55 protein-coding genes and 1 tRNA gene (1 of these 56 running past the window's edge) are annotated in these 54,878 nt (G+C 65.6%); 26 read left to right on the top strand and 30 right to left on the bottom strand.

Annotation, left to right across the window (positions count from 1 at the left end):
- Together CLN94_RS00280 and CLN94_RS00275 are read right to left on the bottom strand one after the other, a co-directional pair.
- On the bottom strand, positions 1-946 hold the 5' portion of the coding sequence (locus tag CLN94_RS00280) for a YcjF family protein (protein ID WP_096429851.1). The gene continues 65 nt to the left of window position 1, outside the view; 946 of the gene's 1,011 nt are visible here — the first part of the coding sequence; its start codon is at positions 944-946; its stop codon lies off the left edge, out of view.
- Positions 943-2,346 (bottom strand): YcjX family GTP-binding protein, encoded by a 1,404-nt coding sequence (locus CLN94_RS00275; protein WP_096429849.1) that lies wholly within the window; start codon positions 2,344-2,346, stop codon positions 943-945. Before CLN94_RS00275 ends, CLN94_RS00280 begins: the two co-directional genes overlap by 4 nt.
- 143 nt (positions 2,347-2,489) lie before the next feature.
- On the opposite strand from CLN94_RS00275, the gene truA reads away from it, so the two are divergent.
- Positions 2,490-3,260 carry a tRNA pseudouridine(38-40) synthase TruA gene (gene truA / locus CLN94_RS00270; protein ID WP_096430666.1) on the top strand — a complete coding sequence of 257 codons (771 nt, stop codon included), beginning with the start codon at positions 2,490-2,492 and terminating at the stop codon, positions 3,258-3,260.
- 3 nt (positions 3,261-3,263) lie between these two features.
- Here the strand turns inward: truA and CLN94_RS00265 are convergent, their stop codons facing one another.
- The 3 genes from CLN94_RS00265 to CLN94_RS00255 all read right to left on the bottom strand — a co-directional run bounded on the left by CLN94_RS00265 (position 3,264) and on the right by CLN94_RS00255 (position 6,770).
- Positions 3,264-5,150 (bottom strand): polysaccharide biosynthesis protein, encoded by a 1,887-nt coding sequence (locus CLN94_RS00265; RefSeq protein WP_096429847.1) that lies wholly within the window; start codon positions 5,148-5,150, stop codon positions 3,264-3,266.
- Between the two features lie 118 nt (positions 5,151-5,268).
- Positions 5,269-5,904: a sugar transferase gene (locus CLN94_RS00260; RefSeq protein ID WP_096429845.1), complete on the bottom strand. Its 636-nt coding sequence runs from the start codon at positions 5,902-5,904 to the stop codon at positions 5,269-5,271.
- Positions 5,901-6,770, bottom strand: a complete 870-nt coding sequence (locus tag CLN94_RS00255; protein ID WP_096429843.1) for an NAD-dependent epimerase/dehydratase family protein — start codon at positions 6,768-6,770, stop codon at positions 5,901-5,903. Before CLN94_RS00255 ends, CLN94_RS00260 begins: the two co-directional genes overlap by 4 nt.
- Positions 6,771-6,853: 83 nt before the next feature.
- Between CLN94_RS00255 and CLN94_RS00250 the strand changes: the two genes are divergently transcribed.
- From CLN94_RS00250 to CLN94_RS00190, 13 genes are all read left to right on the top strand, one after another.
- Positions 6,854-7,957: a polysaccharide biosynthesis/export family protein gene (locus tag CLN94_RS00250; RefSeq protein ID WP_096429841.1), complete on the top strand. Its 1,104-nt coding sequence runs from the start codon at positions 6,854-6,856 to the stop codon at positions 7,955-7,957.
- Positions 7,958-8,048: 91 nt separating this feature from the next.
- Positions 8,049-8,915, top strand: a complete 867-nt coding sequence (locus CLN94_RS00245; protein ID WP_096429839.1) for a branched-chain amino acid aminotransferase — start codon at positions 8,049-8,051, stop codon at positions 8,913-8,915.
- A gap of 63 nt (positions 8,916-8,978) precedes the next feature.
- On the top strand, positions 8,979-9,434 hold the full coding sequence (locus tag CLN94_RS00240) for a universal stress protein (RefSeq protein WP_096429837.1): 456 nt from the start codon (positions 8,979-8,981) through the stop codon (positions 9,432-9,434).
- Between the two features lie 189 nt (positions 9,435-9,623).
- Positions 9,624-10,187 (top strand): NifU family protein, encoded by a 564-nt coding sequence (locus CLN94_RS00235; RefSeq protein ID WP_096429835.1) that lies wholly within the window; start codon positions 9,624-9,626, stop codon positions 10,185-10,187.
- Positions 10,177-10,785, top strand: a complete 609-nt coding sequence (gene tsaB, locus CLN94_RS00230; protein WP_096429833.1) for a tRNA (adenosine(37)-N6)-threonylcarbamoyltransferase complex dimerization subunit type 1 TsaB — start codon at positions 10,177-10,179, stop codon at positions 10,783-10,785. The genes CLN94_RS00235 and tsaB overlap by 11 nt, the downstream gene beginning before the upstream one ends.
- A 3-nt stretch (positions 10,786-10,788) precedes the next feature.
- A complete protein-coding gene (gene rimI, locus CLN94_RS00225; protein ID WP_096429831.1) occupies positions 10,789-11,214 on the top strand; it encodes a ribosomal protein S18-alanine N-acetyltransferase in 426 nt (141 codons plus the stop codon).
- A 147-nt stretch (positions 11,215-11,361) separates the two neighbouring features.
- Positions 11,362-12,351, top strand: a complete 990-nt coding sequence (locus CLN94_RS00220; protein WP_096429829.1) for a BMP family lipoprotein — start codon at positions 11,362-11,364, stop codon at positions 12,349-12,351.
- The gene (locus tag CLN94_RS00215) at positions 12,351-13,940 is read left to right on the top strand and encodes an ABC transporter ATP-binding protein (protein ID WP_096429827.1); all 1,590 of its coding nucleotides are present in this window, start codon (positions 12,351-12,353) and stop codon (positions 13,938-13,940) included. The genes CLN94_RS00220 and CLN94_RS00215 overlap by 1 nt, the downstream gene beginning before the upstream one ends.
- A complete protein-coding gene (locus CLN94_RS00210) occupies positions 13,940-15,025 on the top strand; it encodes an ABC transporter permease (RefSeq protein ID WP_096429825.1) in 1,086 nt (361 codons plus the stop codon). The genes CLN94_RS00215 and CLN94_RS00210 overlap by 1 nt, the downstream gene beginning before the upstream one ends.
- Positions 15,025-15,993 (top strand): ABC transporter permease, encoded by a 969-nt coding sequence (locus tag CLN94_RS00205; protein ID WP_096429823.1) that lies wholly within the window; start codon positions 15,025-15,027, stop codon positions 15,991-15,993. Before CLN94_RS00210 ends, CLN94_RS00205 begins: the two co-directional genes overlap by 1 nt.
- Positions 15,977-16,780, top strand: coding sequence for a purine-nucleoside phosphorylase (locus CLN94_RS00200; RefSeq protein WP_096429821.1), 804 nt, complete (start codon positions 15,977-15,979; stop codon positions 16,778-16,780). The genes CLN94_RS00205 and CLN94_RS00200 overlap by 17 nt, the downstream gene beginning before the upstream one ends.
- A 70-nt stretch (positions 16,781-16,850) precedes the next feature.
- Complete coding sequence (locus CLN94_RS00195; protein ID WP_096429819.1) at positions 16,851-17,768, top strand: sulfite exporter TauE/SafE family protein; 918 nt, start codon at positions 16,851-16,853, stop codon at positions 17,766-17,768.
- Positions 17,765-18,529: a TIGR02186 family protein gene (locus tag CLN94_RS00190; protein ID WP_096429817.1), complete on the top strand. Its 765-nt coding sequence runs from the start codon at positions 17,765-17,767 to the stop codon at positions 18,527-18,529. The genes CLN94_RS00195 and CLN94_RS00190 overlap by 4 nt, the downstream gene beginning before the upstream one ends.
- Here CLN94_RS00190 and CLN94_RS00185 read toward each other — a convergent pair whose 3' ends face one another.
- The 3 genes from CLN94_RS00185 to CLN94_RS00175 form a co-directional block, all read right to left on the bottom strand.
- A complete protein-coding gene (locus tag CLN94_RS00185) occupies positions 18,530-19,246 on the bottom strand; it encodes an SDR family oxidoreductase (protein WP_096429815.1) in 717 nt (238 codons plus the stop codon). It lies immediately after the preceding gene.
- On the bottom strand, positions 19,246-20,796 hold the full coding sequence (locus CLN94_RS00180) for an ATP-dependent DNA helicase (protein WP_096429813.1): 1,551 nt from the start codon (positions 20,794-20,796) through the stop codon (positions 19,246-19,248). The genes CLN94_RS00185 and CLN94_RS00180 overlap by 1 nt, the downstream gene beginning before the upstream one ends.
- A 129-nt stretch (positions 20,797-20,925) precedes the next feature.
- A complete protein-coding gene (locus CLN94_RS00175; RefSeq protein ID WP_096429811.1) occupies positions 20,926-22,899 on the bottom strand; it encodes a protein meaA in 1,974 nt (657 codons plus the stop codon).
- Between the two features lie 296 nt (positions 22,900-23,195).
- Here CLN94_RS00175 and ccrA point away from each other — a divergent pair, with 296 nt between their 5' ends.
- A complete protein-coding gene (gene ccrA / locus CLN94_RS00170) occupies positions 23,196-24,488 on the top strand; it encodes a crotonyl-CoA carboxylase/reductase (protein WP_096430664.1) in 1,293 nt (430 codons plus the stop codon).
- A gap of 108 nt (positions 24,489-24,596) precedes the next feature.
- On the opposite strand, the gene CLN94_RS00165 is transcribed toward ccrA, so the two are convergent.
- The 11 genes from CLN94_RS00165 to CLN94_RS00115 all read right to left on the bottom strand — a co-directional run bounded on the left by CLN94_RS00165 (position 24,597) and on the right by CLN94_RS00115 (position 34,983).
- Positions 24,597-25,139 (bottom strand): DUF2478 domain-containing protein, encoded by a 543-nt coding sequence (locus CLN94_RS00165; protein ID WP_096429809.1) that lies wholly within the window; start codon positions 25,137-25,139, stop codon positions 24,597-24,599.
- 12 nt (positions 25,140-25,151) lie between these two features.
- Entirely contained in the window at positions 25,152-25,814 is a 663-nt protein-coding gene (locus CLN94_RS00160; RefSeq protein WP_096429807.1) for a NapC/NirT family cytochrome c, read from the bottom strand.
- Positions 25,815-25,841: 27 nt separating this feature from the next.
- Entirely contained in the window at positions 25,842-26,276 is a 435-nt protein-coding gene (locus CLN94_RS00155) for a nitrate reductase cytochrome c-type subunit (RefSeq protein ID WP_096429805.1), read from the bottom strand.
- Between the two features lie 22 nt (positions 26,277-26,298).
- Positions 26,299-27,222: a quinol dehydrogenase ferredoxin subunit NapH gene (napH, locus tag CLN94_RS00150; protein WP_096429803.1), complete on the bottom strand. Its 924-nt coding sequence runs from the start codon at positions 27,220-27,222 to the stop codon at positions 26,299-26,301.
- Entirely contained in the window at positions 27,219-28,043 is an 825-nt protein-coding gene (gene napG, locus CLN94_RS00145; RefSeq protein ID WP_096429801.1) for a ferredoxin-type protein NapG, read from the bottom strand. Before napG ends, napH begins: the two co-directional genes overlap by 4 nt.
- Before the next feature lie 38 nt (positions 28,044-28,081).
- Positions 28,082-30,568, bottom strand: coding sequence for a nitrate reductase catalytic subunit NapA (napA, locus tag CLN94_RS00140; protein WP_096429799.1), 2,487 nt, complete (start codon positions 30,566-30,568; stop codon positions 28,082-28,084).
- A 16-nt stretch (positions 30,569-30,584) separates the two neighbouring features.
- Positions 30,585-30,845, bottom strand: coding sequence for a chaperone NapD (locus tag CLN94_RS00135; protein ID WP_096429797.1), 261 nt, complete (start codon positions 30,843-30,845; stop codon positions 30,585-30,587).
- Complete coding sequence (locus CLN94_RS00130) at positions 30,839-31,339, bottom strand: ferredoxin-type protein NapF (RefSeq protein WP_096429795.1); 501 nt, start codon at positions 31,337-31,339, stop codon at positions 30,839-30,841. The genes CLN94_RS00135 and CLN94_RS00130 overlap by 7 nt, the downstream gene beginning before the upstream one ends.
- A 184-nt stretch (positions 31,340-31,523) precedes the next feature.
- A complete protein-coding gene (locus tag CLN94_RS00125) occupies positions 31,524-32,729 on the bottom strand; it encodes a dihydrolipoamide acetyltransferase family protein (RefSeq protein WP_096429793.1) in 1,206 nt (401 codons plus the stop codon).
- A gap of 3 nt (positions 32,730-32,732) precedes the next feature.
- The gene (locus tag CLN94_RS00120; RefSeq protein WP_096429791.1) at positions 32,733-33,746 is read right to left on the bottom strand and encodes an alpha-ketoacid dehydrogenase subunit beta; all 1,014 of its coding nucleotides are present in this window, start codon (positions 33,744-33,746) and stop codon (positions 32,733-32,735) included.
- A gap of 1 nt (position 33,747) precedes the next feature.
- The gene (locus CLN94_RS00115; protein WP_096430662.1) at positions 33,748-34,983 is read right to left on the bottom strand and encodes a thiamine pyrophosphate-dependent dehydrogenase E1 component subunit alpha; all 1,236 of its coding nucleotides are present in this window, start codon (positions 34,981-34,983) and stop codon (positions 33,748-33,750) included.
- 146 nt (positions 34,984-35,129) lie between these two features.
- Between CLN94_RS00115 and CLN94_RS00110 the strand changes: the two genes are divergently transcribed.
- The 8 genes from CLN94_RS00110 (at position 35,130) to CLN94_RS00075 (ending at position 40,646) form a co-directional block, all read left to right on the top strand.
- Positions 35,130-35,591, top strand: a complete 462-nt coding sequence (locus tag CLN94_RS00110; protein ID WP_096429789.1) for an Lrp/AsnC family transcriptional regulator — start codon at positions 35,130-35,132, stop codon at positions 35,589-35,591.
- A 179-nt stretch (positions 35,592-35,770) separates the two neighbouring features.
- A complete protein-coding gene (locus CLN94_RS00105) occupies positions 35,771-36,151 on the top strand; it encodes a DUF2946 family protein (RefSeq protein ID WP_096429787.1) in 381 nt (126 codons plus the stop codon).
- Positions 36,152-36,271: 120 nt separating this feature from the next.
- A complete protein-coding gene (locus CLN94_RS00100) occupies positions 36,272-36,874 on the top strand; it encodes a nitrous oxide reductase accessory protein NosL (protein WP_096429785.1) in 603 nt (200 codons plus the stop codon).
- A gap of 72 nt (positions 36,875-36,946) precedes the next feature.
- Positions 36,947-37,483, top strand: coding sequence for a nitrous oxide reductase accessory protein NosL (locus CLN94_RS00095; protein ID WP_096429783.1), 537 nt, complete (start codon positions 36,947-36,949; stop codon positions 37,481-37,483).
- A complete protein-coding gene (locus tag CLN94_RS00090; protein ID WP_096429781.1) occupies positions 37,480-37,821 on the top strand; it encodes a hypothetical protein in 342 nt (113 codons plus the stop codon). The genes CLN94_RS00095 and CLN94_RS00090 overlap by 4 nt, the downstream gene beginning before the upstream one ends.
- The gene (locus tag CLN94_RS00085; protein ID WP_096429779.1) at positions 37,818-38,960 is read left to right on the top strand and encodes an ABC transporter permease; all 1,143 of its coding nucleotides are present in this window, start codon (positions 37,818-37,820) and stop codon (positions 38,958-38,960) included. The genes CLN94_RS00090 and CLN94_RS00085 overlap by 4 nt, the downstream gene beginning before the upstream one ends.
- Before the next feature lie 10 nt (positions 38,961-38,970).
- Positions 38,971-39,651 carry an ABC transporter ATP-binding protein gene (locus CLN94_RS00080; RefSeq protein WP_096429777.1) on the top strand — a complete coding sequence of 227 codons (681 nt, stop codon included), beginning with the start codon at positions 38,971-38,973 and terminating at the stop codon, positions 39,649-39,651.
- Positions 39,648-40,646, top strand: coding sequence for a hypothetical protein (locus CLN94_RS00075; protein ID WP_096429775.1), 999 nt, complete (start codon positions 39,648-39,650; stop codon positions 40,644-40,646). Before CLN94_RS00080 ends, CLN94_RS00075 begins: the two co-directional genes overlap by 4 nt.
- 4 nt (positions 40,647-40,650) lie before the next feature.
- Here CLN94_RS00075 and CLN94_RS00070 read toward each other — a convergent pair whose 3' ends face one another.
- From CLN94_RS00070 to CLN94_RS00050, 5 genes are all read right to left on the bottom strand, one after another.
- The gene (locus CLN94_RS00070) at positions 40,651-41,415 is read right to left on the bottom strand and encodes a beta-keto acid cleavage family enzyme (protein WP_096429773.1); all 765 of its coding nucleotides are present in this window, start codon (positions 41,413-41,415) and stop codon (positions 40,651-40,653) included.
- Positions 41,412-42,740 carry an aspartate aminotransferase family protein gene (locus CLN94_RS00065; RefSeq protein WP_096429771.1) on the bottom strand — a complete coding sequence of 443 codons (1,329 nt, stop codon included), beginning with the start codon at positions 42,738-42,740 and terminating at the stop codon, positions 41,412-41,414. The genes CLN94_RS00070 and CLN94_RS00065 overlap by 4 nt, the downstream gene beginning before the upstream one ends.
- Before the next feature lie 2 nt (positions 42,741-42,742).
- Positions 42,743-43,168: a universal stress protein gene (locus tag CLN94_RS00060; protein WP_096429769.1), complete on the bottom strand. Its 426-nt coding sequence runs from the start codon at positions 43,166-43,168 to the stop codon at positions 42,743-42,745.
- An 11-nt stretch (positions 43,169-43,179) separates the two neighbouring features.
- Positions 43,180-45,807, bottom strand: a complete 2,628-nt coding sequence (locus CLN94_RS00055) for a TRAP transporter permease (protein ID WP_096429767.1) — start codon at positions 45,805-45,807, stop codon at positions 43,180-43,182.
- A gap of 96 nt (positions 45,808-45,903) precedes the next feature.
- Positions 45,904-46,866, bottom strand: a complete 963-nt coding sequence (locus tag CLN94_RS00050; protein ID WP_096429765.1) for a TAXI family TRAP transporter solute-binding subunit — start codon at positions 46,864-46,866, stop codon at positions 45,904-45,906.
- A 163-nt stretch (positions 46,867-47,029) separates the two neighbouring features.
- On the opposite strand from CLN94_RS00050, the gene CLN94_RS00045 reads away from it, so the two are divergent.
- Positions 47,030-47,869, top strand: coding sequence for a MurR/RpiR family transcriptional regulator (locus CLN94_RS00045; RefSeq protein ID WP_245845004.1), 840 nt, complete (start codon positions 47,030-47,032; stop codon positions 47,867-47,869).
- A 29-nt stretch (positions 47,870-47,898) separates the two neighbouring features.
- On the opposite strand, the gene CLN94_RS00040 is transcribed toward CLN94_RS00045, so the two are convergent.
- From CLN94_RS00040 to cysK, 4 genes are all read right to left on the bottom strand, one after another.
- Entirely contained in the window at positions 47,899-49,257 is a 1,359-nt protein-coding gene (locus CLN94_RS00040) for a pilus assembly protein TadG-related protein (RefSeq protein ID WP_096429761.1), read from the bottom strand.
- 1 nt (position 49,258) lies between these two features.
- Entirely contained in the window at positions 49,259-49,690 is a 432-nt protein-coding gene (locus tag CLN94_RS00035) for a TadE/TadG family type IV pilus assembly protein (RefSeq protein WP_096429759.1), read from the bottom strand.
- A complete protein-coding gene (locus CLN94_RS00030) occupies positions 49,687-50,139 on the bottom strand; it encodes a TadE/TadG family type IV pilus assembly protein (RefSeq protein ID WP_179300189.1) in 453 nt (150 codons plus the stop codon). Before CLN94_RS00030 ends, CLN94_RS00035 begins: the two co-directional genes overlap by 4 nt.
- Positions 50,140-50,309: 170 nt before the next feature.
- Positions 50,310-51,284: a cysteine synthase A gene (gene cysK / locus CLN94_RS00025; protein ID WP_096429757.1), complete on the bottom strand. Its 975-nt coding sequence runs from the start codon at positions 51,282-51,284 to the stop codon at positions 50,310-50,312.
- 182 nt (positions 51,285-51,466) lie between these two features.
- Here cysK and CLN94_RS00020 point away from each other — a divergent pair, with 182 nt between their 5' ends.
- A complete protein-coding gene (locus tag CLN94_RS00020; RefSeq protein WP_096429756.1) occupies positions 51,467-53,380 on the top strand; it encodes an elongation factor G in 1,914 nt (637 codons plus the stop codon).
- 114 nt (positions 53,381-53,494) lie between these two features.
- On the top strand, positions 53,495-54,265 hold the full coding sequence (locus CLN94_RS00015; RefSeq protein WP_096429755.1) for a pyrroline-5-carboxylate reductase family protein: 771 nt from the start codon (positions 53,495-53,497) through the stop codon (positions 54,263-54,265).
- 8 nt (positions 54,266-54,273) lie between these two features.
- Here CLN94_RS00015 and CLN94_RS00010 read toward each other — a convergent pair whose 3' ends face one another.
- Together CLN94_RS00010 and CLN94_RS00005 are read right to left on the bottom strand one after the other, a co-directional pair.
- The gene (locus CLN94_RS00010; RefSeq protein WP_096429753.1) at positions 54,274-54,615 is read right to left on the bottom strand and encodes a zinc ribbon domain-containing protein YjdM; all 342 of its coding nucleotides are present in this window, start codon (positions 54,613-54,615) and stop codon (positions 54,274-54,276) included.
- A gap of 139 nt (positions 54,616-54,754) precedes the next feature.
- Positions 54,755-54,831: transfer RNA gene (locus CLN94_RS00005), tRNA-Met, on the bottom strand.
- Between the last annotated feature and the right edge of the window lie 47 nt (positions 54,832-54,878).

Below are 54,878 nucleotides of genomic sequence, written 5' to 3'. Positions count from 1 at the left end.
CGCGCGGCTTTTCCAGTACGTGGAAGGGCATCGGGCGGCACAGCTCGATCGCGGCGACGCCCACGCGGGCGGTCAGCGCGCCATTGACCACGCCCTCGCCGAAACGGCGCGAGATTTTCGAAAACAGATGCCCGCCGGTCAGTGTCTCGATCAGGTCATCGCCCGCCGCCACCGCGCCGGTCGCCACCAGATGCGTCATCACAGAGCGCGCAAGGCGTAGACTGCCAAGGCTGCCCGCGCGCCCGCCGTAGATCTCGGCAATGCGGCGTATCATCCGCAGGTTCGCCATCAGCGCCGTCGCAACATCGGCCAGCGCCAGCGGCACCAGCGCCGTTACCGTCGCGACCGTGCGCGCGGCGGCCTCGACCTCGAGCCGCGCGGCCTGATCGAGGGGTGTCATCAGCTCGTGCTCGGCCAGATCCAGAAGGGTGCGCGCATCGAGCAGCTCGCCACCTTGTTCGGCCAGATTACGGCGCGGCCAGTCCATCTCGGGGCGCGCGGCATAAAGCGTGCCAAGATGCGCGACCGCCTTGCGCGCCCGACCAAGGTCGTCGGTGGACGCGATATCGACGATCTCGCGATGCACCCGATCGAGCCGCTTGAGCCGCGCAAAGGCGGAAAATTCGCGCAGCGCAACCAGCAGCGAAGCCAGCAGAAACAGGCCCAGAAGCCCCGCCCCGAGCCATCCCAGAAGCGGGCTGGAGGCAAACAGGTTCTCGATGAAACGCCAAGCCGCGATGCTGGCCAGAAAGCCCAGAAGCGCCGCCGTCGCCTGCCAGAAGAACCGCGCGAGCCGCGAGCTGGGGCGCGCGGCAAGCCGCGTGGCGATCGCCATCGCGCGGCCCTGGGGTTGGTCGGCCAGCGCCTCGGGCGGGTCTTCGACCGGGGCGACCTCGGCGGGCGAGGCGCCTTCGGCCTCAAGCTCGATCAGAAGCGGTTCTTTCATAGCGCGTCTCCGATCAGGAAATCTGCGGCGCGATCCAGCCGGATATGCGGCGGGCCATCGCCGGGGCGCAGGGCCACCGGCGCGGGCGCAAAGGACATGATTGCGTAATCACCGTCGAGCCACTCGGCCGCCCCTTGGCGCGCGGGCGCCAGAAGTTGCGCGGGGTCTGCGGGCAGCTCGCCCGGATAAAGCGCCACGTTACGGCCATCAAGCAACCGCCCGCGCACCGCCGGAAGCGCTTGGCCATCGCGGAGGACGTCTTCTTCCGTGGTGGTGCGCAGCGCGGCAATCGCCAACGCCTGCGTATCGGCCCCCGCGAAATCGGCGCGGTCCTTCGCCTCGCGCAGAAGCGCGGTGGTGATCGCGGTCAGGCGGGCATGTTGGGAGTGGTGCAGATGGTCGGCCTTGGTCGCGGCAAACAGGATCTTTTCGATGCGATGCCCGCCCAGCAGCGAGGCCAGCCAGCCTGCGCGCCCCGGACGAAACGCCTTGAGGATCCCGGCCATGGCGCGGCGCAGATCCTCGAGTGCAGCGGGGCCGGAATGGATCGCGCCCAGCACATCGACCAAAACGACCTGCCGGTCGATCCGGGCAAAGTGCTCGCGGAAAAACGGTTTCACGACCTTGGATTTATAGGCCTCGAAGCGGCGCTCCATCTCGCGCGCAAGCGAGCCGCGCGGCGCCTCGCCAGGCGGCAAGGGTGCGAAAGTCAGGACGGGCGAGCCCTCCATCTCGCCGGGCAAAAGGAACCGGCCCGGCGCGCAATCGGAATAGCCAGCGGCGCGCGCGGCCTGCAGATGGGCGGTGAAGCCGGCGGCAAGCGCCTTGGCGGCGGGCTCGTCCATCGGCGCGCTCGGGTCAATCGCGGCCAGTTGCGCGAGGTATTCGGGCCCGCCGGGGCGATCCGCGATCCGGGCCAGAACCTCTTGAGACCAGGCGCCGAAGCCCTGATCCATCAGCCCCAGATCCAGCAGCCATTCGCCCGGGTAATCGACGATATCGAGATGCACCGTGCGCGGGCCGCGTAGGGCGCCGAGAAAGCCGCTCGGCTGCACGCGGAACGACAGGCGCAGTTCGGAGATCGCCCGCGTGCCCTCGGGCCAATGCGGGGTCGGGCCGGTCAGCGCCGACAGATGCGCCTCATAATCAAAACGCGGCACGGTATCGTCGGGCTGCGGGCGCAGGAAGGCGGCGGTGATCTCGGAGCCGTGGCGCAATGCGGGCATACGGCCGCGGTCGAGCAGGTTCGCGACCAGCGAGGTGATGAACACCGTCTTGCCCGCGCGCGACAGGCCCGTCACGCCCAGCCGGATCACCGGCTCGAACAGCGCCTCTGAAACCGAGGCCCCGGCCGCTTCGACTCGGCGCGCGACGCCATCGGCAATATCCGTCAGTCCCACGCAAACCCCCGGCGCAGTTTCCTTTCCCAGAAGATAGGCGCTTGGCGGGCGCGATATAAGAGGGAAGCGGCGCGCGGATTTCCCGACCCGCGCGATGCGTGGCGGGGATTGCGGCGGGCGGCGGCTTCGGGCTATGGCGGGGCATGCCCAGATATGCCCTCAAAGTCGAATACCACGGAGCGCCCTTCGCCGGCTGGCAACGCCAGAGCGGCCAGCCTTCGGTGCAGGGCGCGATCGAGGCGGCCTTGGCGCGGCTCGAGCCCGGCGCGCATACGATCGCGGCGGCGGGGCGGACGGACGCGGGCGTGCATGCGACGGGGCAAGTGGCCCATGCCGATCTGGCGAAAGACTGGGACCCGTTCCGGCTGTCGGAGGCGCTGAACTTCCATCTCAAACCCGCGCCCGTCGCGATCCTCGCCTGCGCGCAGGTCGCGGACGACTGGCACGCGCGGTTTTCGGCGGTCGAGCGGCGCTACCTGTTCCGGCTGGTGCAGCGCCGCGCGCCGATGACGCATGAAAAGGGGCTGGTCTGGCGCGTGCAGAACCCGCTGGACCTCGAGGCGATGCGGGCGGGGGCGCAGCACCTGATCGGGCATCACGACTTCACCACCTTCCGCTCGTCGATCTGTCAGGCGGCCTCGCCGGTGAAGACGCTCGACGAAATCACAATCACCGAAGTCGAGCGCGCGGATGGGCGCGAGTTTCACTTCCGGCTGCGGGCGCGGTCCTTCCTGCATAATCAGGTGCGCTCGATCGTGGGCACGCTGGAGCGCGTCGGCGCGGGCTCATGGGAGCCTGACCAAGTGCGCACGGCTCTTGAGGCGCGCGACCGCGCGGCCTGCGGCCCGGTCTGCCCGCCGCAGGGGCTCTATCTGACCGGTGTGGGCTACCCGCAAGACCCGTTTTCGGGCTAGGGCCTACTCGGCCGGCATGCGTTCGGGCGTCCACGCTTCGCGCGTATCGACGGCCCGGACCTGCGGCGCATTGGCTGGCAGGTTCTGCGGCAGGTAATCGTGCACCGCGCGTGCCACGACTGTCATCACCTCTTCATCGCTGCCGCTTTCGATCGCCTTGCGCAGATCGCGCAGGGCCGCCGCCATCTCAAGCTGCGAAAGCCCTTCGGGCTGCGCGAGCAGGATGCGCGGATGCGCGGTGGCCCGGACGGCATCGTCATGGAACAGCTCTTCGTGAAGCTTTTCGCCAGGTCGCAGACCCGTGGTGACGATCTCGATGTCGCCATCGGGGTTGTCCCGATCGCGCAGCCGCAACCCAGCAGCCTCGATCATCCGCCGCGCAAGGTCGTGAATTCGGATCGGCTCGCCCATGTCGAGCACGAACACCTCGCCGCCGGTTGCATGCGCGCCCGCGATCAGGACCAGCAGGGACGCCTCAGCGATGCTCATGAAATAGCGGGTGACGCCTTCGTCGGTCAGGGTCAGCGGCCCGCCACGCGCGATCTGTTCTTCGAAACGCGGAATGACGGAACCCGAGGAACCCAGCACATTCCCGAAGCGAACGATCGAGTAGTTCGTGTGCTGCGATCGCGCGGCCAGATCCTGCACGACAAGCTCCGCGATCCGCTTCGACGCGCCCATCAGGCTGGAGGGGCGCACGGCCTTGTCGGTCGAAACCAGAACGAAGCGATGCACCCGCGCGGCCTCGGCCTCCCGCGCAAGAACGGCGGTGCCCAGGCTGTTGTTCGCAAGGCCGACGCGCGCGTTTTCCTCGACGATCGGCACGTGCTTGTAGGCGGCGGCGTGGAAAACCACGTCCACCGCATAGCGCGCCAGCACCCCGCGGACCAGAAGCGGATCGCAGACCGAGCCGAGCACGGACACCAACTCCACCTGCGCGGCCTCGGCCAACACGCGCAGCTCCGCCTCGGCGGAATAAAGCGCCAGTTCGGACAGATCGAGAATTACCAGCCGCGACGGGCGACAGCGCAGAACCTGCCGGCACAGCTCGCGCCCGATCGACCCGCCCGCCCCGGTAATCAGGATCGAGGCCCCGGCATAGGCGGTCTCGCAAATCTGCGGTGCCCCGGTCAGCGGCTTGCGCTCCAGCAATGCGGAAACCGTCGCCTGCGTCAGCTTTTCCGAGAGGCGGCCAGGGGCGGCATATTGCACGGTCTCGGGCAAGGTCTGCACGTCGATCTGGCGCTGGCTCAGCCGGGCAGCGATGAAGGTGCGTTTTTCCTCGCTCAGATGCGGGGCGGCAAGAATAACGCGGTTGATCTTGTACTGGTCCGACAGTTCGCCAAGCTGGGCCAAAGAGAACACCGGAAGCCCGTTCAGCACGATCCCCGCCATTGCGGGATTCTCGTCGATGAAGGCGCAGAGCATCGTCGTTTCGTCCTGCCGCAGCTCTCGCGCGATGGCCATGGCCATCGACCCGGTGCCATAGATCGCAACCCGGCTGGCAATGTTCGAGCGGCGGTAAAGTTCGGTCAGGACACGCAGCAGGAGGGCGCGCATCAGCGCATAGCCGAGGGCGTAGAACAGTCCGAAAAGCGCGTGCACCCCGGCCGGAAGGCCCGGCGCCCCCGCCTCCGACAACAGCGCCGAAGTCAGGCCCAGGGCGATCCCCAGCCAAAGCGTGCGCACCAGCGCGGCGCCGTCATATTCCTTGAGGCGCAGGTTGTTCAGCCGCAACTGATGCAGGCCGATCGCCGCCACCACGGCAAGGGCCGGCAGGTACACCCAGGTCAGCGGCAGCAGCTCGGTCGGCGCGACCGAAAACACCAGCATCAACGACAGGGAAAACGCCACCGGCACCAGCAGGCAGTCCAGGGCAAGCAGGATCATCCGCTTCTGGCTGCGCCTCAGGCTTACATATCGCCGAAACATATCCTCAACCGTTCTCAGTCGCCCGTTCCGCTGCTAAGGCCGTGCTGCACGAGATTACCGACCGGCAAAACAGAATTCAACTTTTAGTTGTGGCCGTTTTCTTCTTCCGCCCAAGCACACGCCAGATTGTTTTCCAAACGATTAAGAAATCATAACAGGGCGAAGATTTTCGCTGATACATCAGGTCGAGCCGGGCTTTTGCCGGGATACAGACCTCGCAATAGACGCGGTCGGTCTCTTCGGGGGTGTCGCAGCGCGCCAGCAGGCGTTCTTCGCGGTGGTGATAGTAAAGCGACGCCAGACCGGTCGCGCCGGGCCGCGATCGGAGCACCTGCGCGTAGATTTCGGGGAAGCGTTCGACATATTCGCGCAAGGGCGGACGGGGGCCGACAAAGCTCAGGTCGCCGCGAAAGATGTTCCACAGTTGCGGCAGTTCATCGCCACGGGTGCGGCGCAGGATGCGCCCGATCCGGGTGATCCGCGCCTCCTTGTCTCCGCCCGAAACACCACTGTCGTCCTGCGTCACAGTCATCGTGCGGAATTTCCAGAGCCGGAAGCTCTGCGTCGGCGTTTTCATCCGCTCTGCGCAATAGAAATACGGGCGTTCTTCGGTGAACATCAGCGTGACCAGAACTACGAGGATCAACGTGCCGAGAATCGGCAGCAGGATCAGCGCGAGCGTCAGATCGAAGAGCCGTTTCTGCCAGGTCATGCGCTGCCCCCCGCGACTTGGCGCCAGTCGGCAACGATGCGCTCCGCCCGCGCCCGGGCCTCGGGCACAAGGCCGAAACGGATCGCACGGCTCACATCAAGTTCAACATTTTCAATAGCTTCTGGCGGCGCCGGAACAAGGCTCCATGCAACGCCAGCGGCCCGCAGCAGGTCATCCATGCCCACAACGCCGGGCAAAGCAAGATTGAGCACCGGCGGCACGGGCTGCCCCGCCGCCATCAAACCCGCCAGCCGAGCGATCGCGCGGGCTAGGTCCGAAGGCCCGATATAGCTGCGGCGCGGGGCGCGGCCATCGGCAAAGACATGCAGCGACCGTCCGGCCTCCGACACGGGCTGCCCCAATAGCGCATCCGCGCCCGCCACATTGCCGATGCGGAGGCAACAGGCCGCGGGCTGGTCGCGCAACACCGCCTCCATCTCAAGCTTGGCGCGCCCGTAGGCGACAGGCGGATCGACCGGCCCCGCTTCAGACTGCGCCTCGCCCGACCGGTCGTAGACAGCCGCCGAAGATGCCGCGATCACCGGCTTGGCCCCGTTGCGCGCCGCCAGAATCGCCCGCGCAATCGCTGCATGAGCCGCGAGATCAGCGCCGGAGCCGCCCGCGCGCCCCGCAAGGTTCAGCACGACATCGGCCGCCTCGATCGCCTGCGCCAGTGCGCCCGGATCGGCCAGCGGATCAAAAATCAGATCCGCGCCAACACCCTCCCGGCGCGCCTGAAAAACCGGCACCATGCCAGAGGGCTCCGCGCTCCAGACCCGACGCAGCATGCCCGCCACGCGTCCCGACCCGCCAACAACCAAGAGGTGAGTCTCATGAAGGTTGAGATCGGGTTCCGTTTTCTTCATACCGTTCCGGATGCTTTCCAGGCGACTCGCGCTTAAGGCGATTCTATGCCTGCTCGCGGACCGGGTTGGAAGAGGGACAGACCATGAAACGACTTTCGATCGTGCTGCTGTGCGCAGCTCTCGCCGGATGCACCATGCCGCGCGGCGCGGCCCTGCAAAGCGAGATCATGTCTTCCTCCGGAACCGAAACCCGCGATTTCGCCCATTACCGCATCGACCGCGCGACGCTGAGCCGGCTGGCTGGCTGGCCCGAGGCGAAACATGCTCAGACGGAAAACCTCTGGCTGCAAGGCGGACGCGGCGGGGCGGGGCAGCTGCTGGCGGCTGGCGACAGCGTCTCGATCGCGGTCTGGGAGAATGGCGAGAACAAGCTCCTGACCACCGACGCCGCGCCGTCGGTCGAGCTGCACAAGACCCGAGTCGGGGCGAATGGCACGGTCTTCGTGCCCTATATCGGCGAGGTGCCGGTGGCGGGCCTGTCGCCACAACGCGCCCGCGCCCGCATCGAAGAGCGCCTGACGCCGCTGATCCCGGCGGCGCAGGTTCAGCTTGAGGCCGAGCCGGGCCGCGCCAATTCCGTCGACCTGATCGGCGGCGTCGCGCATCCGGGCAATTACCCGATGCAAGATCGTTCGCTGACGGCGCTGGGGCTGGTGTCTCTGGGCGGCGGGCCGCGCGCCGAGCTGCGCAACCCGCAGATCCGCCTGCTGCGCGGCAGCCAGGTCTTTGACACCTCGCTCGCGGCGCTGCTCGATGCGCCCCAGACCGATGTCGGACTGCGCGGCGGCGACAAGCTGATCGTGCGCGAAGACCCGCGCTATTTCCTCGCGCTCGGCGCCTCGGGCAAGGAAGAGCTGATCCCGTTCACCAAGGATCGCGTCACCGCGCTTGAGGCCGTGACCATGGCGGGGGGCATTTCGGACACGCGGGCCAACCCGCGCGGGCTACTGATCCTGCGCGAATACCCGGCCTCGGCGGTGCGTGCCGACGGGGCGGGAGGGCCGACGCATGAGCGGGTGATCTTTTCGATCGACCTGACCAGCTCGGACGGGCTGTTCTCGGCGCAGAATTTCGACATCGCACCACGGGACCTCGTGCTGGCGACCGAGAGCGGCGCGACCAGCCTGCGCACGATGCTGGGGCTGATCGGCGCCTCGGTGGGCGTGTCGAACGCGGTCAGCAACTAGCCGCCCACCGCATTGACACGGGCACAATCGCTCCGCTGGACGCGCCCGGCGACGGGTGATTAGATCGCGCCGACCAAAAGGAGTGCGGCCCATGGCGTTCGGCAAGAATATCCAAACCTATTTCGAAGGCAGCTGGCATCAGGGCGACATCCCCGTCATGCGCGCGGCCGATCACGGGATCTGGCAGGGCTCGTCGGTCTTCGACGGAGCGCGAATGTTCGACGGGCTCGTGCCCGACCTCGAAGCCCATTGCGCGCGTACCAACCGCTCGGCCAAGGCGCTGATGATCACCCCCACCGTCGAGGCGGGCGAAATGGTCGAGATCGCGCGCGAAGGGCTGAAGCGCTGCGGCAAGGACGCCGCCGTTTATATCCGGCCGATGTATTGGGCGATCCACGGCTCGGATCTGGGCGTCGCGCCGCTCGAAGGTGTCACCGGCTTTGCGCTCTGCCTCGAAGAGGTGCCAATGCCCGACGCCAGCGCCTCGACCACGCTGACCACCACGCAATTCCGCCGCCCGGTGCTGGCCGACAACGTCTGCAACGCCAAGGCAGGCTGCCTTTATCCGAACAACGCGCGGATGCTGGTCGAGGCCAAGTCCAAGGGCTTTGGCAACGCGCTGGTGCAGGACGCGATGGGCAATGTCGCCGAGGCAGCCACCGCCAACGTCTTCATGGTGCGCGACGGCGTCGTGTTCACGCCGATCGCCAACGGCACGTTCCTGTCGGGGATCACGCGCGCGCGCCACATCTCGAACCTGCGCGCCGCGGGCATGGAGGTCGTGGAAACCGTGCTGACGCTCGACGATTTCCGCGCCGCCGACGAGGTGTTCCTGTCGGGCAACTTCGCCAAGGTCACGCCCATCACCGCCTTCGACGAGCGCCGCTACGACCACGGCCCCGTCACCAAGCGCATCCGCGAGATGTATTGGGACTGGGCGGTTTCGTCGCCGCTCTGAGCAGAGTTGCCAAACGCATGACGCCGGGCGATGATTGCCCGGCTGGCTGCCTTCGGAGGAAAGATGCGCAAGTTTCTGGTCGTGCTCGATGACACGCGCGAATGCCTGAACGCGATGCGGTTCGCCGCAATGCGCGCGGCCCATACCGGCGGCGGCGTGACGATCCTCTGCGTGATCCCGCCCGAGGAATACCAGCACTGGATCGGCGTCGCCGACATCATGCGCGAAGAAGCCCGCGACCGGATCGAGGCCCATTTCGAGGTCTTCGCGAAATGGATGCGCGACAAGCAGCACGTCGACCCGGACCTCGTGATCCGCGAGGGCGAACCGGTCAAGGAGATCCTCGAGGTGATCCGCGACGACCCGGAAATCGGCGTGCTGGTGCTGGGCGCGGGCACCGACAAATCCGGCCCCGGCCCGCTGGTGACGCAGCTCAGCAAGAATTCCGGCTCGCTGCCCTGCCCGCTGACGATCGTGCCGGGCGACATGTCCAAGGAAAAGCTCGAACAGATCACCTGACGGGCCCGGCCAGAGCCCGCCCGCCGCTTCTTCTTGGCAAAAATACGCACCGGCGGCGCAGGTGGCCAAGGGCGTGACCTGCGTATTTGGACCAAGAAGAAATCAGGGGGCTGCGCGCAATCGCCGCGGCCGAAAACTTGACGAAAACGCTCGGCGGGCGCATATCTGCCGCAAGCCAAGGAGGCGCGCATGTTCATTCAGACCGAAACCACCCCCAACCCCGCCACGCTGAAATTCCTGCCGGGGCAGACCGTGCTCGAGGCGGGCACCGCCGATTTCCCCACGGCCGAGGCCGCGGCAAAGTCGCCGCTGGCCAAGCGCATCTTTGCGGTGCCGGGCGTCACGGGCGTGTTCTTCGGCTCGGATTTCGTCACCGTCACCAAGGGTGAAAGCACCGAATGGGATCACGCGAAACCGGCGATCCTCGGTGCGATCATGGAGCATTTCCAGTCCGGCGCGCCGGTGCTGGAGGGTGAGGCTCCCGCCGCGGGCGGGCATGCCAGCCATGACGGCCCCGATGCCGCGATCGTCTCGCAGATCAAGGAACTGCTCGACACCCGCGTGCGACCGGCCGTGGCGCAGGACGGCGGCGACATCACTTTCCACGGGTTCGAGCGCGGCGTCGTCTACCTGCACATGCAAGGCGCCTGCGCGGGCTGCCCCAGCTCGACGCTGACGCTGAAAATGGGCATCGAGAACCTGCTGCGCCATTACATCCCGGAAGTGACCGAGGTACGTGCCGTTGCCGGCTGAGCCGATCCTTCTGGCCTTTGACACATCGGCCGCGCATTGCGCGGCCGCTTTGCTGCGTGGCTCGGAATTATTGGCGTGCCGCGTCGAGGAGATGGGCAAGGGCCAGGCCGAGCGGCTGATGCCGATGCTCGAAGAGGGTCTGAGGGGCGTGGGCCTTGGCTGGCGCGACCTGAGCGGGATCGGCGTCGGCATCGGGCCGGGCAATTTCACCGGCATCCGGATTTCGGTGGCCGCCGCACGCGGGCTGGCGCTGTCGCTGGGCGTGCCGGCGGTGGGGGTGTCGAGCCTCGAGGCGCTGGCCTTTAACGTACCGCGCCCGGTGCAGGCGCGGATCGACGCGCGGCGCGGGCTGGCCTATGTGCAGGATTTCACAGCCGAGGGCGCCCAGCCGCCCGAACTGGTCGAATGGGCCGCGCTTGAGGGCCATGACGGGCCAGTCGCCGACACGATCTCGCCCGAGGTGCTGATCGAAGCGATCGCGCGGATCGCGGCTGAGCGCATTGCTTCGGGCGCCGATCTGCCGCGCCCGGCGCCGCTTTACCTGCGCGGTGCCGATGCCGCGCCGCCTTCGGACCCGCCGCCGGTCATCCTGGACTGAGCGATGTCGCCCGAAGAACTTGCCCTGATCCATGCCGCCTCCTTCACCACGCCGCGCCCGTGGTCGGCCCAGGAATTCGCCGATCTGCTCGACCAGCGTTTCAACTTCCTGCTCGACGAGCCGGGCGCGTTTCTGTTGGGGCGTGTGATTGCCGACGAAGCCGAGCTGCTGACCCTCGCCGTCGCCCCCGAAGCGCGGCGGCGCGGAGCAGGCGCGCGACTGGTGCGGACCTTCCTTGCGGCGGCACAAGATCGCGGCGCGGTCTCGGCCTTTCTGGAGGTCGCCGCCGACAACGAGGCCGCCCGCGCGCTGTATCGCCAGACCGGCTGGCGGGAATCGGGGCTGCGCAAGGGATACTATCAAAGCCCCGAAAACGCGCGGATTGACGCGGTTGTGATGAGCTATGCGCTCGATCCGGCGACCACCTGACCATTAGGTCAAAAAACTGCGCCGCTGGCGTGAAATCGCGCTTGACCACCCTAGGCTCCTCTGCCCAAATTCTCTCGGTCCGCGGGCCCCCTCGCCCGCCAACAAGGCGCCCGAACCGGAGCGCCATCCAATGACCGGGAGTGACCAATGACCCTTATGAAATCCTTCCTCGGTGCCGCGGCTTCGCTGGCCCTTTGCGCGGGTGCCGCGCTGGCGGAACCGGCGCTGATCTTCGATCTCGGCGGCAAATTCGACAAGAGCTTCAACGAAGCCGCCTATACCGGCGCGCAGCGTTGGGCCGACGAAACCGGCGGTTCCTACAAGGAACTGGAAATGCAATCCGAAGCCCAGCGTGAACAGGCGCTGCGCCGTCTGGCCCAGTCGGGCGCCAACCCGATCGTGATGACTGGCTTCGCCTTTGGCGACGTGCTCAACACCGTCGCGCCGGACTATCCCGAAACCAAATTCGCGATCATCGACATGGTCGTCGATCAGCCCAACGTGCGCTCGGTCGTGTTCACCGAGGAGCAGGGCTCCTACCTCGTCGGCATGATGGCGGCGCAGGCCTCGAAGACCGGCACCGTGGGCTTCATCGGCGGCATGGACATCCCGCTGATCCGCAAATTCGCCTGCGGCTATGTGCAGGGCGTCAAGGCCGTGAACCCCGATGCGAAGGTGATCCAGAACATGACCGGCACCACGCCGAGCGCCTGGAACGACCCGGTGAAGGGCTCGGAACTGACCAAGGCGCAGATCAGCCAGGGCGCCGACGTGATCTATGCCGCCGCGGGCGGCACCGGCATCGGCGTTCTGCAAACCGCCGCCGATGAGGGCATCCTGTCGATCGGCGTGGACAGCAACCAGAACCACCTGCATCCGGGCAAGGTGCTGACCTCGATGCTCAAGCGCGTGGACAACGCCGTCTATGACGCCTTCAAGGCGGGCGAGGCGATCGAGCCGGGCATCCATGTGATGGATCTCAAGGTCGATGGTGTGGGCTATGCGCTGGACGACAACAACGCAGCGCTTGTCTCGGATGAGATGAAGGCCGCCGTGGATGCCGCCGCGGAGAAGATCAAGGCGGGCGAGATCAGCGTCCACGACTACATGGCGGATAACACCTGCCCGGTCGAGTAATGCCGTCCGCAAATACACAGGGGGCGCAGCGGGATACCGCTGCGCCCTCCGCCCCGCCCCCGGCAATCGAATTGCGCGGGATTTCCAAGGCGTTCGGCCCGGTTCAGGCGAACAAGGATATCTCGATACGGGTGATGCCGGACACGATCCACGGCATCATCGGTGAAAACGGCGCGGGCAAATCGACACTGATGTCGATCCTTTACGGGTTCTACAAGGCCGACAAGGGCGAGATCCTGATCGACGGAACCCCCACCACCATCCCCGACAGCCAGGCCGCGATCCGCGCCGGCATCGGCATGGTGTTCCAGCATTTCAAGCTGGTGCAGAATTTCACGGTGCTAGAAAATATCATCCTCGGCGTCGAGGACGGCGCGCTCTTGCGCCCCTCGCTGTCGAAGGCGCGGCGCGAGCTGAAACGTCTGGCCGAGGAATACGGGCTCGAAGTCGACCCGGACGCGGTGATCGAAGAGCTCTCGGTCGGCCACCAGCAGCGTGTCGAGATCCTCAAGGCGCTCTATCGGCAGGCCAATATCCTCATTCTCGACGAGCCCACCGGCGTGCTGACCCCGGCCGAGGCCGACCACCTGTTTCGCATCCTCGACAACCTGCGCGCGCAGGGCAAAACCATCATCCTGATCACCCACAAGCTGCGCGAGATCATGGAAATCACCGATACGGTCAGCGTGATGCGCCGGGGCGAGATGACGGCCACGGTCAAGACCGCCGAGACCTCGCCCGAGGAACTGGCCGAGCTGATGGTCGGGCGCAAGGTGCTTCTGCATGTGCCCAAAGGCCCCGCCAACCCCGGCGAGACGGTGCTGGAAATCGAAGGGCTCCGCGTCACCGATGCCGATAAGGTCGAGCGGCTCAAGGGCATCAACCTCACGATCCGCGCGGGCGAAATTCTGGGCATCGCGGGGGTGGCGGGCAACGGCCAGTCCGAGCTGCTGGAGGTTCTGGGCGGCTATGCGCGCGCCACCGGCACGATCAAGGTCAACGGGCAGGAGATCGACCTGACCGGCAAGCATTCCGATGGCCAGTCGCGGCGCGCGCGCGGCATCGCCCATGTGCCCGAGGACCGGCATCACTACGGGCTGATCCTCGATTTCAGCGCGTGGGAGAACATGGTCTTCGGCTATCACAACGCGCCCGAATATCAGAAGAACGCCGCGATCATGGATAACGCGGGCATCATCGAAAAGACCGAAGCGGCGATGGAGCATTTCGACGTGCGCCCGCCGATTCCGTCCCTGCCAGCCAAGTCGTTTTCGGGCGGCAACCAGCAGAAAATCGTGCTGGCCCGCGAGATCGAGCGCAACCCTGACCTGCTCTTGGTCGGCCAGCCCACACGCGGCGTCGATATCGGCGCGATCGAGTTTATCCACCGTCGCATCGTCGAGCTGCGCGACGCGGGCAAGGCGGTGCTGCTGGTCTCGGTCGAGCTGGACGAGATCATGTCGCTCTCGGACCGTATCGCGGTGATGTTCGACGGCCAGATCATGGGCGAGCGTCTGCCCGCCGAGACCAACGAGCGCGAGCTGGGCCTGTTGATGGCGGGCGTGACCGAGACCGGAGGGGCGAGCTGATGGATAAACTTCCGGCTTGGGCCGACCTCGTTCTGGTTCCGCTGATCTCGCTTCTGCTGGCGGCGGTGATTTCGGTGCTGGTGATCCTCGCAATCGGGCAAGACCCGTGGGAGGCCGTGCGCGTGATGGTGCAAGGGGCGCTCGGCTCGCCCTATGGCTGGGGCTATACGCTCTACTACACCACCTCCTTCATCTTCACCGGGCTAGCGGTGACGGTTGCCTACCATGCCAGCCAGTTTAACATCGGCGGCGAAGGGCAGGCGCAGATCGGGGGCCTCGGCGTGGCGCTGGTCTGCCTCGCGCTGCCCTGGCCGCATTGGACGCTGGCGCTGCCCGCCGCGATGGTGGGGGCGGCGCTGTTCGGCGCGGCATGGGCTGCAATTCCGGCCTATCTGCAGGCGAAACGCGGCAGCCATATCGTGATTACCACGATCATGTTCAACTACATTGCCTCGGCGCTGATCGTATATCTACTGGTCGAGGTATTGCGCCCCGCCGGCCAGATGGACCCGGCCACGGCGCGGTTCCCGAAAGGCGCGGCGCTGCCGACCTTCCACGACATCCCCGGCCTGAACCTGATCTTTGACGCGCCCGTGCCCGCGAATGTCACCTTCCTGATTGCGGTTGCGGCCTGTTTCGCGGTCTGGGTGCTGTTGTGGCGCACGCGGCTTGGCTATGAGATCCGCGCCTTCGGCAAGTCCGAGCGCGCGGCGGTTTACGCGGGCATCTCGCCGGTCAAGGTGATCATGGTGGCGATGCTGATCTCGGGCGCGCTGGCCGGGCTGATGGCAATCAACAACGTTATGGGCGAGGCCGAGCGGCTTTTGCAGAACTCGGCCGAGGGGGCGGGCTTCATCGGGATCGCGGTGGCGCTGATGGGGCGCAACCACCCGCTGGGCGTGTTTCTCGCCGCGTTCCTCTTTGGCTTCCTCTATCAGGGCGGCGCCGAGATGGGGCTCTGGACCTCAATCCCGATCGAGTTGCGGCTGTTGTTGCAGGGCCTCGTGATCCTGTTCACCGGCGCGCTCGATAACATGGTGCGGATGATGCTGGTGCCCTTCTTCCGCAGCCGGAGGGCCGCCTGATGGATTACGCAACGCTTATTCAGGTTTCCGACTCGGCGCTGCGGCTGGCGACGCCCTTGCTGCTGGCCTGTCTCGCCGGACTGTTTTCCGAACGCTCGGGGATCTTCGACATCGGGCTTGAGGGCAAGATGCTGATGGCGGGCATGGCGTCGGGGGCTGCGGCCTATCTGACCGGCTCGGTCTGGCTGGGGATGTTCGCAGGCATCGGCGCTGCGATCCTGTTCTCGCTGATCCACGGCGTCGCCTCGATCACCTTCCGCGGCAATCAGCTGATCTCGGGCGTCGCGCTGAACTTCCTCGCCTCGGGGATGACGGTGCTGATCGCGCAGGCGCTGTTCCATCAGGGCGGGCGCACACCGCCCTTGTCGGGAGGTGCGCGGTTTACCCCGATCGAGCTGCCCTTTGCCGAGGCGCTGGCCGATGTGCCGATCCTCGGGCCCTTCTATGCCGAGGTGCTCTCGGGCCATTCCGCGCTGGTTTACGTGGCGCTGCTGGCGGTGCCGACGACGTGGTGGCTCTTGTATCGCACGCGCTTCGGGCTGCGGCTGCGCGCGGTGGGCGAGAACCCGGAATCAGTCGATACCGCCGGGATCTCGGTGGTGCGGCTACGCTATTCCGCCGTCATCATCACCGGCATCCTCTGCGGATTGGCGGGCGCCTACATGGCAACCGGGCTGCAGGCCGGGTTTGGCCGCGAGATGACCGCCGGGCGCGGCTATATCGCGCTCGCCGCGCTGATCTTTGCGAAATGGCGGCCTTGGTATGCGCTTTGGGCGACGCTCCTGTTCGGCTTTCTGCAGGCGCTGGCGCTGCGCCCCGACGTGATCGAGGGCACCTTCGGGCTGGCCATTCCGGTGTCGTTCCTCGATGCCCTGCCCTATATCCTGACGGTGATCGTGCTGGCCGGCTTTGTCGGCAAGGCGATCCCGCCCCGCGCCGGAGGACAGCCCTATGTCAAAGAGCGCTGAGCTTGCCGATCTGATCCGCGCCCGCGCAGGCGCCGAACCGCCCGCGATCGGGCTGGTTCTGGGCTCGGGTCTGGGCCATCTGGCCGAAGAGGTCGAGGGCGTCGCCATCCCCTATTCCGATCTGCCCGGCTTCCCGCATGCGGGCGTTTCGGGGCACAACCCCAAGCTGGTGATCGGCGATCTGGAAGGCGTGCGCGTCGCGGTGTTCGGCGGGCGGGTGCATTACTATGAACACGGCAACCCCGCCGAGATGCGCCTGCCGCTGGAAATCCTGCGCGAACTGGGCTGCGGGCAGCTGTTGCTGACCAATGCGGCGGGCTCGCTGCGCCCCGATATTCCGCCGGGCGGGCTGATGCTGCTGAATGACCACATCGCTTTTGCCGGCACCAACCCGCTGATTGGCGAGCCTTCGGACGCGCGTTTCGTGCCACTGACCGAGGCCCATGACGCCGAGATGCGCGCGGGGCTTCGCACTGCGGCCGAGGCGGTGAACGAGCCCCTGCCCGAGGGTGTCTATTGCTGGTTCTCGGGGCCTTCCTTCGAGACCCCGGCCGAGATTCGCGCGGCCCGCATCCTTGGCGCCGATGCCGTCGGCATGTCGACCGTGCCCGAGGTGATCCTCGCGCGGTTTCTGGGGCTGCGGGTGGCGGCGGTTTCGGTCATCACCAATATGGGCGCAGGGCTGGCCGACGAGCAGATCAGCCACGAGCAGACCAAGGCGATGGCGCCGCTGGGCGCCGCACGGCTTGAGCGTATCTTGCGACGATATCTGCAAGATTTCCGCTGAAACGCCGGCTTGGATTTGACTTCGCGTCAGTCGGGCTGCAAGACTGAAAGCCCATGTGACGCGAACCACCATGCAGATCTACCTCCCGATCGCCGAAGTTTCGGTCAATCTTTTCCTCCTGCTGGGGCTGGGCGGGCTGGTGGGCCTCTTGTCCGGCCTCTTTGGCGTGGGCGGCGGGTTCCTGATCACACCGCTTCTGTTCTTCATCGGCATCCCGCCCGCGGTCGCGGTGGCGACCGGGGCAAATCAGGTCGTTGCCTCATCGGTTTCCGGGGTTCTGGCGCAGTTCAAGCGCAAAGCGGTCGACGTGCCGATGGGGATCGTTCTGCTGGTCGGCGGTGTCGGCGGCTCGGCACTTGGGATCTGGGTGTTCAACCTGCTGACCGCGCTCGGGCAGATCGACCTTGTCGTGCAGCTTTGCTATGTCGTGTTCCTCGGCGCGATCGGGCTTTTGATGTTCCAGGAGGCGCTGCGCACGATGCGGCGCACGAAAAAGGGCGGCGCACGGCGCAAGCGCCATCAGCATCTCTGGCTGCATAACCTGCCGCTCAAGATGAAGTTCCGCGCCTCGGGGCTGTATATCTCGGTGATCCCGCCGCTGCTGGTGGGGCTGATCGTCGGGGTACTGGCGGCGATCATGGGCGTGGGCGGCGGCTTCATCATGGTGCCGGCGATGATCTACCTGCTCGGCATGCCGACCAAGGTGGTGATCGGCACCTCGCTGTTCCAGATCCTCTTCGTGTCGGCCTTCACCACCGCGATGCATGCGATCACCAACCAATCCGTCGATGTGATGCTGGCCCTGATGCTGATCGTGGGCGGCGTGATCGGCGCGCAATTCGGCTCGCGGCTGGGTGCGCGGCTCAATGCCGAACAGCTGCGCATCCTCTTGGCCCTGCTGGTCATTCTGGTCGCGGTAAAGCTGGGGCTTGAGCTGCTCCTGCGCCCTGACGAATTGTTCAGCCTGTTCCCGGGAGGCATCGGATGACCCGCCTCCTGACGCTTTTCGCCCTGCTTCTGGCCTGCGCCCTGCCAGCGCGCGGCGAAGAAATCGTCGCCGGGCTCAGCCGCGACAGCATTGGCATCACCGCGTCCTTCGACGGCTCGGAAATCCTGATCTACGGCGCGGTCAAGCGCAACGCGCCCGCCGCCCAGACGGGCGAGCTGCATGTGATCGTGACCCTCGAGGGCCCCTCCAGCGCCGTCACAATCCGCCGCAAGTCGCGCGAGATGGGGATCTGGGTCAATACCGACAGCCTCACTGTCGGCGCCGCACCCAGCTACTACGCGATCGCCTCTTCGGGACCGATGCACCTGATCCTCGACCCGGTCGAGGACGTGCAGCAGCGCATCTCGATCCCGCTCGCCGTGCGCGCTTTCGCGGGCCCGGTGCAGATGTCGGACGTGCGCCCCTTCACCCAGGCCCTGCTGCGCATCCGCGAGGAAGAAGGTCTTTATAAGGAAGAAGAAGGCGCCGTGCGGATCGTCGAAGATACGCTGTTCCGCGCCGATTTCGAGCTGCCCGCCAACCTGATCGAGGGCGATTACAAGACCCGCATCTTCCTCGTGCGCGACAGCCATATCATCGACCGCTACCAATCCGCGATCTATGTGCGCCGGGTCGGGCTTGAACGCTGGCTCTACGTTCTGGCGCAGGACTACGCGCCGCTTTACGCGCTCCTGTCGCTGGCGCTGGCGGTGTTTTCGGGCTGGGCGGCGGCGGCGGTGTTCCGGTTGATCCGCAGCTGATCAGCCCCGCCCGACAAAGGGCATCTCGGTCGCCATCACCGTCATCTGCAGCACATTCGCGCCGGGCGGCAGGCTGGCCATATGCATGACCGCGCGCGCCACATTGGCCACCTCCATCACCGGCTCCGCCCCCTTGGTCGCCGAACCGTCGATCCCGGCCAAAAGCCCCGTCGCGGCATTGCCCACATCAATCTGCCCCGCCGCGATGCCAAAGCCGCGCCCGTCCAGCGCGAGCTGCTTGGTCATGCCGTTGATCGCGTGTTTCGTGGTGGTATAGGCCAGCGAGCGCGGCCGCGGCACCTGACCCGAGATCGAGCCGTTATTGATGATCCGCCCGCCCTGCGGGTCCTGACGCCGCATCTGCCCAAAGGCCGCGCGCGCGCAAAGGAACATGCCGGTCAGGTTGACCGCAACGCAGGCGTTCCAATCGTCCAGCGCGACCTCATCGGGCAGGGCCGCGGGCGGGAACATGCCCGCATTGTTGAACAGCACGTCGATGCGCCCGAAATGCGCAACCGTGGCGGCAAAACCTGCCTCGACCGCGGCCGGATCGCTCACGTCGCAGGCCAGCGCGAGGCCATCGCCCTTTGCCGCAACCTCTTCAAGCGGCCCAAGGCTGCGCGCAAGGCAGGCCACCTGCCAACCCTCGGCCAGCGCCAGTTCCGCCACCGCGCGCCCGATCCCGGCGCTTGCGCCCGTCACCACCATCACAGCCATCAGCTCTCCTCCCCGGTTTCCGCCCGCAATTGCAAGGTTGCCGTACCCGTCGGCAGATCCTCGATCCCCAAAGGCGCCGAGGGCCGCGCCAGCCGGTTGCGCGTCACCCATAACAGCCGGTGCTCGGCCCGGGTGATCGCCACATAGGTCAGGCGTTTCCACAGAGGGATGCCAGCTTCGGTCCGCCCCGCGCGAAACGCCGCGTAGATGTCGGGGGCGAAGACCTGCACATCTTCCCACTGGCTGCCCTGCGCCTTGTGAATCGTGACGGCCGCGCCATGCAGGAACGCCGCCCCCATCCGCGCCGCGTAGGGGATGAAGGGCTCTTCCTGATCGGGGATCTCGATCTTGATGATCGAGGCGGCGGAGAGGCGCGGATCTTCCGCCCCCATCACATGCAGGCGCGAAAAGCCAGGCTTCTTGCCAGGGCCGAGGTAGACCACCTGCGCGCCCTTGATCAGTCCGCGCGCCTCGAGGTCGATGCGCTTCTTGCGGTGCTTCAACGGCAGCTCGATCCCGTCGCAGATCAGCGGCTCGCCCGGCAGCAACTGGTCGGCGGGGGCGCCAAAGGCCGAGCGAAACGCATGAATCAGCCGGATCCGCGTCGCGTTGCGCCAGACCAGCACCGGCGAGCGCGCCATCAGGTCGCTTTCCACCCGCTCGGCCCAGACCACGCGGGGATCGCGCTTGGCGGCCTCGGCCACCATCCGCTCGAAACCATAGAAATCAAGGCTCTCATCGGCCAGCGCATGGGCGAGATCGAGGATCGGGTTGTCCTGCGTCTGGCGGTGGATGCGGTGCAGCACATGCTTGGCGGGCTCGGGCAGACGCTCAAAGCACATCTGCCCCGACTGGTTCACCGGCGCCAGCTGCGCGGGGTCGCCAAACAGCACCAGCGTCGGGAAAATCTCACGCAGGTCGTCGAACTGGCGCTCGTCCAGCATCGAGGCCTCATCGACAAAGCCGATATCGAGCGGGTCTTCGCGCCGCTTCCAGCCCTGGATGAAATCGGAGCCGCGCAGCCCCGCCGCCGCCAGCGCGCCGGGGATCGACTTGTTCAGCTCGTAGAAGGCCTTGGCGCGATCGAGCGCCTCCTCGCTCAGCCCGTCGATCGGCAGCGCGTCGATCGTGGGGCGCGTGCCCTGCCCGGCCAGCCATTCGGCAATCGCCTCATAGGCGGGGGCATAGACCGGCGTATAAAGAATGCGGTGGATCGTGGTCGCGGGCACGCCACGGCTGCGCAACACGCTCGCCGCCTTGTTCGTAGGCGCCAGGATGGCCAGCGTGCGCCGGTCCTTGCGGCGACGGCCCTCGTAATCACCCGAGACCACCTCGACCCCCGCCTCGTCGAGCGCCTTGTACAGCTCGGCCAGCAACAGCGTCTTGCCCGAGCCCGCCTTGCCGATCACCGACATGACCCGGTTGCCGCCCCCATCTGGCGACAGCGTGCCCTCGACGATATCGACGCCCGCCGCCTCCAGCGCCTCGGCCACGGCATCCCAGGCCTCGGCCTGATCGTCAGAGAATTGCACACGCATCGGAAGGGTCATGGCGCGACCATACAGGGGCACCCAAGACGACAAAAGGGGCCGTGGCCCCTTCTGCTTTCATCGAGCGAAAAATACTCTCGGGGGGCCGAGGCGCAGCCTCGGCGGGGGCAGACAGCCCCCTCTGCGCCCTCAGGCTGCCGCCGACTGCGGAGCCGCCAGAGCCACGATATCCATCATGATCCGGTTCAGCTCGAAGTCCTTGGGCGTGTAGACACGCGCCACGCCGAAGCCGCGCAGTTTCGCCGCGTCCTCGTCGGGGATGATGCCGCCCACCACGACCGGCACGTCGGTCAGGCCAGCGGCGCGCATCCGCTCCATCAGCTCTTCGATCAGCGGGATGTGGCTTCCCGACAGGATCGACAGGCCCACCACATGCGCCTCTTCCTCGATCGCCTTGGCGACGATCTGCTCGGGCGTCAGGCGGATGCCATCATAGGTGATGTCCATGCCGCAATCGCGGGCGCGGAAGGCGATTTGCTCGGCGCCGTTCGAGTGGCCATCCAGCCCCGGCTTGCCGACCAGAAACTTCAGGCGGCGGCCCAGTTGGGTCGAGACCGCATCCACCGCCTCGCGGATGTCATCGAGGCCTTGCGTGTTGTTCGAGGGCGACTTCGACACGCCGGTCGGGCCGCGATACTCACCGTGGACCGAGCGCATGACGCCCGCCCATTCGCCGGTGGTGGCGCCGGCCTTGGCGGCGGCGATCGAGGCGGGCATGACGTTTTTGCCCGCCCGTGCAGCCTCGCGCAGCGCCGCCAGCGCGGCCTGAACCGCGGCCTCGTCACGCTCGGCACGCCAGGAGGCCAGACGCTCGATCTGCTCGGCCTCGACGGCCGGATCGACGACCATGATGCCGCCATCGCCCGCGGTCAGCGGCGAAGGCTCGCCCTGCTGCCAGCGGTTCACACCGACGACGATGGTTTCCTCGGCCTCGATCTTGTTGATCCGCTCGGCGTTGGATTCGACCAGGCGGCCCTTCATGTAATCGATCGCCGCGATCGCGCCGCCCATGCCGTCGATCGTCGACAGCTCCTGGCGCGCGCCATCCTTCAGCGCCTCGACCTTGGCGGTCACGGCGGGGTTGCCGTCGAACAGGTCGCCATATTCCAGAAGGTCGGTTTCATAGGCCATGATCTGCTGCATGCGCAGCGACCATTGCTGATCCCACGGGCGCGGCAGGCCCAGCGCCTCGTTCCAGGCGGGCAGCTGCACGGCGCGGGCGCGCGCGTTTTTCGACAGCGTCACCGCCAGCATCTCGATCAGGATGCGGTAGACGTTGTTTTCCGGCTGCTGCTCGGTCAGGCCGAGCGAGTTCACCTGCACGCCATAGCGGAAGCGGCGGTATTTCGCGTCTTCGATGCCATAGCGGTCGCGGCAGATTTCGTCCCAGAGCTCGGTGAAGGCGCGCATCTTGCACATCTCGGTCACAAACCGGATGCCCGCGTTCACGAAGAACGAGATCCGCCCGACCATTTCCGGGAAGGCCTCGGTCGGGACCTTGTTTTTCAGATCGTCGAGCACCGCGATGGCGGTCGCGAGCGCAAAGGCCAGCTCCTGCTCCGGCGTCGCGCCGGCCTCTTGCAGGTGGTAGGAACACACGTTCATCGGGTTCCATTTCGGCAGATGTTCACGCGTGTAGGCGGCGACATCGGTAATCATCGCGAGGCTGGGCTTCGGCGGGCAGATATAGGTGCCGCGCGACAGGTATTCTTTGACCAGATCGTTCTGCACCGTGCCTTGCAGCTTGGACACGTCAGCGCCCTGCTCTTCGGCAACCGCGATATAGAGCGACAGCAGCCACGGCGCGGTGGCGTTGATCGTCATCGAGGTGTTCATCTGCTCAAGCGGGATCTGGTCGAACAGCGCGCGCATGTCGCCCAGATGGCACACCGGCACGCCGACCTTGCCGACCTCGCCACGCGCGAGCACGTGATCCGAATCGTAGCCGGTCTGCGTGGGTAGATCGAAGGCCACCGAGAGGCCGGTCTGGCCCTTGGAAAGGTTCATCCGATAAAGCTCGTTCGACTTTTTCGCAGTCGAATGGCCCGCATAGGTGCGGAACAGCCAGGGCTTGTCTTTGGCGGGTTTGGTGCTGTCGGTCATGGCAGGCTCCCGAGTCCATGTCGATTCTGATTTCCGCAAGAAAATTGCGGGACGCACCCAGATAGACGAAAGAAAGTGTCCCTGTCAATTCGCCGCGCCGCGGCAAAAAGCGAAACCCGGCGTCGTGCAACTTTATTTAGCAGGCGCTGGGGCTTGGGCGATACATTAGTCCATAAGTGAGACAGAAAATTACAAAATCGCTACGTCAGCTATTGCTTTGTTGCGCAGCCGTTTGTATCTCACTCATGGAACGCCGCCCGATTCTGCGATGCGGCAAATACGAACAGGAGAGAGCCATGGCCCTTGATCAGAACACCGGGATCGCGCCCTACGAAGCCCCGGAGAAGGACCTCTACGAAATCGGCGAAATGCCGCCCCTCGGCTATGTTCCGAAGAACATGTACGCCTGGGCGATCCGTCGCGACCGTCACGGTGAGCCGGACAAGTCCTTCCAGGTGGAAGTCGTGCCGACCTGGGAAATCGACAGCCACGAAGTGCTCGTCCTGGTGATGGCCGCGGGCGTGAACTACAACGGCATCTGGGCAGGCCTCGGCGTGCCGATCTCGCCCTTCGACGGCCACAAGCAGCCCTATCACATCGCCGGCTCGGATGCTTCGGGCATCGTCTGGGCCGTGGGCGACAAGGTGAAGAACTGGAAAGTCGGCGATGAAGTCGTGGTGCACTGCAACCAGGACGACGGCGACGACGAAGAGTGCAACGGCGGCGACCCGATGTTCTCGCCCTCGCAGCGGATCTGGGGCTACGAGACCCATGACGGCTCCTTCGCGCAGTTCACCCGCGTGCAGGCGCAGCAGCTGATGCGTCGCCCCAAGCACCTGACCTGGGAAGAAAGCGCCTGCTACACGCTGACGCTGGCGACCGCCTACCGGATGCTGTTCGGCCATGCCCCGCATGACCTGCAGCCGGGCCAGAACGTGCTGGTCTGGGGCGCCTCGGGCGGCCTCGGCTCCTTCGCGATCCAGCTGATCAACGCGGCCGGCGCCAATGCCATCGGCGTGATCTCGGATGAAGACAAGCGCGACTTCGTGATGGGCCTGGGCGCCAAAGGCGTGATCAACCGCAAGGACTTCAAATGCTGGGGGCAACTGCCCAAGGTGAACTCGGAAGAGTATAACATCTGGCTGAAAGAGGCTCGCAAGTTCGGCAAGGCGATCTGGGACATCACCGGCAAGGGCGTGAACGTCGACATGGTCTTTGAACACCCCGGTGAGGCAACCTTCCCGGTGTCTTCGCTGGTGGTGAAAAAAGGCGGCATGGTGGTGATCTGCGCCGGCACCTCGGGCTTCAACTGCACCTTCGACGTGCGCTACATGTGGATGCACCAGAAGCGTCTGCAGGGCTCGCACTTCGCGCATCTGAAGCAGGCCTCGGCCGCCAACAAGCTGATGATCGAGCGTCGCATCGATCCGTGCATGTCGGAAGTCTTCCCCTGGGACGAAATTCCGCAGGCGCATATCAAGATGCTCCGCAACGAGCACAAGCCGGGCAACATGGCCGTGCTCGTACAGGCGCCGAAAACCGGCCTGCGGACGTTTGAGGACGCATTGGAGGCTGGCCCCAAGGCGTAATGCCTTGTCTTCAATGCTGCCCGCGCTCCCCCAGGAGCGCGGGCTTTTTCATGCGCGAAAGCCGGGCCAAGAGCCCGGCTTTGTCATATTTCAAGGGATCTGATCGAATCAGCCGTGTGCGGCGTGGCAGTCACAGCCGCAGCAGGACGTGGCCGTATGCGCGGCCAGCCAGTCCGAGAGCGCGGCCGGTTCAGGCGGCAACATCTGCGCGATATCGCCCGCAAAGGCCTCGAAGGCCTCCGCGTTCAGGTCATTCAGCCCGACGATCACCGGAATACCCTGCATCAGAGCCTCGGCGATCAGGTCGCGAAACCCGCGCCCCTCGGCCTCGTGCTTGCCGAACTTGTTGACGATCAGAAGGTCTGCGCCCTCGGCCAGCGCGTCGCCCACCAGCTGCACCGCCTGTTCCAGCACCGACGGATCAAGGCGACAGCCGCGCGAGCCCGTGCCCAGAGATTGCGAAATGCGCAGGATCTGCCCCTGCGGCAGAACCTGCACATCCATGTCGCAATGATGGGTGCCGGCAATCGTGTGATTGACCTGCACCGTGCCGACCACCCGAAGCCCGCGGGTGCGGGCCTCGGCGGCCAGATCGGACAGCAGGCGGTTCGTCTCGCCCCGCCCGGGAGCCTGTAGCGCTGCGAGAATCATGCCTGCCTCTCGTTACTTGGCCGGTTTGACCACACCGCGTGCCTCAAGATCGGCCACCACTTCGCGGTAGCGATCCAGATAGCCCGCGGGCAGATCATGCGCGATCCCCTGGTGACAGTCGATACAGGTCTTGCCGGTGTCGATCGCCTCTTCGTGGGCGTTCCCCGCGCGGCTTTCCTGCATCACGAAGTCCATCGTCTCGAAGGAGTGGCAGTTCCGGCATTCCTGCGAGTCGTTGCGCTTCATCCGCTCCCATTCATGCGCGGCCAGTTCGATGCGCATCGCCTCGAATTTCTCGGGCGTGTCGATCGAGTGGGTGATGAAATGACCGTAAAGCTCTTTCGAGGCCTTGATCTTGCGGATGATCTTGGGCGCCCATTCCTTCGGCACGTGGCAATCCGGGCAGGAGGCCTGCACGCCGGCCGCGTTGGCATCGTGGGGCGAGCCGGTGTACTCGGCATAGACGTTGTCGCGCATCTCGTGACACGAGATACAGAAGGTCTCGGTGTTGGTCAGTTCCAGAACGGTGTGGAAGCCGCCCCAGAAGATGATCCCGCCCACAAAACCGCCCACCAGAAGCGTGCCAAGGGCGATCGAGCCAGACGGCCGCGCGATGAAATTCCAGGTGCGGCGGATCAGGCCGGGTCGCGGATCGGTCGGTTTGTTCTCAGACATGTTCTTTCTCCCGATGGCGAGGCCAGATTATTTGCCGGAGGCGCGGAAGACGTTTTCCACCAGTTCGGGGGCGTCAAGCTGCGGCACGTGGCACTGGTTGCAGAACCAGCGACGCGAAGCGACCTGATCGCCCTGAATGCCATCGCGGTCGGTATAGTGGGTCATCGAGATCATCGGCGCGCTGCGATCGGCGGCGTTCTTCCACTCGTGGCAGGTCAGGCACTCGTTGGTCTTGAGGTCGATCTGATACTTCTCGATCGTGTGCGGGATCAGCGGCGGCTGCTGCGCGAAGGTGCGGGCAAAGCGCTGTTTTTCCTGCAGGTAGTTATCCTGGACATTGACCTCCTCATTGACCTGCGCGCCGCGCAGGGAGGTGACGGAGGCATCCTGTGCCAGCACGAGACCGGCAGAGAAGGCGACGGCGGCGCCGGCCAGAACGCTGATTTTGGCGAGTCTTTTCATGGCTGTGGTCTCCCGTAAGAAATCAGGCGGCACGGTTGCACGGTGCCGAGGAAGGGGTTGCATCTTCTTCTCCACGGCCGGGCGAGGGCCGCGTGTCGAAACGGTGGGTAAACTGGAACACATCCTGCGCGCAGACATCGATGCACCGCCCGCAGTTGGTGCAATCGCCGGACAGGATGAGCGGGGTGTCGGTGCCCTTGCCGCGGAGCGCAGGGGTGATGACATGCATCTCGGGGCAGACGGCGAAGCAATCCATGCAATCGTCGCATTTGGCGCGATCGACCGCCGTCACCCGAAGCAGCGATTTCGCGCCGAGCAGGTCGTAGAAGGCGCCGACCGGGCAGATATGGCCGCACCAGCCCCGGCGCGAGACGAACAGGTCGAACAGGAACACCGCAATCACGAAGGTCCAGGCGAAACCGATGCCAAACACCAGCCCGCGTTGCAGCATGGTGATCGGGTTGACGAATTCCCACGCGATGGTGCCGGTCAGGGCCGAGGCCGCGAACACCATGCCCAGCATCCAGTAGCGGGTCTCGCGCTTGGGCTGCCAGCCCTTCGGCATGCCGAGTTTCTCGTGCAGCCAATGCGCGCCATCGGTCACCGGGTTGATCGGGCAGACCCACGAGCAATAGACCCGCCCGCCAATCAGCGCATAAGTCACGCCGACGATCAGAGCGCCCAGAAGCGCGGTGAACTCGGGCCAGTATTGCGCGGCGATGCCTTGCAGGAGCACCAGCGGATCGGTCAGCGGCAGCACATCGAGCGTGAGCGAACCCGCAAGGTTCCCCTTGACCAGCCACAGTCCGAACCACGGGCCGATCAGGAAGATCAGCAGGAACGCCGCCTGCGAGATCCGCCGCAGCAGCAGGTATTTATGCGCCCCGATCCAGCCCTTGGTGCGGATCGCTTCTTGTCCGGTCGGGAGTTTGGTCTTTGCACTCATTGCCCGGTCCCTCCCATCGGAAGCTTGAAGGCAGGCTCGAAACCGCCCGGAGCGGCAAGGTTGTCGGTGCCGGGCCCGGGCAGGCGGTCGGGCAGGTCGATCAGCCCATCCACCAGGGGCGCGCCGTTCTCGTCCATCTGCTCCCAACCAAGACGGTAATGTTCGCCGAGCTGACCACGCGCCAGCCGCACCGGCAGCACCTTGATCGCGGCTTCGGGCAGCACGCAGGATTTCTCGCATTTGCCGCAGCCGGTGCAGAACTCGGCATGGACGACCGGCATGAAGATCGCGTGGTGGCCCGAGCGGGCATTGTGTTCACGTTCCAGCGTGATCGCCTCGTCGATGACCGGGCAGACGCGGTAGCAGACGTCGCAGCGCAGGCCCAGCGCATTGAGGCAGTTTTCTTCGTCGACCAGCACGGCGATGCCCATCTTGGCCTCGTCGATATCGGTCAGCCCATGGTCCAGCGCCCCGGTCGGGCAGGCTTTGACGCAGGGAATGTCGTCGCACATCTCGCAGGGGATGTTGCGGGCGGTAAAGAAGGGCGTGCCGGTCGCGGCGCCATCGACGCCCAGCTCGGCCAGCACCAGCGTGTCATAGGGGCAGTCGCGCACGCAAAGCCCGCATCGGATACAGGCCGCGAGGAAATCCTCTTCAGGCAGGGCGCCCGGCGGACGCAATGCCTCGGCCGGAAGCGCGCGCGCATCGCGGGCATAAAGCGACAGGAGTGTGCCCGCCACCGCGCAGCCTGCGGCGGCCCGCGCCGTATCCATCAGGAAACGGCGGCGATCCATAGCCTTGGGCTTCTTCGGGGCGGACATCACATTCTCCTTTTGCGGCTAGAGGGACGGAGGGGCCGTCAGGCCCGCTCCACCTTGCAAGCGCATTTCTTGTAGTCGGTCTCTTTCGAGATCGGGCAGGTCGCATCGAGCGTCAGCTGGTTGGTCAGCTGGCCCTCATCGAACCAGGGCATGAACACGAGGCCTTGCGGCGGCTTGTTCCGGCCACGGGTTTCGACACGCGAGACGATCGAACCGCGACGGGTCGAGATCCGGATCTCCTGGCCGCGTTTGAGCCCGCGCGCCTGCGCGTCCTCGGGGTGCATGAACACCACCGCCGCCGGGAAGGCCTTGTGCAGCTCGGGCACACGGCGGGTCATCGAGCCCGAGTGCCAGTGTTCGAGCACGCGGCCGGTGGCCAGCCAGAGGTCAAACTCGGCATCCGGGCTTTCCGCCGGCGGCTCGTAGGGCGCGAAGATGATCGCGGCCTTGCCATCGGGCTTGCCGTAGAACTTCACGCCTTCGCCCTTCTTGACGTAGGGGTCATAGCCCTCGCGGAAGCGATAGAGCGTTTCCTTGCCATCGACCACCGGCCAGCGCAGACCGCGGGCGTTGTGGTAGGTATCGAAATCGGCGAGGTCGTGGGCGTGGCCGCGACCGAAGTTCGCATATTCCTCGAACAGGCCTTTCTGCAGGTAGAAGCCGAAGTCCTTCGATTCCGCGTTGTTGAAGCCGTCATAGGTATCGGCCAGCGGGAACTTGTTGACCACGCCGTTGGTGTAGAGCACCTCGTAGAGGGTCTTGCCGCGCAGCTCGGGCTTCTGGGCCAGAAGCTCTTCCGGCCAGACTTCGTCGGTGGTGAAGTATTTCGAGAATTCGACCACCTGCCAGACGTCCGACTTCGCCTCGCCGGGCGCGTCGACCTGCTGGCGCCAGAACTGGGTGCGGCGCTCGGCGTTACCATAGGCGCCTTCCTTCTCAACCCACATCGCGGTGGGCAGGATCAGGTCGGCGGCCAGCGCGGTCACGGTCGGGTAGGGATCGGACACGGCGATGAAGTTTTCCGGGTTGCGATAGCCCGGATAGCCTTCTTCGTTCATGTTCGGCGCGGCCTGCATGTTGTTGGTGCACTGAACCCAATAGGCATTCAGTTTGCCGTCTTTCAGCATGCGGTGCTGCAGAACCGCGTGATAGCCGGGTTTCTCCGGGATCGTGCCTTTCGGGATGCCCCAGGCGGTTTCGCAGATGTCGCGGTGTTTCTCATTGTTCACCACCATGTCGGCGGGCAGGCGGTGGGCGAAGGTGCCCACTTCGCGCGCGGTGCCGCAGGCCGAGGGCTGACCGGTCAGCGAGAAGGGCGAGTTGCCCGGCTCGGAGATTTTGCCGACCAGCAGGTGCACGTTGTACATCAGCGAGTTCACCCACGAGCCGCGGGTGTGCTGGTTGAAGCCCATCGTCCAGAGCGACATCACCTTGCGGTTCGGATCGGCATATTGCTTGGCCAGCCAGATCAGTTTCTCTTCCGGAACGCCCGAGAGTTTCGAGACCTTTTCAAGCGTGTATTCGCTGACGGCGGCCTTGTATTCCTCGAAGGTCATCGGTTCGAGCTTGCCCGCCGCGGGGTTGGCCGCCGCCTGTTCGAGCGCGTGCTCGGGGCGCAGGCCATAGCCGATGTCGGTCGGCGTGCGGGTGAAGTTGACGTTCTTGTTCACGAAGTCCCAGTTCACCGCATCGTTTTCGATGATGTAATTGGCGATGAAGTTCAGGATCGCGAGGTCGGTCTGCGGCACGAAGATCATGCCGTTGTCGGCCAGCTCAAACGAACGGTGTTCGAAGGTCGAGAGCACGTGCACTTCGGCGCCCGGCTTGGTCAGGCGGGTGTCGGTGAGGCGCGACCACAGGATCGGGTGCATCTCGGCCATGTTCGAGCCCCAGAGCACGAAGGTATCGGCGTGCTCGAGGTCGTCATAGCAGCCCATCGGCTCGTCGATGCCGAAGGTGCGGATGAAGCCGGCCACGGCCGAGGCCATGCAGTGGCGCGCGTTCGGGTCGATGTTGTTCGAGCGGAAGCCCGCCTTCATCAGCTTGGAGGCGGCATAGCCTTCCCAGATCGTCCACTGGCCCGAGCCGAACATACCGACCGAGGTCGGCCCCTTGTTCTTCAGCGCCTCTTTCCATTTCTGCGCCATGGTGCTGAAGGCTTCTTCCCACGAGACCGGGGTGAAATCGCCTTCCTTGTCATAGACGCCGTTCTTCTTGCGCAGCAGCGGCTGGGTCAGGCGGTCCTGGCCATACATGATCTTGGACAGGAAATAGCCCTTGATGCAGTTCAGGCCGCGGTTCACCGGGGCTTCGGGGTCGCCCTGAGTGGCGACGACGCGGCCCTCTTTCACACCCACCAGAACCGAGCAGCCCGTGCCGCAGAAGCGGCAGGCGGCCTTGTCCCAGCGGATGCCGTCGGCGGCGGCGGTTGCAGGCGCGGCCGGCAGCGTGATGCCCGCAGCCGAAGCGGTCGCGGCGGCGGCGGTGGCCTTCAGAATGGAGCGGCGCGTGGTATCGATCGTCATGGCTTGGTCTCCGGGATCAGGAATTGGTGGGGGCGGGCTCGTCTTCGAGCTCCTCGAAATGGTGATAGGTCAGCGTCACGCCGAGCACGCCGGGGATCTGGTGCAAGGCCATGATCTGGTCGGACGCGCGCTGCGTTTCGGTGTCTTCGATCGTGACGACGATCCGGCCCTTTTCATGGGCATGGACTTCGCCGCCCTCGGTGGCTTCGATTGCCGCGATCACGGCGGCGGTCTCTGCCGGGTTGGTCTGCACGAGGCAGCCGCAGATATTCAGCATGGCCGGGTCTCCATGAGGGGTTGAGGCGTGAAGGGATGAAGCGAGATCGCGCCCGCCGGGCAGGGCTGAGCGCAGGCGCCGCAGCCGGTGCAGCGTTCGGCGTCGAATTGCGGCTCCGAGCAGCCGCCGGGCAGCAGACGAAACCGGATCGCCTGCGCGTCGCAATGGTCTTCGCAGATCCGGCATTGCACGGCGTTCTTCGACAGGCAGGCGTCATTGGCGGCCGCGCGCCACGGGAACGCCCGGCCCGCCACCAGCGCGCCGGTCTCGCAGGCGGCGGTGCAGGCGCCGCAAAACGTGCAGGCACCCTCGCGGATATCCAGAACCGGAAAGCCCTCGGCATCGCGCATCAAAATCCCCTCGGGGCAGGCGCGCGCGCAATCGCCGCATTGGGTGCAGGCCTCTTCAAACGCCATCGGTGCCAATGCACCGATCGGCCGCGGGTGACGCGGCAAATCAAAACGCCCGCGCAGCAAGGCGCGACGTTCAGACATCACCTCGGCGGCGCTCAGACTCGACTGAGATTGGGAGGTGGCTAGGGAAGAGGACGGCGCTTTGCGCATCGATCATCACCGGGCTTAATTCGCCCCCTGATAGACGCCACACCCCCTTTCTGGCCTTGATTTAAATCAGATCACCTCTCGTTTTCGTGAGCTGCCGTGAGGTCGCCAGCCGCCATCACGCGATGAAAATCCGTGCGGGCATTTCGAGCAAGACCTTGATCTTCCGAATGAAAACTGCCGCTACGTAACCGTCAATCACGCGATGATCGAAACTTGCGGAAATATTCATCATCTGACGCGGGACAAAATCGTGACCGTTCCATTGCGGGCGCGTGACGATCTTGTTGATGCCCAGAATCGCCACTTCGGGCGGATTGACCAGCGGTGTCGTGGCGATTGCGCCCAAGGGGCCGAGCGAGGTCACTGTAAAGGTCGACCCGGTCAGTTCCTCGCGGCTGGCGCGGCCCGCCCGGGCAGCCTCAGCCAGACGCGCGATCTCGCGGGCGGCCTCGTGCAGGCCCAGCGCCTCGGCATGACGCAGGACCGGCACCACCAGACCCGCCTCGGTCGCGGTGGCGATGCCCAGATGCAGCGCCTCGAAACGGATGATCTCACCGGCGGCATCGTCGTAATGGGCGTTGATCTCGGGGTGATCGCGCAGGGCCCGCGCCAACGCCGCGGCGATGAAGGGCAAGAGCGTGAGCTTGGGCGCCTCGGGGGTCTCGGCGTTCAACGCGGCGCGCAGCTCTTCGATCTGGGTCACGTCGACCTCTTCGACGATGGTGATCTGAGGGATGCGCGCATGGGCCTCTTGCAGCCGCTCCGATATCTTGCGGCGCAACCCGATCACCGGAATACGGGTCTCGCCGCTGCGACGGGGCGCCTTGCCCGCGGTTGCCCGCAGCGCCGCCTCGAGGTCCGAAGCGGTCACCCGCCCTTCAGGCCCGGTGCCGATCAGATCGCTCAGCTCGATCCCGGCCTCTTTCGCCTTGGCGCGGGTCGCGGGGGCGGCCTGCACAGGCGCGGTCTGCGGCGCGCGGGGCGGCGGCGAGGGCTCCAGCCCGAGATAGGCGCCGAAATCATCCTCCTCGGCCGAGGCCGGTTCCGCCGCCTTGGCCGGAGGCGGCACTTCGGCCGCGCCTTCGGCCTCGATCGTCAGTAGCGTGCCGCCCACGGCGATCATCTCGCCCACGGCGCCGCCCAGCTCGACCACGCGACCCGCCACCGCCGAGGGGATCTCGACGCTGGCCTTGTCGGTCATCACACAGGCCAGCACGTCATCTTCCTGCACCAGATCGCCGGGCTGCACCGCCCATTCGACCAGTTCCGCCTCGGTCACGCCTTCGCCGATATCAGGCAGTTTCACGGTGATCAGCGTCATCTCTCACTCCTCAAGCGATTTGCGCAGCGCGCGGGCCACGCGGGCGGGGCTGGGGAAATAGGCCCATTCGGCGGCATGGGGATAGGGCGTGTCCCAGCCGGTCACACGCTGCATCGGGCTTTTCAGGTGCCAGAAGCAGTGCTCCTGCAGCTCGGCGATCAACTCGGCCCCAAAGCCCGAGGTGCGCGTGGCCTCGTGCACCACCACGCAGCGCCCGGTCTTGCGCAGGGAGGCGGTGACCGTCTCAAGGTCCAGCGGCAAAAGCGTGCGCAGGTCGATGATTTCGGCGTCGATGCCGGTCTCGGCGACGGCGGCCTCGGCGATATAGACCATCGTGCCATAGGCCAGCACGGTGACCTGGCTGCCCGGTCGGCGGATCGCGGCGCGGCCCAGCGGCACGGTGTAATAGCCTTCCGGCACCTCGGCCTCGGGATGACCCGCCCAGCCCTGCGACTTGCCCGAATGATCGCCGTAGAACGGCCCGTTATAGAGCCGCTTCGGCTCGAAAAACATCACCGGGTCCGGGTCTTCGATCGCGGCGATCAGGAGGCCCTTGGCGTCATACGGGGTCGAGGGCATCACCACCTTCAGCCCCGCGACATGGGTGAACAGCGCCTCGGGGCTTTGGCTATGGGTCTGGCCGCCGAAAATGCCGCCACCCGCGGGCAGGCGGATCGTCAGCGGGCAGGTGAAATCGCCCGCCGAGCGGTGCCGCAGGCGCGAGGCTTCCTGCGTGATCTGGTCGTAGCCCGGATAGACGTAATCGGCGAATTGCATCTCGACGCAGGGGCGCATGCCCTGCGCGGCCATGCCGATCGCCATGCCGACGATGGCGCTTTCGTTGATCGGCGTGTCGAAAACCCGCTCTTCGCCGTATTTCTTCTGTAGCCCTGCGGTGCAGCGAAACACGCCGCCGAAATAGCCGACATCCTCGCCGAAGATCACCACCTTCGGGTCGCGCGCCAGCATCACATCCATCGCGTCGCGCAGCGCCTCGATCATCGTCATCTGTGCCATGTCACACCTCCGCCTCGCGGGCCTGCCGGGCCAGATGCGGGGGCATCTCGGCATAAACGCCATCAAAGATCGTGCGCGCAGGCACAGGGCGCGGATCGAGCAGCGTGCCATGCGCCTCGACGCGTTTTTGCACGCTCACCACCTCGTCGCGGATCTCGGCCTCGGCCTGGGCGTGACGCTCGTCGGACCAGGCGCCGCGCCCGATCAGATGCGCCTTCAGCCGCGCGATCGGATCGCCCAGAGGCCATCGCTCGGCCTCGTCCTTCGGGCGGTAGGCGGTGGGATCATCCGAAGAGGAATGCGCTGCGACGCGGTAGGTGAACCATTCGATCGCGGTGGGGCCAAAGCCTTCGCGCGCCCGCGTCACCGCCCAGCGCGCGACCGCCCGCACCGCCAGATAATCGTTGCCATCGACCCGCAAAGCCGGCACGCCATAGCCGCGCGCGCGGGCCGCGTAAGTGCGTGCGCGCCCCGCCGCGACGCCGGTATAGGTCGAGATCGCCCATTGATTGTTGACGATATTCAGCACCACAGGCGGCTGATAGCTGGACGCGCACAGAAGCGCCGAATGGAAATCGTTCGAGGCCGTCGCACCATCCCCGATCCAGCCCACCGCGATCTGGCCGTTGTCGCTGAGCGCATTGGCCATCGCCCAGCCCACGGCCTGAATATATTGCGTGCCAAGGTTCCCCGAGACGGTGAAATAACCATAGTCGCGCGCCGAATGCAGGATCGGCAGCTGGCGCCCCTCGGCCGGGTCGAGATCGTTGGAAAAGATCTGCCCCATCAGCTTTTCAAGCGGATAGCCCGCCGCCACCAAGAGGCTTTGCTGGCGATAGGTCGGAAAGTTCATGTCGCCCTGCGACAGCGCCCGCTGAAAGCCGCAGCCGATCGCCTCTTCGCCGGTGCACTGCATGTAGAACGAGGTCTTGCCCTGCCGCTGCGCCGTCATCAGCCGCTTGTCGATCGCGCGCACCCGCATCATGTCGCGCAGCCCCTCCAGCAGCTCTTCCTCGGGGATGTCGGCGATGTAGTCGGCCCAGGGGCCCACCGCCGCCCCCGCATCATCCAGAACCCGCACCAACCCGTTGGCATAGGGGCGCGACTCGGGCGCGGTGATCTCGTAGGGCGGCACATCGAGCGCCCCCGCCTCGGGGATCGCGAGCGCAGAGAAATCCGGTACCTGATCGGGGCGCGCGGGCGGATGCGGGAAGCTGAGCTTTGCCTTGCCTGTCATGGCGGTCTCCTCCGTCGGGCGCCCCTCCTCGAGGCGCCACAAGATCAGGATAGGCCCGAAGCCGCGCAATGTGCTGCCAATGATTGCCAGAGACCTACGATTTAACGCATAGTTCAGCCAAGGATGTGTCAATTTGCAGGACAGGCATGCTGAAACTCGATGAAACCGACCTCAAGATTCTGCGCGTGATGCAATCGGACGGGTCCTTGACCGTCTCGCAGATCGCCGAGCGCGTGGGCCTGTCGCAATCGCCCTGCTCGCGCCGGATCGCGCAACTGCAAGAGGCCGGCGTGATCGTCGCGCGCTCGGTCCTGCTGGATCGGCGCAAGCTGGGCTTCAAGGTCGATGTGGTGACGCGGATCAAGCTGAAATCGCATGACAAGGCGACGCTCGAGGCCTTCAAAAAGGAAATCCGCGCGATGCGCGAGGTGCAGACGGCGGTGCTCTTGCTCGGCGAGTTCGATTTTCACATGCGGCTCGTGGTGCGCGACATCGACCATTACCAGCAGCTCTTGCAGGAGCGGCTCTCGGTGCTGCCCGGCGTGCAGGAGATCAAGAGCTCGGTCATCCTTGAAGTGGTCAAGAACACCTCGGCTCTGCCGCTTTGACGATTGCGCCGGGTGCGGCAGTCTGCCTCGGAGATACTTGAGCAAGATCAAGTCACCTCCTTGCCGCACGCGTTAAGGATTCGGGCATGATCGCGAACTCTCTCCCTCGGGCGGCGGACGCCCTGGCACGGAAGGCCCCGCAACGGGCCGGCCGGAGAGGCGTTGCGGTCTTTGCGCGCATGATCGCTGTTGTCGCGATGCTGCTGCAGGTGCTGCTGTTCACCGACCATCTCGGCGCAAGCGCCGTGGCCGGTGTCGATCAGGCGGGCCGCGTGCAGCAAGCGGGCCTTTTGCAGATCTGTACCGGCGAAGGCGTCGAACTGGTCACCCCCGAGGGGCAACGCGTCCCCGCCCCGAACGGGTCCGGCCAGCACGGCTCCAGCACCTGCCCGGTCTGCTCCAGCGCAAGCATGTGCAGCTTCGACGCGCCCGCCGCCGTGGCCGCGCCGATCTTTCAGGCGGAGCTGATCGCCCCGCCCTTCCTGCCGATCCGGCAGGCTCAGGTGCAGGCGCTGCATCAGCGCGCCCTCGCCCCGATCCGCGCCCCGCCGCTGGCCTGAGCTTCGCTGCGCTCGCCTGCGCGCGCGCCCGCGACTTCGCGGCCCCTTTCTGCAGGCACGTTCCCTCAGATTCCCTGTCCGGCGCATCGTGCCCGGACCTACGACACGGAGGAGTTTCCTATGAAACGTCGTGATTTTCTGCTGACCACCTCGACCGGTATCGCCTTTGTCGCGGCCAGCCAGGCCGCGCAGGCCGAAGCGCCGATGATGCCCTGGGACTGGACCGATGCGAACGGGCTGGCCCGGTTCCTGAAGGTCGATACCGCGCCGCTCGAAAACGAGTTCGAGAAATATCCGCGCTGCCCCTATTGCGGCATGATGCGCAAGATGTTCAGCCACTCGCGCCACCTGATCGTCTACGAAGACGACGCCGTGGACGGCACCTGCTCGCTGCATTGCGCGGCGATCTCGCTGTCGCTGAACATGGATCGCGGGCCCAAGATGATCTACGCGGGCGACGCGGGCTCGGATGCCGAGGTCAAGCCGCTGGCCGATAGCGCAGCGATGACCTACGTGATCGACCCCGACAAGATGGGCACGATGACGGCTGCCTCGAAATTCGCCTATGCCGACAAGGCCAAGGCCGAAGCCGCCGCTGGCCCGAACGCCCAGCTCGTCGGCTTCGATGACGCGCTGGTGCTCGCCTATGGCGAAATGGCCAAGGATACGATTGCGATCCGCAAGCGCCGCGCCGAGCGTCGCGCCAAGGCTGCCGGCCAATAACCCCAGACCTTGCCGGGTCCCGCCCCAGCGCGGGGCCCGGCGCCCTGCCCCTGCGACCGAAAGGATACCGTCATGTGCTCCCACAGCCACCCGAACCGCCGTCAGACCCTGGCCACCTTGCTGGCTGGCGCCGCCGCGCTGAACTTCGGCCCCGGCCTGCGTGCCGCGCTTGCCGATGCCGTTCCGGTCGACCTGCCCGCGCCCGGGCCGCGCGACATCTGCCCGGTCTGCGGCATGTTCGTCGCCAAATACCCCGAATGGATCGCGACCGTGGTCTTTGCCGACGGCCATGCCGAGCATTTCGATGGCGCGAAGGATTTCTTCAAATACCTGTCCAACCTGCAGAAATACGCCCCCGACCGGAAGCTCGAGGAGATCACCGGCATGGGCGTGACTGAATATTACGGGCTCGCGCGGGTCGATGCGAAAACCGCCGTCTACGCGATGGGCTCGGATGTGCTGGGCCCGATGGGCCACGAGCTGGTGCCGCTGGCCAGCGATGCGGACGCGACCGATTACATGCGCGACCACGCGGGCAAGCGCCTTGTCGGCTTTGACGAGGTCACCCCCGAGATGCTGGCCGGGCTCGACGCGGGGCAGTTCGAATGAGCCTTCGGATCGAACGGCGCAGCGGGCCGGTCTTTGCCGCGCTCGCAATCCTGGCGGCGGGCTTCGCAGCCGAGATCGGCCATGCGCTGGCCTCGCGCCCGGCGACACAGGCGCGCCTTGCGGAAGAGGCGCGGCTGGTGCGGGTGCTCGGGCTGACCGACATCGCGCTGTTCACCGAGGCGCGCTACACGCGCCACCCCTCGCAGGCCGACCTGAACACCCCGTTTCAGGACCATCCGCTGGCCTTCGACCATTTTCCCTCGGGCAGCCTGATGCCCGCGCCTGACCTGCCCACTTCGGGCCGGATGGGCTTTTCCGAAGAGGAGTTCGCCAAATGATCCGCTGGCTTCGCCGCCAACGTTCGCTGGCCGATTACACGCTGGCCGCCCTCGCCCGGCGCCGGGGCAAGAACCTCGCGCTGGTCGCGATCTACGCGGTCGTTGTGTTCTTTGTCGCCTCGGCGATGTTCTTCGCCGCCGCGCTGCGCAGCGAATCCACCGCCGTTCTGGCCGATGCCCCCGAGATCGTGGTGCAGCGCCTCGTGCTGGGTCGTCAGGACCTGATCGGCGCGGAGGCGATCGACAAGGTCGCTGCGATCCGCGGCGTGACCGATGTGAAAGGGCGCCTCTGGGGCTATTTCTACGACCGGATCAACGGCGCGAATTACACGGTGATGGTGCCCGACGACCCCGAGATGATCCCCGAGCCGCGCTCGGTCATCGTCGGCGAAGGCATTCCGCGCGCGCGGGGCTTTACCTGGAAGGGCTCGCCGCTGTTCCTGAGCCGCGAGACCGGGGACCTCAAGAAATTCCGCATCAGCCGCACCTTCGGCACCGACTCGGCGCTGATGACAGCGGATCTGGTGCTGATGAACGAGGCCGATTTCCGCGACTTCTTCGGCATCGCCCCGGGCTTCTACACCGATGTCGTCGCTCGCGTGCGTAACCCGCAAGAGGTCGCCAAGATCGTGGAAAAGGCGGGCTATGCCATGCCCGAGATGCGCTTTGTCACCCGAAACGACATCATCCGCACCTATCAGAAGGTGTTCGACTGGCGCGAAGGCCTTCTGGCGGCGCTGGCGGGCGCGGCGCTCTTGGCCTTCGCGATCTTCGCCGCCGAGAAGGCCTCGGGGCTGTCGGCCGAAGAGGCGCGCGAGATCGGCATCCTGAAGGCGATCGGCTGGGACACGCGCGACGTGATCTCGATGAAGCTCTGGGAGGGCGGGTTGGTTTCGCTGGGTGCGTTCCTTCTGGGCGCGGTCACGGCCTATCTGCATGTGTTCTTCTTCGGTGGCACGCTGTTCGCGCCTGTGCTGAAGGGCTGGGCGGTGATCTACCCCGAGTTTGACCTGTCGCCCCATATCGACGGGCTGCAACTGACCACGCTCGCGCTGCTGACGACCGTGCCCTATATCGCCGCTACGCTGGTGCCGATCTGGCGCGCGGCCTCGGCCGACCCTGACGCGATCATGCGGTGAGGAAAAAGCGATGATTGAACTGCAATCCGTCACCAAGCTTTACAACGAAGGCCGGGCCAATCAGGTCGAGGCGCTGCGCGGCATCGACCTGACCGTCGCGCGCAACGCGGTCACTGTGCTGAAAGGGCCGAGCGGCTCGGGCAAGACCACGCTTTTGTCGCTGATCGCCTGCATGGCGCGACCAACCTCTGGGCGGATCAGCCTCGATGGAGAACTGGTTTCGGGCCTGCCCGAGTCCTTCCTGACCGAGCTGCGCCGCACCACCTTCGGCTTCGTGTTCCAGCGCTTCAACCTCGTGCGCGGGCTGAGCGTGCTGGAAAACGTGATGCTGCCCGCCGTGCCGCTGGGCCAGGACCATGCCGATGTGCGCGCCCGCGCGATGGAGCGACTTGACGCGCTGGACCTTGCTGGCAAGGCGCAGATGAAGGTCGAGCAGCTTTCGGGCGGCGAAACCCAGCGCGCGGCGATTGCGCGCGCGCTGATCAACGATGCGCCGATCCTGATTGCCGACGAGCCCACGGCGAACCTCGACACGGTTCTGGCCGAGCGGTTCATCGATATCGTCACCGGGCTGCGTGCCGAGGGCCGCACCGTCATCATCACCAGCCACGACCCGAGGATCTGGGGCGCGGAGGGCGTCGATGCGGTGATCGAGCTGCGCGACGGCCAGATCACGGGAGAATTCGCGTGATTTTCCAGACCCCGATCCTCGCCCTGCTTCTGGTCGCGACCCTCGCGTCGCTGGTCGCGCTCTGGAGCGGCGCCTTCGCGGTGCGCGTGCTCTGGCGCTGGGATCTGGCGAACATGAGCCGCGCGCAGCTGCGCATGGAGCGCGCGACCGAGTTGGTCTCGACACTGTTCGGCTTTGTCATGCTCGCCGAGCTGGCGGCGCTGTTGCTGTTCGTCTTCAACGCCGACCGGATGGCCTCGCTCTTCGTGGGGGCGATGTGCGCGGTGGGCACGCTGAACGTGAACGCCTACGGCTTCCCCGCGCTTTACGTGAAAATCGCCGTGGCTTTCGCCGCCGTGCTCTGGCTGATCCTTGACCGGACCGACCGGATGGGGCGCGACTATCCGCTAACGCGGGTGAAATACGCCGCGCTCTTGCTGATCGTGCCCTTGGTGCTGGCCGATCTGGGGCTGGAGCTGGCCTATTTCCTGAACATGCAGACCGATGTCATCACGTCTTGCTGCTCGAAGCTGTTTACCCCCGCCAACCCCGGCCTCTCGGATGAGATGGCCTCGCTCGCCCCGGCGACGGCGCTGTGGCTCCTGGGCGGAACGGGCGCGGCGCTGGCGCTGATCGGTGCGCTGGCGCTGCGCACCGGGGTGGGCGTGCGGCTTTATGCGCTGGCCTCGGCGGCGATGTTCGCGATTGCGCTGGCGGCGATCGTGGCGGTGGTGTCGTCCTATATCTACGACCACCCGAACCACCATTGCCCGTTCTGCATCCTCAAGCCGGAATATGGCTATTACGGCTATGCGCTTTACGTGCCGCTGTTCTTTGGCACGGCGATGGGGCTGGGCGCGGGGCTGTTGCGCCCGTTCCGCAAGGTCGACAGCCTGAAATCCGCGCTGCCCACGCTGGTGCGCCGGCAGGTCATTGCTTCGATGGTGGCCTATGCGCTGTTCGGTCTCGCGGTGATTTACGCGATCGCCACCTCGCAGCTGATCCTGTTCGGCTGAGCCGTCACGCCGCCGCCGCGACCAGTTCGGCCACGCGCTCTGCGTTCGAGGCGGCGACCCTGCCATCGGCATTGAGGCGGTTGTTCTCAAAGCCGATCCGCGCCTTGCCGCCCAGCGCGCGCGCCGCCATCAGACAGGCGGTTTCCTCGGCACCAAAGGCGCAGACCGCCCAGTCAACCCCCGGCACCTGCCGCAAGAGCGCCCCGGCCGGGGCGTCCAGATCGGCGTGGCTTGAGCGTTGCCCTGCGCTGTAGCGCCCCAGAACGATCAACGCCTTCAGGTCATCGCCCGGCACATCGCCCGCCGCGATCAGCCGCGCGAGATGGTCGATATCGGCTACGTCATACAGGATGTGCTGCAGCCCGATCCCCGCCTCGTGGCAGTCGTGAAAGAACCGCGCGGTCACGACGCGATCCTGACCTTCGGTGATCTCGCGCAGCGCGACCGAGACCGCCCTAGGTTGGACCTCTGCCACCAGCGCGCGCTGTTCCTCGGGGGAATATTGGCCTACGGCCTCGGTGGTGATCTGCGCGTAGAAGCCCGGCAGTTGCAGGTCCAGCTCGGCCAGCAATTCGCGGTAAAGGCCCGCATCCAGCACGTGGCGTTGATCTGCGTCGCGGACATGGGCGTGCAACCCGTCCGCCCCGGCCTCGTGGCAGGCCCGCGCGCAGGCGACGATCTCGGGGATCGTCACCGGCAGGGCGGGATGGTCAGCCTTGGTCAGCCGCGCCCCGTTCGGCGCGACCATGATCTGCGGCAGCGGCGTCATGCGGCCAGCGCCACACGGATCGCGCCCGAGAGCTTACCGACCAGCTCGTCGATCTGCGCGTCCTCGATGATGAAGGGCGGCGCCAGCAGCACGTGATCGCCACGTTGCCCGTCGATCGTGCCCCCCATCGGATAACAGATCAGCCCGGCGGCGAAGGCCTCGGCCTTGATCCTGGCGTTGAGCTTGCGCGCCGGATCGAAGGGCGCCTTGGTCTCGCGGCTTTCAACCAGTTCGACACCGCGGAACAGCCCGCGCCCACGAATATCGCCAACATGCGGGTTCTGACCCAGTTCGGCACGCAGCGCTGCATCAAGCTTTTCGCCCTGTGCGCGCACCCGCATCAACAGGTCGCGCGACTGGATCTCGCCCAGCACCGCATTGGCGGCGGCGGCTGCCATCGCGTGGCCCATATAGGTGTGCCCATGCTGGAAAAAGCCCGAACCTGCCGCGATCGCGTCATAGATCTTGCCCTGCACCAAAAGCGCGCCGATCGGCTGATAGCCCGCGCCCAAGCCCTTGGCGATGGTGATCATGTCGGGTGAAACACCGTCTTCCTGACAGGCGAACAGGTAGCCCGTCCGCCCCATGCCGCACATCACCTCATCAAGGATCAGCAGCACGCCGTGACGGTCGCAGATCTCGCGGATGCGCTTGAGGTAGCCCGGCACCGCAGGCACCGCGCCAGCCGTCGCCCCCACGACCGGCTCGGCGACAAAGGCCATCACGCTTTCCGGGCCGAGGCGCTGGATCTCGGCCTCCAGCTCGTCGGCGGCGCGCAGCCCATAGGCTTCGAGGCTCTCGCCCTCGGCGCGCTCGCGATATTCGTAACAGGGCGAAATATGCGAAGTCTCGACCAGCATCGGCGCGAATTGCGCGCGCCGCCATTCGTTGCCGCCCGTGGCCAGCGCGCCCAGCGTATTGCCGTGATAGCTCTGGCGGCGCGCGATCACGCGGTGGCGCTGCGGCTGGCCGATTTCAAGGAAATACTGCCGCGCAAGCTTTAGCGAGGCTTCAACCGCCTCGGACCCGCCCGACACGAGGTAAACCCGTTCGATCCCTTCGGGAGCGGCCGCCACAAGCGTATCGGCAAGCTGCTCGGCGGGCTCCGAGGTAAAGAACCCGGTATGGGCGAAGGCCACCTGATCGAGCTGCGCATGAAGCGCCGCGCGCACCGCCGCGTTGGAATGGCCGAGGCAGGACACCGCCGCGCCCCCCGACCCATCGAGGTATCGCTTGCCGGAGGCATCGATCAGATAACAGCCGTCGCCCGCGACGGCAGTCGGCAGCGCGCCCTTGGTCGAGCGGCCGAAGATATGGTTGGGCATGTCTAGTTCCTGACAACGTAAACGGATTGGGTCGCATGGCGCACCACGCGCGCGGCATTGGGCCCCAGCAGGTAGTCCTTCAGCTCGGGGCGATGCGATCCGATCACGATCACATCCACCTTGAGCTTGTTCGCAGCGCGCAGGATCTCGTCGTAGATCGTGCCGTGCAGCACATGCGGATGCACCACGACATTATCGGGCACGTTTGCCTTGACCCAATCGGTCAGGGCCTGCCCCATCGCCGCCAGCGCGTCCTTTTCATAGCCCTTGCGGAAAAAGCCGCTGACCTGTGGCAGTCCGAAATCGGGCATCACCGTCACCACATGCAGCAGCCCGCCCTCGCCCAGGATCTCAAGTGCGGCGGCCAGCGCATTGGTGTTCTCCACCCCATTGCCCAGGTCGACCGGAAGCAGGATCGTCTTTGCCATCGTGTCTCTCCTCAGAAGGCGGGTTTGGTCTGACGGCGGCGCTGCATCATCACGACAAGCGCCAGAAGCAGCAGCGCCGGCAGGTAGAAGACCTGTTTCGGCATCCGATGCGCGGGGCTGAGCAGGCTGACCACCTCGACCCGCTGATCGGTGTAGAAGTCAAAGCCCGACAGCTTTTCCTGATAGGGCGTGCCGAACATCGGCTCGTCCATGAAGAGCTTGTCGCCCTCGGGCATCAGCAAGAGCCCAGCGGCATCGGCCCGCCCGGTCGCAGGATCGGCATCAGCCACCGTGTGCACCAGCGTGAGCTGGGTCAGCTTGCCGTCGGTAAAGCCCGGCCCTGCCACCACAAAGCGCACCGTATCGCCTGGTGAGGCATCGTCGAAGGCTGCGGCCAGTTGCGTCGCGGGCAGCTCATTGAAGCGCGGCTGGATCCGGTCCAGCCAGAAGCCGGGCACGAAGAGCGTGAAGGCCACCAGCAACAGCGCGGCGCTTTCCCACAGCTTCGAGGGCGCGAGGAAATAACCCTGCGTCGCCGCCGCGAACAGAAGCATCGCGACCGTTGCCACGCAGAACACAAAGACCGCCTGCATCATCCCGGCCATCGTCCCCAGATCGACGCCGTAGAGGATCAGCGTCGGGTTGTAGATGAACAGGAAGGGCAGCGCGACGGTGCGCAGCGAATAGAAGAAGGCGGTAAAGCCCGTGCGGATCGGGTCACCGCCCGACACGGCGGCGGCGGCGAAACTGGCAAGCCCCACCGGCGGCGTCACATCCGCCATGATCCCGAAGTAGAAGACGAAGAGATGCGCGGCGATCAGCGGCACGATCAGCCCTTCCTGCGCGCCCAGCGTCACCACCACCGAGGCCATCAGCGACGAGACCACGATATAGTTCGCCGTGGTCGGCAGCCCCATCCCGAGGATCAGCGAGAACACCCCGATCAGCAGCAGCATCACCATCAGGTTGCCGCCCGAGAGCACCTCGACCAGACCGGCCAGTTCGGTGCCGATCGGGGTCTTGGTAACGGTGGCGACGATGATCCCGGCGGCAGCCGTGGCCACGCCGATCCCGATCATGTTGCGCGCGCCCGCGATCATCCCCTCGATCAGATCGCAGATCCCCGCCCGCGCGGCATCGCCCGTCGACTCGCCGCGGAACATCGCCTTGAGCGGGCGCTGCGTGACGATGATCATCAGCATCACTGCCACCGCGTAGAAGGCGGATTTCGCGGGCGACTGCATCTCGATCATCAGGAACCAGACCAGCACGAGGATCGGCAGCAGATAATGCAGCCCGGTCGGGAACACCTCGGCCACGGTGGGCAGGGTGAACTTCTTGGCGTTCGGATCATCGAGCATCAGGTCGGGGTGACGCGCGGCGGTGCGCACCGCCCAGACATAGGCGACGACGATCGCCACCATCACCACCGGATCGGCGATGGCCGGGGCGGCGGCGCGCAGGCCCTGCACGCCATAGACCAGCGCCGTGAAGGCCGCGCCGGTCACCACGAAGCCGATCGCGATCTTCAGGAACATCCGCCCGAGATTGGCCGCCTCGCCCAGCGCGGGCATGTCTTTCTTGAGCGCCTCGAGGTGCACGATATAGACCAGCGCGATGTAGGAGATCACCGCCGGGATGAAGGCGTGCTTGATCACCTCGACGTAGGAAATCCCGACGAACTCGACCATCAGGAAGGCCGCGGCGCCCATCACCGGCGGCATGATCTGGCCGTTCACCGACGAGGCCACCTCGACCGCGCCTGCCTTTTCGCTGGAAAAGCCCACGCGCTTCATCAGCGGGATGGTGAAAGTGCCGGTGGTTACGACGTTCGCAATCGACGAGCCCGAGATCAGCCCGGTCATTGCCGAGCCGACCACGGCGGCCTTTGCCGGACCACCGCGCAGCGCGCCCAGACCGGCAAAGGCAAGCTGGATGAAGTAATTGCCCGCCCCCGCCTTGTCGAGGATCGCCCCGAACAACACGAAGAGGAAGACAAAAGCCGTCGAAACCCCCAGCGGGATCCCGAAAACGCCCGTGGTATCAAGCCATTGCGCGTTGATGATCGCCGTGAAGGAAAGCCCGGAATGCTCGATGATGTCGGGGATCAGCCAGCCCGTGCCCATATAGGCGTAGAGCAGGAAAATGCCGCCGACGATGGTCAGCGCCGGGCCGAGCGCACGCCGCGAGGCCTCCAGCAAGAGTACGATGCCGACCGCGCCGATGATGATCTGCGTCTGCGTCGGCAGGCCCGAGCGTGCCGTCATCGCCAGCTCACGCGAGAACAGGAAGACGTAAAAGGCGCAACCCGCCCCCACCGCCGCCATCATCCAGTCGGTAATCGGAATGCGGTTGCGCGGCGAGCGTTTCAGCGCGGGATAGGCAAGGAAGGCCAGAAGGATCGCAAAGCCAAGGTGAACCGGCCGCGTCTGCGACGAGTTCATCACCGGCAGGTATTTCGCGAACCAGAGCTGCGGCTGCGCGATCCAGAGCTGGAACACCGACCACAGGAACGCGGTCGCGGAAATGAACAGGGCGACGTTTCGGTTTTCCGGAGATCGGCCACCGCTATCCGTGCTGGCAACCAGATCCTGCAGCTCGGCATCGGTAAACTCGCGTCCCTTGGCCTCTTCCGTCATCTCGCCCTCATTCGCGTTGAGTTACAAAAAGGGCCGCCGCAGCTTTTGCGGCGGCCCCGACTGTTACGCGCTGCGGCACAGGCCGCAGGGCCTGGCTCAGTCGATCAGGCCAGCCTCGCGGAAATACTTTTCGGCGCCCGGATGCAGCGGAGCCGACAGGCCGTCATTGGCCATTTCCTTGGGGTCGAGATTGGCGAAGGCCGGGTGCAGGCCACGGAACTGGTCGATATCCGAGAACACGGCTTTCACGAGTTGATAGACGACCTCATCGGGAACCGAGGCCGAAGTCACCAGCGTGGCGCCCACGCCGAAGGTGGTCACATCGCTGTCGGTGCCGCGATACATGCCGCCCGGAATGGTGGCCTTGCGGTAGTAGGGGTGCTCTTCGATCAGCTTGTCGACCTCGGGGCCGGCAACATTGACCAGAACCGAGTCACAGGCGGTGGTCGCCTCTTGGATCGAACCCGACGGGTGGCCGACGGTATAGACCATCGCGTCGATGTTGTTGTCGCACAGCGCCTGGCTTTGCTCGGCGGCCTGAAGCTCGGAGGACAGCGCGAAATCGCCCATCGTCCAGCCCAGCGCAGCCATCAGCACTTCCATCGTGTCGCGCTGGCCCGAACCCGGGTTGCCCACGTTCACGCGCTTGCCCTTGAGGTCGGCGAAATCGGTCACGCCGGCATCGGCACGGGCCACCACGGTGAAGGGCTCGGGGTGGATCGAGAAGACCGAACGCAGATCGGGGTTGGCGCCCTGCTCGGCGAACGAGCCTTCGCCGTTATAGGCCTTGAACTGCACGTCCGACTGCGCGACGCCGAATTCCAGCTCGCCACCGCGCACCGCGTTCACGTTGTAGACCGAACCGCCGGTCGATTCCACGGCGCAGCGGATACCGTGCTCGGCACGGGTTTTCGACATCATCCGGCAGATCGCGCCGCCCGTGGGATAGTAGACCCCGGTGACCCCACCGGTGCCGATCGAGACAAACGTCCCCTGAGCAAACACCGGCGTAGCCAAGGCAAACATTCCGGCAGCGAGGCCGATCTTCGAGAATTTCATGAATTCCTCTCCCTGAAGTGTGGGGTTTTCCCTGCATTGATACAAATGCATTAATTGGGAAAATGCAATGACGCAAATGTTTTCTTTTCGGCGCGAGATGCGCTAAGCTGCCGCGATCAACTCGCTCGAAAATCCCGGCAAACCCATGACTCCAGAAGAAAAAATGCTTGCGTCCCTGCGCGCTGTGGCGCGATCGGCCCCTCCGAAGCTGAGCGGCTTCGCGCTCTGGCTTCTGGAGCACTGGCACGAGATCGCCTTCAGTTCGATTCGCGGTCTGGCCCACAAGGCCGATGTCGACCCCAATCTGGTGACGCGGCTGTCGCGCGAGCTTGGCTACGATGGGTTCGACGCCTTTCGCGACGAAGTGCGCCAGCTTCTGCAGAGCCAGACGCCCTCTTATGGCGCGCGGGCGCGGGCGTTGCAGAGTCTGGCGGATGCGGATGTCTATAGCTCGGTGATCGCCGCGAACCGCGAGAACCTGGACCGGGTGACCTCGCCGGCGGGGCTGCAGCTGATCGACAGCTGCATCACCCCATTGCTGGAGGCGCGGCGGATCTATTCGATCGGCGTGCGCAGCTGCTACTCGGTCGCGCATTACATGTCTTACGTCGGCAACATGGCCTTCGAGAATTTCGAACCTGTTCCGCAGGTGCCCGGCGCGATCCTCGATCAGGTGTCAGGCACCACGCCCGAGGATATCGTGATCGGCATCACCTATGAGCATTACTCCTCCGAAGTCGTGCGCGCCTGCCAGATCGCGCGGGATCGCGGGGCGCGCATTCTAGCCCTGACGGATTCCCACAATTCGCCGATTGCCGTGGATGCCTGGAAGGTGATCCGCCTGCCGATGACCGGCCCGCATCTGATGCCCTCGCTCAACAGCGCTTTTCTGGTGGTCGAGCTGATCCTCGCTGCGATGACCGCGCGCAGCACCAAGGCGGCCACGCAGATCGCCCAGTTCGAAGAACGGATCTCGGGATACGGCGGCTACGTGCGGTCGTGAGAAAGGGCGGGGTTGGCCCGCCCTGATCCTTACATCACCATGCGAATGACCGGGATGATGAAATCCTGCGGCGGACCGTTGGCGCAGAAGCCGAAATCGCTGAGCGCGGTGATGTCGATCTCGCCGCCGGACATGAAGTTCACCCCGGCCAGACCATCGGCCGCAGCCGCGAGATTGAGGTTGCTCTTGGCGATCATGTTCACGCCGTAACCCTGAAATTCGGCGGCGAAGCTCGCCCCGCCCATGGTGATGACCGTCACCCCGTCCTCGCCGGTGGAGCAGTAGTCATTGGCGCCTAGGCGCACGCCCTGCGGGCCGTCGATCGACTTGTCATCGGTACTGGTGGTGATCAGCGTCACGTTTTCAAGCGCGGCGCCCATCATGAACTTGATGTTGCAATCGGTGATGATCACCACGTCATGCAGCACCGCGTCCTGATCGATCGTCAGGTTCGAGCCCTTGCAGTTGACCCGGTTGACCGCGCCCTCAAGCAACATGCTCTGAACCAGCTTGGCTGCCGGGTTTTGCAGGTTCACCTCATTCACGGCCGAGGTGTCGGTAATGAAATCGGGCATCGCCTCGGAAGTCGGGTCGTTATACTCCGAAATCAGGTCCGGCAGGCCGTTGAAGAAGGACTCGAGATTGTAATTCATCGAGCGCAGCGCCTCGGGCAGGCCATCGTTCTTTTCCATCCCGCTGGCGGGCAGCTGCAGGTCATACTGATCCGGCATCGAGACGATCACGCCCTCTTCGAAATAGTTGTCCTGCGAGACCTTCACGTAGTCTTCGGAGTGCACGCAGAACCCGTCGTAAAAGCTGTTGGCGGTCTGCATGTCGACCATGCCCATGGCAAAGAAACCTTCGCCGCGTTTCTTGTCGGGGCTGCGCGGCGGGCAGAAACCGTCTTCCGCATCCCAGACCGAGACCGTGTTGATGTCCAGCTCGCTCATGCCCATGAAGCGCAGGAGGAAGGTGCGCACCGCGTTGGCCCGCGAGGCGACCCGGCGCGCGGTGACGCGCACGGCGGTGCGGTTGCCACTATCGACGGTGAAGGTGCGGTCCACGCTGTCCCAGTCGCCGAATTCGACATCGGTCGTCGCGATGATGTTGCCGAAGATCGAGGTCGGCATGTTCTGCGCGGCGACTTCCTGCGCTTTTTGGATCGCGAAATCCTCGGGGTTGCGCAGCCGGTAATACAGCGCCGCATGCCCCGCCGCATCCGCCGCGCCCTGAAGCTGCGTGCGCGATTGGACGGCGTTGTTCACGTCGATCGCCAACCCCGCGAAGGTGCAGAGCAGGATCAGGTTGAACAGCGACCAGATCGTGATGCTGCCGGTCTCCTCGTGCAGGAGCCGGTCGAGTTTCGTCGAAAGGTGTTTCCTGATCATCTTACAGCTCCGTCTGAACGACTGCGTCGACTTCGATATCGAAACCGCCGATCACCGCCGAAAGCCCGGTGAAATCCACATCCGATTCCGGAAAGATCACCCGCGTGGTCAGGCGGCCATCGAGGGCGACGCTGGCTCTGGCATCTGCATTCGGCGCGTAGGGTTCGAGGGTTGCCTCCAGCCAGTTTTCAAGCGCGCTGGTATTGTCGAAGGCGCCGCGCACATATTGGCGGCTGGCATCCTGCACGATGCGGCGGATCTGCGAGGTGGCATAGAACATATGCGTCGCCTCGAGGATGGTGAAAAAGAACACCAGAAAGAACGGGAACCACAGCATCACCTCGACGGTGGCGCTGCCGTCCTCGGCGGCGCGGAACCGGCGCAGCACCCGGAGGCGCGTGAGAAACGGAGCGGAGGCGTTGACCCGGATCATGCGGATTCTCCGGTGTTGGTCTGGGTATTGGTGTCTTTTTCGACGGCCGTATCGGGCACATACTCGAAGGTCTGCATGCCCGAGGACACGATAGTGAAATCGCCGAGGAACTTCGAAACGATCCCCATCCCCAGATCATAGGCGCCGACCGTCAGCGAGGCGGTCAGGATCGACCCCTCGATGTTGCAGCTTGAGGTCATCGACGGCATCGTCTCGGCGAGGTCGACCATCATCCGATACCGGAATTCCGAACAGCTCTTGATCTGGCCAGTGGCAAAGGAACGGGTGCCCATGTCGAGCATCCGCAGCACAAGCGCCTGACGGGTCTGCACGAAGTAGAAATCCGCCATCGCGAGAATCATCATCAGCACAAAGGGAAACCACAGGAGCGTTTCGATGGTCGAAACCCCCTCTTCCCGGCGCCAGAAAGACTTCAGCGATTTGAACACAGCACGCGCTCCCGATTCACACGGGATCATTCTGCTGGTGCGATGCGGAGGAATTTAGACCCAATTAAGGCAAGAGCGGGGCGATCACGTGTGAAATTGCCACAATCTCGCAGGGTCCGGGCCCCGGCGACACAAGCCGCCGGGGGTGATCGGCAAGGTTTCGACCCGCCTCAGGCCGGGGCGCCGCTGGCGTCGAACACGCCCTCGAACAGGGCCGAGGACAGATAGCGTTCGCCGGAATCGGGCAGGATCACCACGATCGTCTTGCCCGCGTTCTCGGGGCGGCGCGCGAGCCGCAGCGCGACCGCCGTCGCGGCGCCGCAGGAGATCCCCGAGAGGATGCCCTCCTCACGCGCAAGCCGCAGCGCCGTGTCCAGCGCCTCTTCGTTCGAGACCTGCTCGACCGCATCGACCAGCCCGAGGTCGAGAATGTCGGGCACGAAGCCCGCGCCGATCCCTTGGATCTTGTGCGGGGCGGGCTGCGGTGCCTCGCCCGCACGGGTCTGGGTCAGCACCGGGCTGGCCGAGGGCTCGACCGCGACCGTGGTCACGGGCAGGCCGCGTTCCTGCTTGAGATAGCGGCTAACGCCGGTGATCGTGCCGCCGGTGCCAACGCCCGCGACGAAAATATCGACCTGGCCCTCGGTATCCTCAAAGATCTCGGGGCCGGTGGTCTTCATGTGGATCGCCGGGTTGGCCGGGTTCTTGAACTGCTGCAGGAGCACGTAGCGCGCCGGGTCCGAGGCCGCGATCTCCTCGGCCTTTTCGATGGCGCCCTTCATCCCCTTGGCGCCTTCGGTCAGCACCAGCTTCGCGCCATAGGCCAGAAGCAGCTTGCGCCGCTCGAGGCTCATCGTTTCGGGCATGGTCAGGGTGATCGGAATGCCGCGTGCGGCCGCAACGAAGGCCAGCGCGATCCCGGTATTGCCCGAGGTCGGCTCGACGATCTCCTTGCCCGGGCCAAGCAGGCCACGCTCTTCCGCGTCCCAGATCATCGCGGCACCGATCCGGCACTTGACCGAATAGGCGGGGTTGCGGCCCTCGATCTTGGCCAGCACCGTGGCGCCCGCACCCTCGGTCAGGCGGTTGAGCCGCACCAGCGGCGTGCGGCCGATGCTCAGCGAGTTGTCGGCATAGATAGCCATCCCAAATCCTCCCTTTTGGCGGCCCGCGCAGGAGGCGGCACCGGAACCTCCAGTTTTACGCCCGCAGCGCGGTCCGGCGCAACCTGTGCCAAAGGCGGGTTGCCCCGGCGCGATTGATTTCGCTCAAGGTCGGCCCCCGGCAAAGGTCTAGAGTTGACGCCAACATAGAGAAGGAGAAAGCCATGCGTGTCTTCACCGTTCTGGGGCCGTCGAATTCCGGCAAGTCAACACTCGTGCAGGCGCTGGCCGGCCTTGAGGGCAGCCCCGGCAAGAGCCTTTCGGTTCCGGGTGTCGCCAGCGTGACCTCCTTCGGCTTCATGGGCGAGGACTGGGCGGCGATCGACATCGCGGGCGGCTCCGAGAATCTCGGCCCGGTCGGCCCGGCGCTGGCGGCCTCGGATATCGCGCTGGTCTGCGTGCCCGCTGATGCCGATGCCGCCGTGCTCGCCGCGCCCTACATGCGCATGGTCGAAGAGGCGGGCGTGCCCTGCATCCTCTTCATCAACCGCATCGACACCGCGCAAAGCCGCATCTCCGAGGTGGTCTCGGCGCTACAGACCTATTCACGCCACCACATCGTGCTGCGCGAAGTCCCGATCCGCGACGGTGACCAGATCACCGGCTTCGTCGATCTGGTCTCGGAGCGGGCGTGGAAATTCGAGGACGGCAAGCACTCGGTCCTGATCGAGATGCCCGACAGCGTGAAGGAGCGCGAGGAAGAGGCGCGTGCCGAGCTTCTGGAAAGCTATGCCGATTTCGACGACACGCTGATGGAAGAGCTGATCGAGGACAAGCAGCCCCCCGTCGAGGAGGTCTATGAAATCGCCTCGCGGACCTTGCAGCATCATGACCTCGTGGCCTGCTTCATGGGCTCGGCCAGCCAGGGCCACGGCATCACGCGGCTGATGAAATCGCTGCGCCATGACGCGCCGGGTGTCGAAGTCGCGCAAGAGCGGCTGGCCACCGAGGCACTGGCCGTCGGCGCGCTGGCCGACGTGATCCGTCACCTCGGCAAGGTCGTGCTGCTGCGCGCGACCGGCGGCACGGTCGCGGGCGGTGCGCCGCTTGGCGGGGCGAACCTCGGCTCGGTCACCGATCTCGATGCGAAAACGGCGCTTGGCACGCTGGCGCCCGGTCAGATCGGGCTGGCGGTGAAATCCGATCACCTCTCGGCGGGCAGCCTGTTCGACGCGGGCGCCAGCGCGCCCCTGCCCGGCTGGGCGAGCGTCCATGCCTCCTCCTATCGGCGCCTCATCACGCCCGAGCACGAGAAAGACGACAGCCGCCTTCTGACCGCGCTTGATCGCCTGTCCGAGATCGACCCCGGCCTGCGCGTCTCGCAGGATGAAAAGACCGGCAATCCGACTTTGGCGACGCAAGGCCCGCTGCACCTGCGCCGCGTGCTGGCCAAGATCGCCGACGATTTCGGTGTCGCGGTGAACGAGGCGCCCGTGCCGCCCGCGCTGCGCGAAACCATCCGTCGCAGCACCGAAATCCACCATCGCCACCGCAAGCAGACCGGTGGCGCCGGGCAATTCGCCGATGTCGTGGTCGAGCTGCGCCCCGAGGCGCGCGGGTCGGGCTTTGCCTTCTCCGAGACGGTCAAGGGCGGCGCGGTGCCGCGCAACTACATCCCCTCGGTCGAGGCGGGCGCGCGCGAGGCGCTGACTGAGGGGCCGATGGGTTTCCCGGTGGTCGATGTCTCGGTCGAGCTGAAGGACGGCAAGACGCATTCGGTCGACAGCTCGGATTTCGCCTTCCGCACGGCGGGCAAGAACGCGATCCGCGAGGCGCTGGCCGAGGTCGGCACGGTGCTGTTGCAGCCGATCATGAAGATCGACATCCACGTGCCTTCGGTCTTCTCGGGGGCGCTGGTGCCGCTGGTCTCGGGGCTCAAGGGGCAGGTGCTGGGCTTCGAGGCGCATGAAACTGCCGCGGGCTGGGACGTGTTCCAGCTGCTGTTGCCGATGGCCGCCGAGGATGACCTGTTCGCGGCGCTTGCTGGTGCCACGCGCGGCACCGCCTGGTTCACCAGCGGCTTCGATCACTATCAGGAAGCGCGCAAGGAAGAGCTGGCCGAATTGGTCGCGGGCTGATCCCGGCGTCGCACCTCAGCAGACGTGCGGCCTTGATCCTTGAGGACCCGGCACTCACGGCGCTAGGCTGGCCGCACCGCGTCGGCTGCAAGGTGCTGCGCACAGGAGGGGGCCATGAAGATCGGCATCATCGGCGGCTGCGGCTGGATCGGCGCGGCCTTGGGGCGGGCGCTGGTCGAAACCGGCACGGTCGCCGCGCCCGAACTGATCATCCTGCGGCGTGACGGTCGCCCTGGCACGTATTTCGGCCATGCCGTCAGCTGGGCACGCGATGCTGCCGAGCTTGTCGAGCGCGCGGACGTCATCATAGTCTCGGTCCGGCCCGAGGATTGGCCGGCGCTGGCACTGGAGGCGCACGGCAAGCTGGTGATCTCGATGATGGCCGGGGTTCCGATTTCGGCGCTTGGCCCGCGCAGCATTCGCGCCATGCCGAATGCCGCCGCCGAGATCCGCGCCGGTTACACGCCTTGGGTCGCGGGCCCGGCGGCCAGCCCTGCGGATAAGGCGCAGGCGCGTGCAATCCTGTCTGTGACTGGCGGCGAAGACGAGTTGACCGAAGAAGACCATCTCGACCTGATGACGGCGCTTTCGGGGTCCGGCTCCGCGTATCCGGCATTGATGGCGGTCGCGATGATGGAGTTTCTGCGCGCGGCGGGGCTTTCGCGCGAAGTCGCGGAACGCGCCGCCGAGGCGGTCATCTGCGATGCAGCGCAATTGTTGAAGGGCAAAATGCACGAAGCCCCCGCCCTTGTGCAGGCCTTCATCGACTATGCCGGGACAACGGCGGTAGGGCTGAACAAGGCCGAAGAGGCCGGGTTCTCACGTGCGATTCAGGCCGCCTTGGAGGCCGCGACCGAGCGCGCCCGCGAAATGCGGGCGGACTAGAGTCCGGTTCAGTCCGAGACCTTCTTGACGAATTGCGACTTGAGCCCGATCGGCCCGATCCCGGGGATCTTGCAGTCGATATCGTGATCGCCATCGACCAGCCGGATGCCGCGCACCTTGGTCCCGACCTTGATCACCGAAGACGAGCCCTTGAGCTTGAGATCCTTGATCACCGTCACGGTATCGCCATCGGCCAACAAGTTGCCGACGCTGTCGCGCACCTCGGTCGCTCCGGTCGTCGCCGCGCCCGGCGTCCATTCATGGCCGCATTCGGGACAGATCAGCAGCGCGTCCACCTGATAGGTGAACGTCGAGGCGCATTCGGGGCACGGAGGCAGAGTATCGGTCATGGTTTCGCCTATACGCCCGGCACGCGGGTGAGGCCAGAACAAAGTCGCCCCGCTTGCTTCCAGTTTGCTTTCAGCGGACCTGCGCAAACACCAAAAGCCTCCCGGAGGAGGCCATGATCTTGATATTGCTTTGTGATTTTGGTTGCGGGGGTAGGATTTGAACCTACGACCTTCAGGTTATGAGCCTGACGAGCTACCGGGCTGCTCCACCCCGCGACGGGTCTTTTTTGCCCCGAGGGCATTTTTGCGATCGGGGTTTTGTT

This window comes from Pseudothioclava arenosa, assembly GCF_002358085.1.
Classification (GTDB): domain Bacteria; phylum Pseudomonadota; class Alphaproteobacteria; order Rhodobacterales; family Rhodobacteraceae; genus Pseudothioclava; species Pseudothioclava arenosa.
This window is presented reverse-complemented; position numbering and strand designations above follow the sequence as displayed.

What these genes read in the sequence shown, in the direction of transcription:
- truA (WP_096430666.1), top strand. Translation starts at nt 2,490, where the DNA reads ATGCCCAGATATGCCCTCAAAGTCGAATACCACGGAGCGCCCTTCGCC.
- CLN94_RS00265 (WP_096429847.1), bottom strand. Translation starts at nt 5,150, where the DNA reads ATGATCCTGCTTGCCCTGGACTGCCTGCTGGTGCCGGTGGCGTTTTCC.
- CLN94_RS00260 (WP_096429845.1), bottom strand. Translation starts at nt 5,904, where the DNA reads ATGACCTGGCAGAAACGGCTCTTCGATCTGACGCTCGCGCTGATCCTG.
- CLN94_RS00255 (WP_096429843.1), bottom strand. Translation starts at nt 6,770, where the DNA reads ATGAAGAAAACGGAACCCGATCTCAACCTTCATGAGACTCACCTCTTG.
- CLN94_RS00250 (WP_096429841.1), top strand. Translation starts at nt 6,854, where the DNA reads ATGAAACGACTTTCGATCGTGCTGCTGTGCGCAGCTCTCGCCGGATGC.
- CLN94_RS00245 (WP_096429839.1), top strand. Translation starts at nt 8,049, where the DNA reads ATGGCGTTCGGCAAGAATATCCAAACCTATTTCGAAGGCAGCTGGCAT.
- CLN94_RS00240 (WP_096429837.1), top strand. Translation starts at nt 8,979, where the DNA reads ATGCGCAAGTTTCTGGTCGTGCTCGATGACACGCGCGAATGCCTGAAC.
- CLN94_RS00235 (WP_096429835.1), top strand. Translation starts at nt 9,624, where the DNA reads ATGTTCATTCAGACCGAAACCACCCCCAACCCCGCCACGCTGAAATTC.
- rimI (WP_096429831.1), top strand. Translation starts at nt 10,789, where the DNA reads ATGTCGCCCGAAGAACTTGCCCTGATCCATGCCGCCTCCTTCACCACG.
- CLN94_RS00220 (WP_096429829.1), top strand. Translation starts at nt 11,362, where the DNA reads ATGACCCTTATGAAATCCTTCCTCGGTGCCGCGGCTTCGCTGGCCCTT.
- CLN94_RS00215 (WP_096429827.1), top strand. Translation starts at nt 12,351, where the DNA reads ATGCCGTCCGCAAATACACAGGGGGCGCAGCGGGATACCGCTGCGCCC.
- CLN94_RS00210 (WP_096429825.1), top strand. Translation starts at nt 13,940, where the DNA reads ATGGATAAACTTCCGGCTTGGGCCGACCTCGTTCTGGTTCCGCTGATC.
- CLN94_RS00205 (WP_096429823.1), top strand. Translation starts at nt 15,025, where the DNA reads ATGGATTACGCAACGCTTATTCAGGTTTCCGACTCGGCGCTGCGGCTG.
- CLN94_RS00200 (WP_096429821.1), top strand. Translation starts at nt 15,977, where the DNA reads ATGTCAAAGAGCGCTGAGCTTGCCGATCTGATCCGCGCCCGCGCAGGC.
- CLN94_RS00195 (WP_096429819.1), top strand. Translation starts at nt 16,851, where the DNA reads ATGCAGATCTACCTCCCGATCGCCGAAGTTTCGGTCAATCTTTTCCTC.
- CLN94_RS00190 (WP_096429817.1), top strand. Translation starts at nt 17,765, where the DNA reads ATGACCCGCCTCCTGACGCTTTTCGCCCTGCTTCTGGCCTGCGCCCTG.
- CLN94_RS00185 (WP_096429815.1), bottom strand. Translation starts at nt 19,246, where the DNA reads ATGGCTGTGATGGTGGTGACGGGCGCAAGCGCCGGGATCGGGCGCGCG.
- CLN94_RS00180 (WP_096429813.1), bottom strand. Translation starts at nt 20,796, where the DNA reads ATGACCCTTCCGATGCGTGTGCAATTCTCTGACGATCAGGCCGAGGCC.
- CLN94_RS00175 (WP_096429811.1), bottom strand. Translation starts at nt 22,899, where the DNA reads ATGACCGACAGCACCAAACCCGCCAAAGACAAGCCCTGGCTGTTCCGC.
- ccrA (WP_096430664.1), top strand. Translation starts at nt 23,196, where the DNA reads ATGGCCCTTGATCAGAACACCGGGATCGCGCCCTACGAAGCCCCGGAG.
- CLN94_RS00165 (WP_096429809.1), bottom strand. Translation starts at nt 25,139, where the DNA reads ATGATTCTCGCAGCGCTACAGGCTCCCGGGCGGGGCGAGACGAACCGC.
- CLN94_RS00160 (WP_096429807.1), bottom strand. Translation starts at nt 25,814, where the DNA reads ATGTCTGAGAACAAACCGACCGATCCGCGACCCGGCCTGATCCGCCGC.
- CLN94_RS00155 (WP_096429805.1), bottom strand. Translation starts at nt 26,276, where the DNA reads ATGAAAAGACTCGCCAAAATCAGCGTTCTGGCCGGCGCCGCCGTCGCC.
- napH (WP_096429803.1), bottom strand. Translation starts at nt 27,222, where the DNA reads ATGAGTGCAAAGACCAAACTCCCGACCGGACAAGAAGCGATCCGCACC.
- napG (WP_096429801.1), bottom strand. Translation starts at nt 28,043, where the DNA reads ATGTCCGCCCCGAAGAAGCCCAAGGCTATGGATCGCCGCCGTTTCCTG.
- napA (WP_096429799.1), bottom strand. Translation starts at nt 30,568, where the DNA reads ATGACGATCGATACCACGCGCCGCTCCATTCTGAAGGCCACCGCCGCC.
- CLN94_RS00135 (WP_096429797.1), bottom strand. Translation starts at nt 30,845, where the DNA reads ATGCTGAATATCTGCGGCTGCCTCGTGCAGACCAACCCGGCAGAGACC.
- CLN94_RS00130 (WP_096429795.1), bottom strand. Translation starts at nt 31,339, where the DNA reads ATGTCTGAACGTCGCGCCTTGCTGCGCGGGCGTTTTGATTTGCCGCGT.
- CLN94_RS00125 (WP_096429793.1), bottom strand. Translation starts at nt 32,729, where the DNA reads ATGACGCTGATCACCGTGAAACTGCCTGATATCGGCGAAGGCGTGACC.
- CLN94_RS00120 (WP_096429791.1), bottom strand. Translation starts at nt 33,746, where the DNA reads ATGGCACAGATGACGATGATCGAGGCGCTGCGCGACGCGATGGATGTG.
- CLN94_RS00115 (WP_096430662.1), bottom strand. Translation starts at nt 34,983, where the DNA reads ATGACAGGCAAGGCAAAGCTCAGCTTCCCGCATCCGCCCGCGCGCCCC.
- CLN94_RS00110 (WP_096429789.1), top strand. Translation starts at nt 35,130, where the DNA reads ATGCTGAAACTCGATGAAACCGACCTCAAGATTCTGCGCGTGATGCAA.
- CLN94_RS00105 (WP_096429787.1), top strand. Translation starts at nt 35,771, where the DNA reads ATGATCGCTGTTGTCGCGATGCTGCTGCAGGTGCTGCTGTTCACCGAC.
- CLN94_RS00100 (WP_096429785.1), top strand. Translation starts at nt 36,272, where the DNA reads ATGAAACGTCGTGATTTTCTGCTGACCACCTCGACCGGTATCGCCTTT.
- CLN94_RS00095 (WP_096429783.1), top strand. Translation starts at nt 36,947, where the DNA reads ATGTGCTCCCACAGCCACCCGAACCGCCGTCAGACCCTGGCCACCTTG.
- CLN94_RS00090 (WP_096429781.1), top strand. Translation starts at nt 37,480, where the DNA reads ATGAGCCTTCGGATCGAACGGCGCAGCGGGCCGGTCTTTGCCGCGCTC.
- CLN94_RS00085 (WP_096429779.1), top strand. Translation starts at nt 37,818, where the DNA reads ATGATCCGCTGGCTTCGCCGCCAACGTTCGCTGGCCGATTACACGCTG.
- CLN94_RS00080 (WP_096429777.1), top strand. Translation starts at nt 38,971, where the DNA reads ATGATTGAACTGCAATCCGTCACCAAGCTTTACAACGAAGGCCGGGCC.
- CLN94_RS00070 (WP_096429773.1), bottom strand. Translation starts at nt 41,415, where the DNA reads ATGACGCCGCTGCCGCAGATCATGGTCGCGCCGAACGGGGCGCGGCTG.
- CLN94_RS00065 (WP_096429771.1), bottom strand. Translation starts at nt 42,740, where the DNA reads ATGCCCAACCATATCTTCGGCCGCTCGACCAAGGGCGCGCTGCCGACT.
- CLN94_RS00060 (WP_096429769.1), bottom strand. Translation starts at nt 43,168, where the DNA reads ATGGCAAAGACGATCCTGCTTCCGGTCGACCTGGGCAATGGGGTGGAG.
- CLN94_RS00055 (WP_096429767.1), bottom strand. Translation starts at nt 45,807, where the DNA reads ATGACGGAAGAGGCCAAGGGACGCGAGTTTACCGATGCCGAGCTGCAG.
- CLN94_RS00050 (WP_096429765.1), bottom strand. Translation starts at nt 46,866, where the DNA reads ATGAAATTCTCGAAGATCGGCCTCGCTGCCGGAATGTTTGCCTTGGCT.
- CLN94_RS00045 (WP_245845004.1), top strand. Translation starts at nt 47,030, where the DNA reads ATGCTTGCGTCCCTGCGCGCTGTGGCGCGATCGGCCCCTCCGAAGCTG.
- CLN94_RS00040 (WP_096429761.1), bottom strand. Translation starts at nt 49,257, where the DNA reads ATGATCAGGAAACACCTTTCGACGAAACTCGACCGGCTCCTGCACGAG.
- CLN94_RS00035 (WP_096429759.1), bottom strand. Translation starts at nt 49,690, where the DNA reads ATGATCCGGGTCAACGCCTCCGCTCCGTTTCTCACGCGCCTCCGGGTG.
- cysK (WP_096429757.1), bottom strand. Translation starts at nt 51,284, where the DNA reads ATGGCTATCTATGCCGACAACTCGCTGAGCATCGGCCGCACGCCGCTG.
- CLN94_RS00020 (WP_096429756.1), top strand. Translation starts at nt 51,467, where the DNA reads ATGCGTGTCTTCACCGTTCTGGGGCCGTCGAATTCCGGCAAGTCAACA.
- CLN94_RS00015 (WP_096429755.1), top strand. Translation starts at nt 53,495, where the DNA reads ATGAAGATCGGCATCATCGGCGGCTGCGGCTGGATCGGCGCGGCCTTG.
- CLN94_RS00010 (WP_096429753.1), bottom strand. Translation starts at nt 54,615, where the DNA reads ATGACCGATACTCTGCCTCCGTGCCCCGAATGCGCCTCGACGTTCACC.